The sequence below is a fragment of the Borborobacter xinjiangensis genome (assembly GCF_047739745.1).
Taxonomy (GTDB): Bacteria; Pseudomonadota; Alphaproteobacteria; order Rhizobiales; family Rhizobiaceae; genus Pseudaminobacter.
Genome location: NZ_JBLLVA010000024.1, coordinates 1 through 57,671, shown reverse-complemented (window position 1 = coordinate 57,671; position 57,671 = coordinate 1). Strand labels below are relative to the sequence as shown.

Sequence of the window (57,671 nt, the reverse complement as noted above, 5' to 3'; positions counted from 1 at the left end):
AAGGGCACGATCCTGATCGAGCCGAAGCCGCAGGAGCCGACCAAGCATCAGTACGACTATGATGTCGCGACCGTGTTCGGCTTCCTGCAAAAATATGGTTTGGAGAAGGAGGTTAAGGTCAATATCGAGCAGGGCCACGCCATCTTGGCCGGCCATTCCTTCGAGCATGAATTGGCGCTCGCCAATGCGCTCGGCATTTTCGGTTCGATCGACATGAACCGCAACGACTACCAGTCCGGCTGGGACACCGACCAGTTTCCCAACAATGTGCCGGAAATGGTGCTGGCCTATTATCAGGTGCTGCTTGGCGGCGGCTTCAAGACCGGTGGCACCAATTTCGATGCCAAGCTGCGCCGCCAATCGCTCGATCCGCAGGATCTGCTGATCGCGCATATCGGCGGCATGGACTGCTGCGCGCGCGGCCTGAAGGCAGCGGCCAGGATGATTGAGGACAAGGCGCTTGGCGGCCCGCTCGACGAGCGCTACGCCGGTTGGAAATCGCCGGAGGCGCAGGCAATGCTTTCGGGCAAGCGCACGCTTGAGGCGATTGCTGCACGAGTGGTGACGGACAAGATCGAGCCGCAGCCGAAATCGGGCCGGCAGGAATATCTGGAGAATGTCGTCAACCGCTACGTATGAGCGCGGCGGTTCAGCATCCGATGTTAAATTCTGTGGCGCCAGCGGAAGAAAAAAATCACCGCCTCGCCGTGCAATTGCCTCGATCCTGCCTTCAACGCGCCGCCTCGCACGGACAGATTCCCGGCATGGGAAGATTTGCAGAAACACCTATCGAAAATGATCGTGGCGAGCCGGCAATCGATGCGCTTTTGTCTCGCCGCAAGGCCGATTCGATCGTCGACCTCCTCTTGTCTCTGCCCTCGACGGTAACCGACGAGCCCGATACGTTTGATCGGATCGTCGGGGATCGGCTGGAGGCGAAGCTCGCCGACCGGATGCGCTCGCTGATCGACCACAGGCACCGCGACGCGGCCTGATCGCCTGAACATATCCCGCCGGGTTCCGGCGGGATCATTTGACCTTTGCCGTCGCCATGGCATTCTTGGCCGATGATCAGCGGTGTGCTCCTGGACCTTGCCGGAGTCGTCTACGATGGCGACAAGGCGATTGCGGGCGCAGTCGACGCGGTGGCGCGGCTGCGCGCGGCCGGGTTGCCCATACGCTTCGTCAGCAACACCACGCGTTCGCCGCGCCCTGCTGTGTTGCGGCGGCTGGCGGGCTTCGGCCTTCCGGTTGAGGAAGAGGAGCTGTTTACGCCCGCGCAGGCCGCGCGCCAATGGCTGCGCCAGCACGGATGCTCGCCGCATCTTTTGGTGCATCCCGATTTCAAGACAGAGTTCGACGGCATGCCGGAGGGCGGCCGCCGGGCGGTCATCGTCGGCGATGTCGGCGAATCATTGGACTATGCGAAATTGAACCGGGCGTTCCGGGAACTGACGCGAGGCGCCGAGTTGCTGGCGCTGGCAAACAACCGGTCGTTCAAGGATGCCGACGGCATTTTGAGCCTCGATGCCGGCGCGGTGGTTGCCGCGTTTGAATTCGCCAGCCGGGCGCAAGCGATCGTTCTCGGCAAGCCGTCGCCCGAATTCTTCCTGTCAGCGCTTGCCGGCATGGGCTGCCCGCCTGACGAGGCGGTGATGGTTGGCGATGATGCCGAAAGCGATGTCGCCGGCGCCCGCAGTTGCGGGCTTGGGGCGCTGCTGGTCCGCACGGGCAAATACCGCGCCGGCGACGAGACGCGTTTCGATCCGCCGCCTTCGGCCGTTGTCGCCGATTTGGCCGCAGCCGCCGATTGGATCATTGCGCACGCGAAGGACGGTTGAAGAGAGGCTACTTGCGTCTCAGCCGGGCGGGCGGGCTGCCGAACGCCTTGGCGAATGCGCGCGAGAAAGTGGTGGCGCTGGAAAAACCCGTGCGGGCGGCAATGTCGGCCATGGCAAGGCGCGTGTCGAGCACCAGCCGCCTTGCTGCGCCGAGCCGCAGCCGCAGATAATAGGCACCCGGTGTTTCGCCGATCGACCCCTTGAATATGCTTTCCAGCGTGCGCGCCGTGACATCGGCACGCCGCGCGATGGCGGCGATGGTCAGCGGTTCGTCGACATGAGCTTCCATGAGCCGGATCGTTTGCGCCAGGCGCGGATCGTAGCCGTCGAGCCGGCCGAGCGAAACCAGAGGCTGCGCGTCGGTGGCGGCGCGCGCCTGGTCGTAGATGAATACGCTTGCGACATCGAGCGCCACGGCCATGCCGAGGCGCGAGCGCACCAGATGCAGCATCAGGTCGAAGGTCGGCGACGCGCCGCCTGTCGTGAAGACCGGGCCGTCGATGATGTAGCGATCCGGCCGCACGTCGACCTCGGGGAACGCGGTGGTAAAATCCTCCATATCCTCCCAATGCGTGGTGGCCGCGCGGCCTTCCAGCAATCCGGCCCTGGCGACGAGCCAGGTTCCGGCCTCGACGCCGCCGATGGCGCGGGCCGACCGCGCCACGCGCCGGATGCCGGAAAGGAGCGCGGCGGTGCCTTGCGCCCTGGTGCCGAAGCCGCCGACGATCGCCAGCACATCGGTTTTCTCGGACGCGTCGAAGCGGCCGCCGACGGCGATCGGCAAACCTGACGTGGTGATCGGCGGCGCGCCGTCGACCGAAACAATTTTCCAGTCGAACAGGGTTTCGCCCGCGATGCGGTTAGCGGCCCGCAAAGGGTCGATCGCCGAGGCCACGCACATGATCGACGAGCCGGAGAAGACCAGCAAGGTCAGGGAGAGCGGCGTATGCTCCGGAAGAAAGATTGAGCTCTTTTCGTTTTTCGTCATTTCATCTTCGTAAAATGCCAATCAGGTTTCGGCAAGTCGGGCATGATCCTTTGAACGAATTCGAGGAGGAATGCCGATGGCCCTTAATCCAAACCGCGATGTTTTCATCACCTGCGCCGTCACCGGTTCAGGCGACACGGTGGGCCGTTCCGACAAGGTGCCGGTGACGCCACGCCAGATCGCCGATGCGGCGATCGAGGCCGCCAATGCGGGCGCTGCCATCGCCCACATCCATGTCCGCAATCCCGAAACGGGCAAGGGTGCACGCGATGTGGCACTTTACGAGGAGGTCATGAATCTCATCAAGCAGTCTGGCGTCGATGTGGTCATCAACTTCACCGCCGGCATGGGCGGCGACCTTACGCTTGGTTCGGTCGAGCAGCCGCTGCCGCCGTCGGCCGCCGGCACCGACATGGTGGGCGCGACCGAGCGGCTGGCGCATGTGGCGAAGCTGCTGCCGGAAATCTGCACGCTGGACTGCGGCACGATGAATTTCGGCGAGCAGGACTATGTAATGACCAACACCCCGCCGATGCTGAAGGAGATGGCGCGCCAGATCCAGGCGCTCGGCGTGAAGCCCGAAGTCGAGATTTTCGATACCGGCCATCTGCTGCTTGCCAAATGGCTCGCCGGCCAGGGCCTGCTCGATGATCCGGTGATGGTGCAATTGTGCATGGGCATTCCATGGGGCGCGCCGGACGATCTTGCCACGCTGCTGGCGCTGACGGCGAACCTGCCTCAAGACTGGGTGTTTTCCGCCTTTTCCATCGGCCGCAACCAGCTTCCCTATGCGGCGGTGGCGCTTGCCGCCGGTGGCAATATCCGCGTCGGCCTGGAAGACAATCTCTGGCTCGGCAAGGGCGTTCTCGCCAGCAACGGCCAACTGGTCGAACGCGCGGTGAAGATCGCCGAGGGCATGGGCTCGCGCATCATCGGCGCGGCCGAAGTGCGCGAAAAGCTCAAGCTCAAGAAGCGGTGGTAGCCATGGGCATCGTCAGCAAGGCCGCCGCGATCGGCGGCGGCGTCATCGGTGCCGGCTGGGTCGCGCGTCTGCTTCTGAACGGCATCGACGTGTCGATCTTCGATCCCGACCCTGAAGCGGGCCGCAAGGTCGATGAGGTGATGAAGGGCGCGCGGCGCGCCTATAAGCAGATGGTTCCCGGCGGCCTGCCCAGGCAAGGCAAGCTGACTTTCGCCAAGACAATCGCCGAGGCAGTCGCGGACGCCGATTTCGTCCAGGAAAGCGTTCCGGAGCGGCTGGAACTCAAGCACAAGGTGCTGGCCGAGATCGACGCGCATGCGCCGGCCAATGCCATTATCGGTTCGTCGACATCGGGCATCCTGCCCTCCGACATGCAGGAGGCGATGAAGAAGCACCCCGAGCGGCTGGTGGTCGGCCACCCGTTCAATCCAGTCTACCTCCTGCCGTTGGTCGAGATCGTCGGCGGCAAGCAGACATTCCCCGAGGCAATCGAGGTTGCCAAGGAAATCTACGCTTCGATCGGCATGAAGCCGGTCGTCATCCGTAAGGAAATCGAGGCATTTGTCGGAGATCGCCTGCTTGAGGCCGCCTGGCGCGAGGCGCTCTGGCTGATCAAGGACGATATCGTCACCGTCGAGGAGCTCGACGATATAATGCGGTATTCCTTCGGCATACGTTGGGCGCAGATGGGCCTGTTCCAGGTCTACCGCGTCGCCGGTGGCGAGGCGGGCATGCGCCATTTCATGGCGCAGTTCGGGCCATGCCTGAAATGGCCGTGGACCAAGCTGATGGATGTGCCCGAGCTTACCGACGAACTGGTCGACAAGATCGCCGAGCAATCCGACGAACAGGCGAATGGGCTGTCGATCCGTGAGCTCGAGCGCGTTCGTGACGACAATCTGGTGGCGATCATGGAGGCGTTGTCCCGGCAGAACAAGGGCAAGGGCTGGGGCGCCGGCGCGCTGCACAACGACTACACCAGGCGGCTGGCAAAGCTTGCGGCGAGGCCCAAGGCTTCCAATTCGGCCGAGAAGGCAAAGGCCACCAAGCCGGTGAAGGTGAAGACCACAAAGCCCAAGGCCAAAAAGAAAGGCTGACGGCGATGGATTTCGGCCTTTCGGAAGAACAGCGGCTGATCGTCGATACGACACGTGCTTTCGTCGAGGACGAGCTTTACCCGCACGAGGCAGAAGTCGAGCGAACCGGGCATCTGCATCCCGAATTGATCGCCGAACTGAAGGCCAAGGCGATAGCGGCCGGGCTCTATGCCGCCAATATGCCGGCGGATGTCGGCGGCGCCGGACTCGATACGGTGTCCTGGCTCCTCTACGAAAGGGAGCTCGGACGCGCCAATTATGCGCTGCACTGGACCTGTGTTGCGCGTCCGTCCAACATTCTGCTCGCCGGCACGCCCGAGCAACGCGAGAAATATCTGTTCCCGTGCATTCGGGGCGAAAAATCCGACTGTCTCGCCATGACCGAGCCCGGCGCGGGGTCGGACCTGCGCGGCATGAAGGCCACCGCCGTGCAGGATGGCGACGACTGGGTGCTGAACGGTACCAAGCATTTCATCAGCCATGCCGATATCGCCGATTTCGCCATCGTGTTCATGGCCTCCGGGGAGGAGGACGCTTCCAACACCCCTGGGCGCGGCAGGCGAAAGAAGATCACCGCCTTTTTCGTCGATAAGGGCACAAAGGGCTTTGCGGTGCGCGAGGGCTATCGCAACGTTTCGCATCGCGGCTACACCAACTCGGTGCTGGAATTCGATGACTGCCGCTTGCCGGCCAGTCAGGTATTGGGCGAGATCCATAAGGGGTTTGAAGTCGCCAATTCCTGGCTTGGCGCGACCCGGCTTCAGGTCGCGGCCACCTGCCTCGGCCGGGCGGAACGGGCGCTTGGTCACGCCATCGACTATGCCGCGCAACGCGAGCAATTCGGCCAGAAGATCGGCAAGTTCCAGGGCGTTTCATTCAAACTTGCCGACATGGCGATGGAACTGAAGGCAGCCGAGTTGATGGTGTTCGAGGCCGGCTGGAAATATGACCGGGGCACCGTCACCGATCAGGACATGGCCATGGCCAAATTGAAGGCGACCGAGATGCTTGCCTTCGTCGCTGACGAGGCGATCCAGATCCATGGCGGCATGGGGCTTATGGACGACCTGCCGCTGGAGCGCATCTGGCGCGATGCGCGGGTCGAGCGCATCTGGGAAGGCACATCGGAAATCCAGCGCCATATCATTTCGCGCGCGTTGCTCCGAGCCGTGGGGGGATGAGAGTTGCAGCGCCTTGAACGTCTGCTGCGGCCGAGATCGATTGCCGTAGTCGGCGGAATACAGGCCGCCGCCGTCGTCGAACAATGCCTGAAAATGGGATATTCCGGCCGCATCTGGCCGGTGCATCCAATCAAGCGCGATGTTGCGGGCGTCAGGGCCTATCGTTCGGTGGCGGAACTGCCGGATGCGCCGGATGCGGCCTTCATCGGCGTCAATCGCCATTTGACGCTGGATATGGTCGGTGAACTTGCCGAGCGCGGTGCGGGTGGCGCGATCTGCTTTGCCGCGGGCTTTCGGGAGGCGGGCAAGGACGATGCCCATGGCGAGCGGCTGCAAGCCGAACTGATCGCTGCGGCCGGTGCCATGCCGATCATCGGTCCGAATTGCTACGGCTTGATCAATTATGCCGATGGAGCGCTGCTATGGCCCGACCAGCATGGCGGCCGGCGGCTCGCTCCGGGCGAGCGTGGCGTGGCGATCATCACGCAGTCCTCCAATATCGCCTGCAACCTCACCATGCAGAAGCGCGGCCTGCCGATCAGCTATCTGATGACGGCCGGCAACCAGGCGCAGACGGGCCTCTCGGAAATGGCGCTCGGCCTGATCGAGGATGAACGTGTCTCTGCGCTCGGCCTGCATATTGAAGGTTTCGATTCCGTTTCCGGCTTCGAGCGATTGGCAATGCGCGCCCGCGAGCTGAAAAAGCCGGTCGTCGCGATGAAGGTCGGCCGTTCCGAGCAGGCGCGCCAGGCCACGATTTCGCATACCGCCTCACTTGCCGGTTCGGATGCCGGCTCCGATGCGTTCCTCAAGCGGTTGGGCATCGCCCGCGTCGGCTCGATCCCGTCGTTTTTCGAAGCGCTGAAACTGCTCCATGCGGCGGGCCCGCTGGGGGGTCGGAGGCTGTCGTCGATGAGCTGTTCCGGCGGCGAGGCGTCGGTGATGGCCGACAGCGCCGAGGGGCGCAGGATCGGCTTTCCGGCGCTGACCGAAGCGCACAGCGCGCATGTGAAATCGACCTTGGGTCCGCTGGTGGCGGTCGCCAATCCGCTCGACTATCACACCTTCATCTGGAACAACGAGAAGGCGATGACCGCGACCTTCACCGCAATGGTGTCAGGCGTGTTCGACCTCAACATGCTGGTGCTGGATTTTCCACGCAACGACCGCTGCTCGGATGCCGATTGGTGGCCGACGGTTCATGCGTTCGAAACGGCCTTGAAGACCAGCAAGGCGACAGGCGCGATCGTGGCGTCGATGCCCGAAAACCTGCCGGAGGAGCACGCCGCCGAGCTTTTCCGGCGCGGGATCGTGCCGCTCCACGGTATCGTTGAGGCCATGGACGCCGCTGAAGCCGCGGCATTCATCGGCGAAGCCTGGAGCCGGCGAGCGGTGGAGCCGATTGAATACGAGAGGCGGCGGTTCGCCCTGAATATCTCCTGCGACGAAGCGTCTGCCAAGGCACTGCTGCGCGAGGCGGGTTTGGCCGTTCCAGATGGAATGCGCGCGCAAAGCGTCAGCGAGGCTGCGGACGCGGCCGAACGGCTTGGTTTCCCGGTGGCGCTCAAGGCGCTGGGCGTGGAGCACAAGAGTGAGGCCGGCGCGGTTCGGCTCAATCTCAAATCCGCTGACGAGGTTCGGGATGCGGCCGAAGCGCTGCTTCCCCTCGGGTCTGGGCTCTATGTAGAGCGCATGGTGCAGGGTGGTGTCGCGGAACTGATCGTCGGCGTCACCCGCGACCCGCTTTTCGGACCGGTGATGACGGTCGGGTCGGGCGGAGTGCTGGTCGAACTGCTCAAGGACAGCGCAACCGTTCTGTTGCCTGCCTCACGTGACGAGATCGAGGCGGCTCTGCGCGGTCTGCGCCTCTTTCCTCTGCTCGACGGCTATCGTGGGCGTGCCAAGGGCGACGTTGGCGCGGCCGTCGATGCGATCCTTGCTATTTCAAGTTTCGTCGCCGAGCATTCGGATGCAATCGAAGAGCTCGACATCAATCCGCTGATCGTCTGCGGCGACGGGAAGGGCGCGTGGATCGCCGATGCGCTGCTGGTTCCAAGGGAGATAGACAATGCCTGACGTGGTCCGCACCCGCCGCGAGGGCGCCATTCTCGAAGTGACGCTCGACAGGCCGAAGGCCAATGCGATCGACCTCAAAACCTCGCGATTGCTTGGCGAGACATTTCAGGCATTTCGCGACGATGCCGGGTTGCGCGTCGCTATCGTCAGCACGGCGGGGGAGAAATTCTTTTCAGCCGGCTGGGACCTCAAGGCGGCGGCTTCCGGCGACGCGGTCGATGGCGACTACGGCGTGGGCGGTTTCGGTGGCTTGCAGGAACTGCGCGATATGAACAAGCCGGTGATCGCCTGCGTCAACGGCATGGCGGTCGGCGGCGGCTTCGAACTGGCTCTGTCCTGCGATCTCATCTACGCGTCGGAGCATTCCTCCTTCGCGCTGCCGGAAATCAAGGCCGGCACGCTGGCTGACGCCGCGACAATCAAGCTGCCGAAGCGCATCCCCTATCACGTCGCCATGGACCTGTTGCTCACCGGCCGCTGGATGGGCGCCTCCGAGGCGCATCGGTGGGGTCTGGTCAACGAGGTGCTGCCGGCCGACAAGCTGGAAACGCGGGTGTGGGAAATCGCCCGGCTGCTGGCCGGCGGCCCGCCGCTGGTTTTCGCGGCGATCAAGGAGGTCGCGCGCAAGGCCGAAGCCATGGAATTCCAGGACGCGATGAACTGGATCACCAAGCGCAAATTCCGCACCGTCGACGAGCTTTACGCATCAGATGACAATATGGAAGGCTTTCGCGCCTTCGCCGAAAAGCGCGATCCGGTCTGGAAGGGTAGATAGGCGAGGGCTCTTGATCAACGTGCGTCCTGACGGACGCATATTGCCGATCTATCTCTTTGTTGGAGCATCGAATTTCTCCGAAAACCGGATTCCACTTTTCGGCCCGATGCTCTAGTTCCCCGCGCTTTCCATTTGGCGGCTGTTGATCGCCTTCTCGAGCCAGCCGATTTCCATCTCCGGTACCGAGGACAGGAGCAGTTCCGTATAGGCGTCGAAAGGCGGCTTGAGAACATCGCTCTTGGCCCCGTAACGCACCACCTCGCCGCGATACATGACCGCGATTGAATCGGCGATGGACTTCACCGTGGCCAGATCGTGGGTGATGAAGAGGTAGGCGACCTCCTCATCCTTCTGCAAATCCAGCAGGAGCTTGAGGATGCCGTTCGCCACCAGTGGATCAAGGGCGCTGGTTACCTCGTCGCAGATGATGAGCTTGGGATTGGCCGCCAGCGCACGGGCGATGCAGACGCGCTGCTTCTGCCCGCCTGACAATTCGGCCGGATAACGGTTGGCGAAGCCCTTGCCCATCTCGATCTTGTCGAGCAGTTCGGCCACCCTTGCGTCGCGCTGGCGGCCGCGCAGTCCGAAATAGAATTCGAGCGGTCGGCCGATGATGGTGCCTACCGTCTGGCGCGGATTCATCGCGACGTCGGCCATCTGGTAGATCATCTGCAACTGGCGCAGATCGTCCTTGGTGCGGTCGGCGAGGCTGTTGCTGAGTGTTCGCCCGGCAAAGCCGATGCTGCCTTCCAGCGGCGGCAGGAGGCCGGTGATGGCGCGCGCCAGCGTCGATTTGCCGGAACCCGATTCGCCGACCACCGCCAGCGTCTGGCCGGGGAAGATGTCGACCGAGACATTCTTCAGCACCTTGATGTGGCCGCCGCCATATCCGGCGGTTACGTTCTTCACCGAAAGTGCGGGGGTCGCGGCCGGCGCCTGTTCGGGGTGTTCGATGTGGTGAACCGACACCAACTGCTTCGTATAGTCCTCGCGCGGCTCCTTGATGATCTGGCGCGTGCTGCCCCGCTCAACCAGCCGGCCATGCCGCAGCACGGCAATCTCGTCGGAAACCTGCGCCACCACCGCCAGGTCGTGGGTGATGTAAAGTGCCGCCACCCCGGTGTCGCGGATCGCTTCCTTGATTGCCGCAAGAACATCGATCTGCGTGGTCACGTCGAGCGCCGTGGTCGGCTCGTCGAAGACGATGAGGTCGGGTTCCGAACAGAGCGCCATGGCGGTCATGACGCGTTGAAGTTGCCCGCCGGAAACCTGGTGAGGGAAGCGCTGGCCGATGTTTTCGGGATCGGGAAGGCTGAGCTTGCGAAACAACGCGACGGCGCGCTTTTCTGCCTCGGCCCTGGTCGCCACGCCATGCAGAAGCGTCGCCTCCACAACCTGGTCCATCAGCCGGTGCGCCGGATTGAAGGCGGCCGCCGCCGATTGCGCGACATAGCAAACTTCGCGACCGCGCAGATGTCGGATGCTGCGCGCATCGCCCTTCAAAATGTCGCGTCCGTTGAGGATGACCTCGCCGCCGGTGATGCGTACGCCGCCACGGCCGTAGCCGAGTGCCGAAAGGCCTATGGTGGACTTGCCGGCGCCCGACTCGCCGATCAGACCGAGCACCTTGCCCCTCTCCAGCGACAGCGACACTTCATGCACAAGCGTGACGTCCTTCGGAGCCTCGCCCGGCGGGTAGACCCTGGCCTCGATACGCAGGTTGCGGATTTCAAGCAGCTTGTCGGGTTTGGCCGCAGGGTCAGCCATTGCCGCGCCCTCCCTTGAGATCGGTGGTGCGATTGAGCACCCAGTCGGCAACCAGATTGACCGAGATGGCAAGCGCTGCGATGGCGGCGGCGGGAATGAGGGCGGCGGCGATGCCGAAGACGATACCGTCCTTGTTTTCCTTGACCATACCGCCCCAATCGGCCTGCGGCGGTTGCACGCCGAGACCCAGGAACGACAGTGCCGACAAGAACAGCACCGCGTAGATGAAACGAAGGCCGAGTTCCGAAACCAGCGGCGACAGCGCGTTGGGCAGGATTTCGCGAAAGATGATCCAACCCCGCCCTTCGCCGCGCAGCTTGGCCGCTTCGACGAAGTCCATGACGTTGATGTCGGCGGCGATGGCGCGCGAAAGGCGATAGACGCGAGTTGAGTCCAATATGCCCATGACCAGGATCAGCGTGACCAGCGTCGAAGGAAGCACCGAGAGCACCACCAGCGCGAAGATCAGCGTCGGAATGGACATCAAGAGATCGACGAATCGCGACATGGTCGTGTCGAACCAGCCGCCAGCCACTGCCGCCGTGAAGCCGAGTATCGACCCCAATGAAAAGGACAGCGCGGTGGCCAGTACCGCGATGAAGATCGTCGTTTGCGCGCCGTAGATCATGCGCGACAGCAGATCGCGGCCGAGATTGTCGGTGCCGAGCCAGAATTTCGACGACATCGGCTCCCAGACGTCGCCGACCACCTGGCCCAGGCCGTAGGGCGCGATAAGCGGCGCGAAAAGGGCGGCAAACAGGAACAGAGCGGTGAAGATCAGCCCGATCCAGGCGGCCAGTGGTATGCGTTTCATGTCAAGCATCGCCGCGCCTCCTCATTTCGGGTGTCTGAGGCGGGGATTGGAAAGAATGGCGGCAATATCGGCGATCATGTTGAGGCTGATATAGACGGCAGCAAAGATCAGCCCCACCGCTTGCACCACCGGCACGTCACGCTTCGAGACATGGTCGACCAGATATTGCCCCATGCCGGGATAGACGAAGATCACTTCGACGACGACGACGCCGACCACCAGGAAGGCCAGATTGAGCATGACGACGTTGACGATCGGGGCGATCGCGTTGGGGAAGGCGTGCTTGCGAATGATTTCAAAGGGCCGCAGGCCCTTGAGTTCAGCCGTTTCGATATAGGCCGACTGCATGACGTTGAGGATGGCGGCGCGGGTCATGCGCATCATATGCGCGAGCACCACCAGTGTCAGCGCTGCCGCCGGCAGGGCGATGGCCCTCATGCGATCGCCGAACGCCATTCCCTCATAGACGGTGGAGCTTCCCGGAAACCACTGCAGCTTCACGGCAAAGACCAGCACCAGCAGATAGCCTATGAAGAACTCCGGCAGCGAGGTGGAAGCGAGTGCGACGCCGGAGATCGCCTTATCGACCAACCCGTTGCGGTAGCGCACTGCCAGCAGGCCGAGCACGATGGCAAGCGGCACCGAAACCGCCGCCGCCCAAAAAGCGAGGAACAGCGTGTTCCAGAGCCGGTCGCCAAGTGCCGAGGCGATGTCGCGGCCATTGGAAAGCGCGGTGCCGAAATCGCCGGTCAGGACGCCGCCGAGCCAGCGAAAATAGCGGATATAGGCCGGGTCGTTCAGTCCAAGATCGCGGCGCAGATTTTCCAGCGCCTGCGGTGTCGCGGCCTGCCCGAGGATCGATTGGGCGACGTCGCCGGGCAGGATTTGCGTGCCGGCAAAGATCAGGACCGAGACGGCGAACAGGAGCAGGATGCCCAGCGCAATACGCTGGGCAACCAGTTTTGCGACGAGGGCGCCACCCATGACGCGCCGATCAGCCCTGCTTCAGCCAGACGCGGATCGCTGCCTTCAAATTGGACGTTTCGTGATTGGGATCGGCGACCCAGCCCTGGACTTCCTCGCGGCGGGCGTCGATGAAGTCGTTGAACATCGGCAGAATGAGGCCGCCGTCGTCGCGCACCATCATCGCCGCCTCGCGGTACATTTCGGCGCGCTTGGCGTTGTCGAGCTCGGCGCGCGCGGCAAGCACCAGCTTGTCGAAATCCTCGCGGAAGAAGCGGGTGTCGTTCCAGTCGGCGCCCGAAATGTAGGCGGTGGAATACATCGAATCCTGCGTCGGCCGCCCGCCCCAATAGGAGGTGCAGAAGGGCTGCTTGTTCCAGACCTCGGTCCAGTAGCCGTCGCCCGGCTCGCGCTTCACCTCGATGGTGATGCCGGCTGCGGCCGCCTGCTGCTGGTAAAGCTGCGCGGCGTCCACCGCGCCGGGGAAGGCCACGTCGGAGGTGCGCAAGAGGATCGGGCCGTCGTGCCCGGACTTCTTGTAGTGAAACTTGGCCTTTTCCGGATCGTAGGCCCGTTGCTCGATGCCTTCGGGGAACAGCGCATAGCTCTTGTTGATCGGGAAGTCGTTTCCGACCGAGGCGTGGCCTTGCAGGATCTGCTGGACCATTTGCTCGCGGTCCATTGCGAACTTCAGCGCCATGCGCAGATCGGCATTGTCGAAGGGCGCGGTGTTGCAATGCATGATGAAGACGTAGTGGCCCTTCGACGGCACGCTTTCGATGACCACGCCGGGCGCGCGCTTGAGCAGGGCAACCGTCTTCGGCTCGACGCGGTTGATGACGTGCACCTGGCCCGACTGCAGCGCCGACATCCTGGCGGTGTTGTCGTTCATGACGATGACTTCGACGGAATCGACATGGCCGACATCGTCGCGCCAGTAGCCATCATATTTCACCGACATGTGGCGCACGCCCGGCTCGTTGACCTCGACTTTGTAGGGACCGGTGCCGATGCCGGCGTCGGGCGCGTCGAAGCCGCCATTGGGCTGAATCATCAAGTGGTAGTCGGTCAAAAGCAGCGGCAGATCGGCATTGCCGCGCCCGAGCTTGAAAACGACATTGTCGCCGTCAACGCTGATCTCCTTGATGTCGGTGAGGACGCCGAGTGCTGCCGACTTGGTGTTCTCGTCGGCATGGCGGCGGATGGTCTGCGCCACGTCTTCCGGGGTCAGATCCTTGCCGTTGTGGAAGGTCACACCCTTGCGGATCTTGAAACGCCATTCGTCGGCGTTGTCGGAAGCCTCCCAGGATTCGGCCAGCACCGGTTGCGCCGTGCCGTCCTCCGGCGACTGGATGACCATCAACTCGCCCCATGTGCTGCCGAAGTTCTGCGGCACCTGGGTGAGGAAGGTCGCCGGATCCAGGCTGTTGGTGGATTCGCCGCCAACCAGGCCCATTTTGAGAGCGCCGCCCTTCTGCGGTGCCTGCGCGCGGGCCGCACTGGTCAGTAGCGAGTTGGCGAAGGTGGCGGTGACACCGAGGGCTGCGGCGCGACCGAGAAAGTCGCGCCGGCTAAGCTTGCCGGTGGCGACATGGCGGCTCAGGAATTCCAATTCTTTGGTCATCATGTTCCTCACTCTGGTTGCCAGTCTTGGTCAGGCTTTTCTTATCGTTGATCGAATAGTGCTCGATAGGCCATGCGTTGCGCAAGACGGATTGCGACATTCGGTGGCGTATATGGTGCTTCATTCTGGACCAAACCGGTCGCAACGGAGGATTTGGCGCCGGCTTTCGGCGTCAGACGGGATTTCAGCAAATTTCGCGAACCGTCCCGATTGGTTGCGCAATCTGCCTGCGCGAGGGGAGGCAAGTTCCGTGACGGTCGGATTCAAGCCAATGCCGGGCAGGCGCCGGCTGGCTTCTGTCTTCACGACGACGTCTTGTTCGTTGAAATCGAAGAGTGTTCGATCAGCGAGCGCCGCTCATGGGCGCTGCGGCAGGTGAATCTCATACGGGTGCGAGAAGTGGAATTCTTCGAGATTGGAGCCATCGCCGCCGCGATCGATCACCACAAAATCCTGGTCGGCGCCGATTGGCGTCAGCACGCCGTGCCAGCGGTTCGGCGGGTAATTCACGCCTTGTCCTGGCCGGGTCAGGAAGGCCTGCGGCTCGCCGGGACCATCGGGAGCGTCGGGGCAGACGATCACCAGAAATGGCGCCGCCGACAGCGGCACGAAAGCCTGGCTGCCGAACGGATGGCGCTCGACCATCGATAGTTGCAGCGGAAACGCGTAGGGCGTTCCCTTGAACAGGCTGATCAGCACGCGGGCATTGGGGCCGGTTGCCTCCACCTTCGCCAGATCATGGAAGCGCTGGCACCGGCCGCCGTTGATCGGAAAGCTTGCCGCTCCTTCCGTCTCGATGACATCACCGAACGGTGCGAAGGCTTCGCGGGTGAGCGGTCGTGCGGTGATGATACGGTCTGTCATGGGAGCGGTTTCAAGCATGTTCAGCGACCCAAGAGCGTTCCACCGAGCTTCATATGGCGGTTCACGTCCTTGTAGAGCAGGTAGCGGAAATTGCCGGGCCCGCCGGCATAACAAGCCTGCGGGCAGAAGGCGCGCAGCCACATATAGTCGCCCGCCTCGACCTCGACCCAGTCCTGGTTGAGCCTGTAGACGGCCTTGCCTTCCAGCACATAAAGCCCGTGCTCCATCACATGCGTCTCGGCGAAGGGAATAACCGCGCCCGGCTGCAGAGTCACGATCGTCACATGCATGTCGTGGCGCATGTCGGCGGGGTCGACGAAGCGGGTGGTTGCCCATTTTCCCTCAGTACCCGGCATCGGCGCCGGCTGAATGTCGGCCTCGTCGGCGAAGAAGGCTTCCGGAACGTCTATACCGTCGACGAATTCATAGGCCTTTCGGATCCAGTGGAAGCGCACCGTCTCCGCGCCTTCGTTGCGCACGGTCCATTTGGCCGCTGGTGGGAGAAAGGCGAAGCTGCCGGCGCGCATCTTGTGCTTGCTGCCGTCGAGAGTGACCGTCAGTTCGCCGCCGACCACGAAAAGAACCGCTTCGGCACTCGCGTCCGGTTCGGGCCTGTCGCTGCCGCCGCCGGGCTGAACTTCCATGATGTATTGCGAGAACGTCTCGGCAAAACCGGACAGCGGCCGCGACAGCACCCACAGCCGCGTCTTGTCCCAAAAGGGCAGGCAACTGGTGACGATGTCCTGCATCACCCCCTTGGGAATGAGGGCATAGGCCTCGGTGAATACCGCCCGGCCGGTGAGCAGTTCGGTTTGCGGCGAGTGACCGCCGGTCGGGGCGTAATAAGTGCGGGCGGGCATCCGTTATTCCTTCAGCTGGGCAATAGGTCTTTGAGGCGCAACAACGCTATGCGCTCGACTTGTCTGCACGCCGTCTCGAATTCGGTGTCGCGGTCGTTGCCGATGCGCTCTTCGAAGGCGGCGAGGATTTCAGCCTTGGTCCTGCCCCTGACCGCGATGATGAACGGGAAGCCGAATTTGCCGACATAGGCGGCGTTGAGCTCCTGGAACTTCGCGCGCTCGGCATCGGTCAGCATGTCAAGCCCGGCCGAAGCCTGCTCGCTGGTCGATTCCGGTGTCAGGCGCTTTGCCGCGGCAAGTTTGCCGGCAAGATCGGGATGGGCGGTCAGCACGCCCAGGCGTTCGGCGGGTGTCGCCGAGCGGAAGACGCGGGCCAGCGCGTTGTGCAGGCCGCCGGCGCTGTCATGGGCGGGGCCGAGCTCGAGCCCGTAGGCGCGCTCCGCAATCCAGGCCGAATGTTCGAAGATACCGCCGAATGTCCTGACGAACTCCTCGCGGTTCAGGCGCGAGGGTCGCAGTGCCGATGGATTGTACGGGTGCTGCTCGCGCCAATGACGGGCGATATCGATGCGCCGCGCCAGCCAGACCTTGTCGTGGCTCTTCACATAATCGATGAAGCGCTTGAGTGCTGCCGCGCGGCCAGGCCTGCCGATGAGGCGGCAGTGCAGGCCGATACTCATCATGCGCGGTCGTCCGGCCTTTCCTTCCTCATAGAGCGTGTCGAAGGAATCTTTCAGATAGGCAAAGAACTGGTCGCCGGAATTGAAGCCCTGCGCGGTGGCGAAGCGCATGTCGTTGGCGTCGAGCGTGTAGGGGATCACAAGTTGCGGGCGGATGGCGTTGCCATGGCCGTCATGGTCGAGCCAGTAGGGCAGGTCGTCGTCATATGTATCGGAGATCCAGGCGAAGCCGCCTTCGGCGGCGGCGATGCGCACCGAAAAGGCCGAAGTGCGGCCGAGATAAAGTCCGGTCGGGCGCTCGCCGACGACTTCCTTGTGCAGGCGGATCGCCTCAGTCAGGTCGGCGCGTTCGGTCTCTTCTTCGTGGTCGCGATAGTCGATCCATTTGAGGCCGTGCGAGGCGATCTCCCAATCGGCCTCCTGCATCGCCGCAACCTGGTCGGGCGAACGGGCAAGTGCCGTGGCGACGCCGTAGACGGTGACCGGAACCCCTGCCTCGGTGAACATCCGGTGGAGTCGCCAGAAACCGGCGCGCGCGCCATACTCGTAGATCGATTCCATGTTCCAGTGGCGTATGCCCTGCCAGGGGGCTGCGCCGACGATTTCCGAGAGAAAAGCCTCGGAAGCCGCATCGCCATGCAGCACGCAGTTTTCGCCACCTTCCTCGTAGTTGACGACGAACTGCACTGCGACATGCGCACCGCCCGGCCATTTCGGGTCGGGTGGGTTGGCGCCATAGCCTCGCATGTCTCTCTTGTACCGCATGATTTCCCTTGCTCGCGCCGGTCTGCCTAGTGTGAAAGGAAGATAGTCGAAATAGCGGGGAGCGCATTCCCCCCTTTATTTTTGAAAGTCTTTTTGGGCTCCTATATCACGCTGGGACTTATGCCAGACGTCTATTTGGCGCACAATCCGAGACGGTGCGATCCAAGGCGACAACCAAGGATGGCAAAAACGGGAGGCGGAATGTCCAATATCGATAGTGGGCGGCTGACGACCCATGTCCTCGACACAGCTTCAGGCAAGCCGGCAGCCGGCTTGTCGGTTTCATTGTACCGGCTCGACGGTGAAACCCGCACCCATCTGAAGACGGTCGAAACCAATTCGGACGGGCGCTGCGACCAGCCGCTGCTGCAGGGCGTCGAATTCGAGATTGGCGAATATGAGCTGGTCTTCGCCGCCGGCGACTATCTGCGCGCCGCCGGTGCCGATCTGCCGCAGCCGGCCTTTCTCGATATAGTGCCGATCCGCTTCGGCATGGCGGAAGAAAAGCATTATCATGTGCCGCTGCTGATCTCGCCCTACGGCTATTCGACGTATAGGGGGAGTTGAAGGAATGTCCGACGTGAGAACCCGCAATGAAATCCGCTTCATCCTCAATGGCGAGGATGTCGCCTTGTCTTCCGCTGCCCCCGACGAGACGCTGCTTGATTATCTGCGCCTGAGAAAGAGCCTGCGCGGAACCAAGGAAGGCTGCGCGGAAGGCGATTGCGGCGCCTGCACGGTGTTGGTCGGCCGTCTTTCAGGCGAGCAGCTCATCTACGAAAGCGTCAATGCTTGTATCCGTTTCGTCGGATCGCTCGACGGCTGTCATGTGGTGACCATCGAGCATCTGAACGGCGAGAATGGCAGGCTGCACCCGGTGCAGCAGGCGATGGTGGATTTTCACGGCTCGCAATGCGGCTTCTGCACGCCAGGCTTCGTCATGTCGCTTTACGCGCTGTGGATGCGCGAACCGAAGCCCGCGGACGCCGCTATCGAGCAGGCGCTTCAGGGCAATCTGTGCCGCTGCACCGGCTACGAGGCGATCGTGCGCGCCGCACGCGCCATATCCGACTATGGCGCGGCGGCACGTGATCCGCTGGCGGTCGAACGGGCGAGCATGGCAGGCCGGCTTGCCGCACTCCGCGACGGCGCGCGCGTTGAGATCGGCTCGGGCAAGCAGCGCCTTCTGGTGCCGGCCGACCTCGACGATTTCGCCGCGATCCTCGAAAGCGAGCCAAAGGCCACGATCGTTGCCGGCTCGACCGATGTCGGCCTGTGGGTGACGAAGTTCATGCGCGATATTTCGCCGGCGGTGTTCATCGGCCATCTCGATGAACTGAAGGCCATTTCCGAAGAGGATGGTGTGATCAATATCGGCGCCGGAGTGACCTATAGCGAGGCATTCTCGATGCTGTCGAAGCGCATTCCCGCGCTCGGGCCGCTGTTTGCCCGTATCGGCGGCGAGCAGGTGCGCAACATGGGCACGATCGGCGGCAACATCGCCAACGGCTCGCCGATCGGAGACACGCCGCCGCCTTTCATCGCGCTCGGCGCGCGGCTGACGCTGCGAAAGGGCGCCACACGGCGCACGATCCCGCTCGAGGAGTTCTTCATCGCCTATGGCAAGCAGGATCGTCAGCCGGGAGAATTTGTTGAAACCGTGCATGTCCCGGTTCCGGTGAAGGACAGCCACTTCGCCGCCTACAAGATCACCAAGCGGCGCGACGAGGACATAACGGCAGCGCTCGGGGCCTTCTATCTCTCGCTTGCGCCGGACGGCACCGTTCGTTCGATCCGTATCGCTTATGGTGGCATGGCGGCGACGCCCAAACGGGCGACTGCGGTCGAGAATGCGCTGCTCGGCAAGGAGTGGTCGCAGGCCGCAGTTGAAAGCGCGCTCGATGCCTATGCCAGCGATTTCACGCCGTTGACCGACATGCGCGCTTCGGCCGAATACCGCATGCTGGCGGCGCGCAATCTGCTGCGTCGTTTCTTTGCCGAAACGCAGGGTGGCACCGCGCCGATACAGGTTTCGCGGTATCAGGCCGCGTGAGGAGACGGACATGAACAAGCATTCCGCGCCCGATCTCAAAGCCGCCAAGATCATCGGTGGCGTTGCCACCGACCAGCGTCACGATTCGGCGCACAAGCACGTTACTGGCGCTGCCATCTATATCGACGATATGCCGGAACCGGCCGGCACGCTGCATGCGGGGCTCGGCCTTTCAGCGGTTACGCATGGCACGCTGAAGACGGTCGATCTTTCGGCAGTGCGCACGGCGCCGGGCGTGGTCGATGTCCTGACCCATGCGGACGTGCCCGGCGAGAATGACGTTTCGCCGAGCAACATGCATGACGATCCGGTTTTTGCGCAAGGCAAGGTGCAATTCCATGGCCAGCCGATCTTCTGCGTCATCGCCGAGACGCGCGAGCAGGCGCGCCATGCCGCGCGGCTGGCGAGGATCGAGTATGAAGAGCTTCCCGCCGTCCTCGATATCTGGGATCTCGATCCCGAGAAGGACAGGCTGGTCACGACACCGCTGACCTTGAAGCGTGGCGATGCCGCGGCCGCGATCAGCGCGGCACCCCGCCGCATCAAGGGGCGCATGCGGCTTGGCGGTCAGGACCATTTCTATCTCGAGGGCCAGATTTCGCTGGCTATTCCGGGCGAGGACGACGAGGTCACCGTCTATTGCTCCACCCAGGGGCCGAGCGAGACGCAGCATATGGTTGCGCACGTGCTTGGCGTTGCGAGCCATGCGGTGACGGTGGAAGTCCGTCGCATGGGCGGTGGCTTCGGCGGCAAGGAAACGCAGGCCAATCAATGCGCGGCAATAGCTGCGATCGCCGCCAAGAAGCACAAGCGAGCTGTCAAGCTCAGGCTCGATCGCGACGAGGACATGACCGCCACCGGCAAGCGGCACGATTTCGCCATCGACTATGATGTCGGCTTCGACGACGAGGGCAATATTCTCGGCGTCGACTATACCTTTGCGCTGCGTTGCGGCTTTTCGGCCGACCTGTCCGGCCCGGTGGGCGACCGCGCGCTGTTTCATTGCGACAACGCCTATTTCTATCCGAACGTTCACGCCAAATCGGCGCCGCTTTATACCAACACCGTGTCCAATACGGCGTTTCGCGGTTTCGGCGGACCCCAGGGCATGGTCGGTGCCGAGCGCGTCATCGATGAAATCGCTTTTGCGGTCGGCAAGGACCCGCTCGAAATCCGCAAGCTGAATTTCTACGACCCGATGGGCACGAAAGGCGAGCGCAACGTCACGCCCTATCACCAGAAGGTGGAAGACAACATCATCCACCGCATCGTGGCGGAACTGGAGGAAAGTGCCGATTATGCGCGGCGGCGGCGGGAGATCGCGGCCTTCAACGCCAACAGCCGCTTCATCAAGCGCGGCCTGGCGCTGACACCGGTCAAGTTCGGCATCTCCTTCACCAAGACCGAGTCCAACCAGGCGGGCGCGCTGGTGCATGTCTATACGGACGGCTCAGTGCACATGAACCATGGCGGCACCGAGATGGGCCAGGGTCTGCACCTCAAGGTGGCCCAGGTGGTGGCGGAGGAATTCCAGATCGACCTCGACCGGGTGAGGATCACCGCGACGACCACCGCCAAGGTTCCGAACACGGCTCCGACAGCCGCCTCCTCGGGTGCCGACCTGAACGGCATGGCGGCAAAGGACGCGGCGCGGCAGATCAAGGATCGACTGATCGACTTCGCAGCCGAGACGCACCAGATTCCGCGCGACCAAGTGGTGTTTCTGCCCAACAGGGTGCGCATCGGCAATCAGGAAATCAGTTTCAATGAACTGGTCAAGCAGGCTTATCTCGCACGCGTGCAGCTTTCGGCAGCCGGCTTCTACAAGACGCCGAAAATCCATTGGGATCGGAGCAAGGGCCGGGGCCACGCCTTCTACTACTACGCTTATGGCGCGGCTTGCTCGGAAGTCTCCGTCGATACGCTGACGGGCGAATATGTGGTCGAACGCACCGACATTCTCCACGATACGGGGCGGTCGCTGAACCGGGCCATTGACATCGGCCAGGTCGAGGGCGGCTTCATCCAGGGCATGGGATGGCTGACGACGGAAGAACTGGTGTGGGACGACAAGGGACGGCTGCGCACTCACGCGCCGTCGACCTACAAGATCCCCCTGGCTTCCGATCGGCCGAAGATATTCAATGTGGCGCTTACCGATTGGTCGGAGGCTTACGAGCCGACCATTCACCGATCAAAAGCTGTTGGCGAGCCGCCATTGCCGCTTGGAATGTCGGTGCTGCATGCATTATCCGACGCGGTGGCCAGCGTTGCCGACCATAGGATCTGCCCGCGCCTCGATGCCCCGGCCACGCCGGAGCGCGTGCTGATGGCAATCGAACGTCTCAAGTCCGAAGCGACGCGAAAGTGACACGCACCGCAGCAAGCCTGAATGCCTTTCTCGACGCGACCGCGTCTACCGCTCTGGTGGAGGTGACGCAGGCGAAAGGCTCGACGCCGCGCGAGACCGGCGCAACGATGCTGGTTTCGCCCAGCGCCATTTTCGGCACCATCGGCGGCGGCCAGCTAGAGTTCATGGCGATCGACCGCGCCCGCAAAATGTTGCGGGAGGGGGAGAAGCATGCACGGCTCAACATTCCGCTCGGCCCTGAGATCGGTCAATGCTGCGGCGGCCGTGTCGATCTTTCGATCAGCGTGGTCGACGATGCGTTGAAGGCCGAACTTGTCGAAAAGGCGCGCGCCGAAGACCGGAAGCGGCCGCGAATCTACGTGTTCGGCGGCGGTCATGTCGGCACCGCATTGGCATCGGCTTTTGCCCTCCTTCCGGTCCACGTCGTCGTGGTCGAGACACGCGCCGACGCGCTCGATGGCATGCCGGATACGATCGAGACGCGGCTGACGGCGATGCCCGAGGAGATGGTGCGCGAGGCGCCGCCTGGAGCCGCCTTTGTGGTGCTGACGCATGACCATGCGCTTGATTTCCTGATCGTCGGCGAAGCGTTGAGGCGTGACGATGCCGCCTATGTCGGCATGATCGGTTCGAAGACGAAGAAGGCGACGTTCAAAAGCTGGTTCCTCAAAACGGCGAATGGAACCGAAGATGTATTTTCCCGCCTTGTCTCGCCGATCGGCGGCGATGCGGTGAAGGACAAGCGCCCGGCGGTAATTGCCGCACTCGCCGCCGCCGAGATCATGACGGCGCTGGCCTTGCGCTCGTCAGCGCCTTAATCCCAATCGGCGGAGCGCGACTAGATCGACGTACGTCCCGACGGACTTTTCGGGCCGATGCTTAGGTCGTGAACTCATAAATCTGGTCGAAATGGTGTGAGGTCATCTGGCCGGATACGAGGAGCGAAGGCGCAGGAAAATGTCGACCATTTTCAAGTCCTTCGCGACGCTGTAGCCGACCTGAGGGCCCACATCCTGCGGACGCCGAAACGGCTTCGATCTGCGGCGTCGAAGCCCTTGGTCGATGGAACCAGGCCTATTCCGGTTCCTGCGTATGCGCTTCGAGAAACCAGAGCGACTTGTCGAGCGCGCGTGAATAGGCCGTGAATATATCGGCGGTGTCCGCATCGCCCGCCTCATCGGCCTCGTCGATTGCGGCGCGCGCGTTTTTCGCCACTTCGGCGTAGCGTTCGATCAACGCGGCGAGATGGTCCTTGGTCTTGAAGATGTCGAGCGGATAGGGCTTCAGTGGCGTCGCCTCCGCGACGGCCTGGGCCGTGCCATGGGCGGTGCCGCCTAGCTGAACGGCGCGTTCGGCAATGGTGTCCACATGGCTGTCGAGTTCGGTTCGGAACGTGTCCAGCATTTCGTGGATCGCAATGAATTGCGGGCCCTTGATATTCCAATGAGCCTGCTTGGTGAGAAGAGCAAGGTCTATTGCGTCCGCCAGTCGCGCATTCAGGACTTCGATCGAAACCTTCTTGGCATTGGACTTGAGATCATTGCGCGTAGCGTGAAATTGCATCTGAAACTCCATCGTAGAGGCCGCCCGCCGCACGGCAGGGATAATCAACGAGGATGAAACAGAGGCCGGAACGAATCGTTCCTCGCAGCGCGGCTATTTGCCCGCCAACCGCTCGCGGATCATGCGCTGGCATCGCTCGGCCATGAAGTCGAGCAGAAGGCGTACTTTCGGGTCCTGCAGATTCTTGTGCGGATAGACGGCGGCAAGCTGGATCGGCGTGGGCGGGGTGTCGGGCAAAATGACCCGCAGCCTGTTTTCCTGGAGGTATGGCTCGACCTCGAAGCGCGGCTTGTTGACGATGCCGCGCCCGGACAGCGCCCAGCCGGTCAGCACGTCGCCATCGTCGGAATCGAAGGGGCCATGCACCTCGAATTTGGTCGGCCCCAACGGCGTGCTCAACATCCAGAAAAATTCGCGTGATCCCGGAAAGCGCAGCATCAGACAGTCGTGGCGTTTGTCGATGAGTTCCCGGGGCTCGCGCGGCTCGCCACGTTTTTCAAGATAGTCGGGAGATGCCACCAGCACGCGCTCACATTCCATGATACCGCGCATGCGCAGGCTGGAATCCTCCAGGAGCCCGAGCCGAAAGGCGACGTCGATGCCTTCCTTCATGATATCGACATTGTGGTCGGACAGGCGCAGCCGCACCTCGATGTCGGGATATTTGTCATGGAACTCCGGAATGCCGGAAGCGATCAGTCGACGTCCCAGTCCGAGCGGCGCGGTGACCCTGATGGTGCCGCGCGGCTGGCCGGAAAGGGCGCTGATGGCGGCCTCCGCTTCGGTAATGGCTTCCAAAACGCGCCGTGCGCCATCGTAAAAGACGGTGCCCTGCTCGGTCGGCATCAATTGCCGCGTGGTGCGGTTGAACAGGCGCACGCCGAGATGCTTTTCCAGTTCCTTGATGCGGTTGGAGGCTACGGCGGGCGAGATCCGCATGTCGCGGCCAGCGGCCGACAGGTTTCCGAGTTCGACGACGCGGACGAAAACGGCGATATTATCGAGATAGGCCATTGTGCCCTGAAGCCCCACGCAGAATTTTGACGGAAGCTATCATTTTCCATTTTTTTTTGAAAGTCCTCGCCTTTCTTACCTCTTTTCGTTTGAACGGCAGCACTTAAAGTCGGCAATCGGACGCATGACTGCAAAAATCCGAATCGAATTTCGGAAAGGGGAGTGGGCGTCGATTTGGATGTTTTGCAAGGTTCCTGTGCTGGTTCGGCGCGGAGACCTTAGGAGGGCTGTCGATGACCGATTTCGCGATCTTTTGGGACTGGCTGAGTTTCGGCGTGCGCTGGGCGCATGTCATTACCGGGATTGCCTGGATCGGTTCGTCCTTCTACTTCGTGGCGCTCGATCTCGGTCTGCGCCAGCGACCCGATCTGCCGAAAGGCGCCTATGGAGAGGAATGGCAGGTCCATGGCGGCGGGTTCTATCATATCCAGAAATACCTGGTCGCGCCGGCGCAGATGCCGGAGCACCTGACCTGGTTCAAATGGGAAGCCTACTTCACCTGGATGACAGGATTCGCGCTGCTGGCCATCGTCTACTATGCGGGTGCGGACCTTTTCCTGATCGACCGCAACGTGCTCGATGTGTCGCCGACGGTAGCAATCCTCATTTCGCTGGCTTCGCTCGGCCTCGGCTGGCTCATCTACGATCTTGCCTGCAAGTCGCCGCTGGCAAAGAACGATACCTGGCTGATGCTCGTGCTCTATGCGGTGCTGGTCGCCATCGCCTGGGGTTACACGCAGCTCTTCACGGGCCGCGCCGCCTTTCTGCATCTTGGCGCATTCACCGCCACCATCATGTCTGCCAACGTCTTCCTGGTCATCATTCCCAATCAGAAGATCGTCGTCGCCGACCTGATCGCCGGCCGTACGCCCGATGCGAAATATGGCCGGATCGCCAAGACGCGCTCGCTGCACAACAACTATCTGACGCTGCCGGTGCTGTTCCTGATGCTGTCGAACCACTATCCGCTGGCGTTCGGCACACAGTTCAACTGGGTTATCGCGTCGCTGATCTTCATCATCGGCGTGCTGATCCGCCACTATTTCAACACCGCCCACGCGCGCAAGGGCAATCCGACCTGGACCTGGCTCGCGGCCGCGATCCTGTTTATCGTCATCATCTGGCTGTCGACCGTGCCCAAGGTTCTGGTCGGCGAGGAGAAGGTCGCCGCCGGCGAAGACGTGTTCGTGACCTCGACGCATTTCCCGGCGGTGCGGGACACCGTGCTTGGCCGCTGTTCGATGTGCCATGCGGCCGAACCGGTCTATGAAGGCATCTATCATGCGCCGAAGGGCGTGGTGCTGGAGACGGATGCGGCGATCGCCAGCCACGCTCGGGAAATATACCTCCAGGCTGGCCGCAGCCATGCGATGCCGCCCGGTAATGTCACTGAGATCACGCCGCAGGAGCGCGCGCTGCTGGTGACGTGGTTCGAAGACGCAGGAAAGAAGACACAGCAATGACCACCACTCTTCTGCGCGGCCGCACGCTCAGCTTCATTCGCTGGCCTGACAGCGTCGATGACCATGGCGCCTATGCCTATGAGGAGGACGGCGGCCTTCTTCTGAAGGACGGTCGGATCGTCGCGGCCGGCGCTTATGCCGATGTCGCCGCGCAGGCCGAGGCGGGAGTACAGACCATCGATCATCGGCCGCATCTGCTGCTGCCGGGCTTCATCGACGCGCATGTGCATGTGCCGCAAATGCAGATCATCGCCTCCTATGGCGCGGAACTGCTCGACTGGCTGAACACCTACACGTTTCCCGAAGAATCGAAGTTCAACAATTCGCAGCATGGCCGCCGCATCGCGCGGCTGTTCGTCGACGAGATGGTGCGCCACGGCACGACGACGGTCGTCGCCTATTGCTCGGTGCACAAGGAATCCGTGCAAGCCTTCTTTGCCGAAGCGCATGACCGCAACCTGCTGGTCCTTGCCGGCAAGGTGATGATGGATCGCAACGCGCCGGCGGCCGTGCTGGATACGCCGCAATCCGGTTATGACGACACCAAGGCGCTGATTGCCGAATGGCACGGCAGGGGCCGCCAGCATTATGTCATCACACCGCGCTTTGCCATTACCTCCTCGCCCGAGCAAATGGAGATGGCGGGAGCGCTGGCGCGGGAATTTCCCGACCTGCATGTGCAGACGCATCTGTCGGAGAACCATGCCGAGATCGCCTTCACCCAGCAGCTTTACCCCTGGTCGAAGGACTATACCGACATCTATGCCCACTACGGCCTGCTGGGTCGCAGGACGCTGCTCGGCCACAGCATCCATCTTTCCGAGCGCGAGGCCGATGTCTTGTCGGACAGTGGATCGGTTGCTGTGTTCTGCCCGACCTCCAATCTTTTCCTCGGCTCGGGGCTGTTCGACTACCAGCGTTATCGCACGCGCGAGAAGCCGGTGCGCATCGCCGCCGCCTCGGATGTCGGCGGTGGCACCAACTATTCGATGCTGCGCACCATGGACGAAGGCTACAAGGTGATCGCGCTGAACGGCGAAAAGCTCAACCCGCTCGCCTCTTTTTGGCAGGTAACGCTCGGCAATGCGCAGGCATTGTCGCTGGATGACAGGATCGGCACGCTTGATGTCGGCACCGATGCCGACATCATCGTGCTCGATTCCGGCGCGACGCCGACCATGCAGCTCAGGATGGAAACGGTGGAAACGCTAGCGGAGGAGCTTTTCCTCCTGCAGACGCTTGGTGACGACCGGGCCGTTCGCGAGGTCTATGTGGCAGGCCGGCCAGCCAAGAGCGCCATGGCGTCGATCCTTTCCTGAAGGGGGACCTCTCGTTAAGCCGGTCACACTCTGAACGGGCTTGACCGGCGTCCCACATGTCATAAAACACGGCGCAACTTCAGCGCTGGGCATCGCCGGCGTCAACTGCCTTCGGGAAAGGCTGATGAGCGTCGCCGACGATATCGCGAAAATCATCCGGCAGGAAACGGAACTGGTGTTTGCGACCTTCGACGAGGCCGCGGCCTTCGAGGTGGGCTGCATCATCCGGACGCGCGCGCTAGCCGACAAACTGCCGATCATCATCGACATCCGGCTTTGGGACCGGCCGCTGTTCTACGCGGCTCTGCCGGGTTCGACCGCGGCGAACGCCAACTGGGCGCGGCGCAAGGGCAATGTGGTGAAGATGTTCCACAAGAGCACCTACCGCATGGTGCTGGAGAAGGGGCGAGAGGATCGCACCTTTCCGCCCGGCGAGGGGCTGGACCCTGCCGATTATGTGCTGGCCGGGGGCGGCTTTCCGATCCGGGTTGCCGGTGCCGGCGTCGTTGGCGTGATTGCCGTTTCCGGTCTGCCCGAGCGGCAGGACCACGGCGTCGTGGTCGATGCGATTTGTGAATATCTGAAGCTTGACCGTAATGCGCTGGCGCCTGCGCCGCCGAAAACGTGAGTGGAGCGTAAGTGTGACCGAGCTTGAACCAAAGCGTTTCCTCACTTCGATATTTCGCGTCGCCGTTGCCGCGGCCGATCCTGAACTGACGATCCGTAGCCATTTGCCCGAGAAGCCGAAGGGCCGCACGATCGTCGTCGGTGCGGGCAAGGGCGCGGCGCAGATGGCGGCGGCATTGGAGAAGGCATGGGATGGGCCGTTGGACGGTGTCGTCGTCACGCGCTACGGCTATGCCGCGCCCTGCGAGCGCATCCGCGTGCTGGAGGCGTCGCATCCGGTGCCGGATGAAGCTGGCCTTGCGGCGTCCAGGGCATTGCTCGATGCGGTGAGCGGATTGGGCGCGGACGATCTCGTCATCGCGCTGGTCTGCGGCGGCGGCTCGGCGCTTTTGCCGTCGCCTCCGCAGGGCCTGACGCTTGCCGACGAAATCGCCGTCAATGAGGCGCTGCTTGCCTCCGGCGCGCCGATCTCGGCGATGAATGCGGTGCGAAAGCACGTCTCCACGATCAAAGGCGGACGGCTCGCCGCGGCAGCACACCCGGCGCGAGTGGTTTCCCTCATCGTGTCCGATATTCCCGGCGACAATCCGGCGCTGGTCGCGTCGGGCCCGACAGTGCCGGACGAGGCATCGCGCGAAGATGCGCTCATGATTGTTGCAGCCTACGGCATGAAACTGCCCGATGCGGTGATGGCGCATCTGAACACGCCGCAAGCCGCCGCGCCTCGCCCTGACGACAAGCGCTTTGCCGGCAACCAGGTGCGGCTGATCGCGTCGGCCGCCGTCTCGCTCGAGGCGGCCGCGGACGAAGCCCGCCGGCAAGGCGTCGAGGCGATCATCCTTTCGGATTCGATCGAAGGCGAGGCGCGGGATGTCGGCTCCGTGCACGCAGCGATCGCGCGGGAGGTCGCTACTCGCGACAGGCCGTTCCGCAAGCCGGTGCTCATCCTGTCCGGCGGCGAAACCACGGTGACGCTGCGGGCCAGGGGAAAGGGCGGCCGCAACAGCGAGTTCCTGCTGGCTTTTGCGTTGGGGATTGACGGCGTCTCCGGCGTGCATGCGCTGGCGGCCGATACGGACGGCATTGACGGCTCGGAAGACAATGCCGGCGCCTTTGCCGATGGCGAGACAGTCATGCGCATGCGCACTGCCGGCATAGACGCCAAGGCGATGCTTGCCGGCAACAACGCCTGGACGGCGTTCAATGCCGTGGATGGGCTGTTCGTGCCTGGCCCGACCGGCACCAATGTCAACGATCTCAGGGCGATCCTGGTACGGTAGCGTTACCCGCGAGCAAAGGAATCGCCCTACACCTCGTGCAGGTAGAGGTGGTAGTCGAGTTCACTTACCGTGCGCGCGACGCGCAGGAGCTCCGCATATTTGATGGCGGTGAATGTGCGGTGCAGGTCTTCGCCCAACGCGTCCTTCAGGAACGCCGAGGCCTTCGCAGCTTCGATCGCCTCACGCCAGTCGGCCGGGATGGCTGCGCCAGACGTCTTCTGTTCATAGCCGTTGCCGGTCGTCTCAGGGCCGGGATCGAGCTTTTCGTCGATGCCCTTGCAAATGCCGGCAAGCACCGTCGTTGCGACCAGATAGGGGTTGGCGTCGACACCTGACGGGCGATGCTCAATGCGACGGTTCTTCGCGTCGCCGGCGGGCACGCGCAGGGCCACCGACCGGTTGTTGACGCCCCAGGTCGGCGCGATCGGCGCATAGGATTGGGACACGAAGCGGCGCCAGGAATTGGCGTGCGGCGCAAACACCAGCATGGATTCGGCCATGGTCGTCGCAAGCCCGCCGAGCGCGTGCAGGAGGGTAGGCGACCACTTGCCTTCCTTCGCCTCGGTGAAGATGTTTCGACCCGAATCGTCCTGCAGCGAGACGTGCAGATGCATTCCCGAGCCGGCATATTTTTCGATAGGCTTGGCCATGAAGCAGGCCGTCACGCTATGGCGGCGCGCCTGCGCCCGCACGATGCGCTTCAGCATGACAAGATCATCGGCCGCCTGCAGTATATCCTTGCGATAGTGCAGCGTCAGTTCGTATTGCCCGGGCGCATATTCGGAAATAATGGTTTCGGCCGGAATGTCCTGCGCGGCCGCTGCCGCGTAGATGTCGGCAAACAGCGGCTCCATGCCATGCAGATGATCGACCGAATAGACCTCGGTCTTGCCGCTCCCGCGGCCGTCGAGCACGGCATTTGCCGGCTGGGCGCGGCCTTCGGCGTCGCGCTCATTGGCAAGCAGGAAGAACTCAAGTTCGAAGGCGCCGGCCGGGCGCAGGCCCTTGGCTGAAAGCGCCTCAACCTGACGCACTAATGCCAGGCGCGGGTCGGAAGTCATCGGCGCGCCGTCGAGATGGAACATCGACATCAGCACCTGCCCGCGAGCCGGGCTGGTTCCGTGGAGCGGCTTCAGCGTGCCGGGAATGGGCCAGGCACGCAAGTCGCCGTCGCCTGAATCCCAGATCAGTCCGGTTTCGTGCACATCCTCGCCGGTGATGTCGAGCCCGAGGATCGAGATCGGCAGGTGGCGGCCGCCCTCATAAAGACCGGCCAGCTCATGGCGGCGGATGATCTTGCCGCGACCGACGCCGTTCACATCGGTAAGCACGATATCGAAGGCTTCGATCTCCGGATGCGCATCCAGAAATGCCTTTGCCTCGTCAATGGTCGAGCCGGAAGGTGATGTCATTGAATCTGGCTTCTCTGCTTGTGTGCCCCCTCACCCTTACCCTCTCCCCGTAAACGGGGCGAGGGGGGGCGCTGACGATCCGGCCTCGTCCTTCTCCCTGCATACGGGGAGAAGGTGCCGGCAGGCGGTTGAGGGGCCTTTCGCCCGCTTGTCTCACGCCACGAGCCTTACCGCAATATCGTCGAAGGCAGCGATGAGCCGGTCGACATGACGTTTCTTCGTGGCCGGCGAGATCAGCATCATGTTGTGGAAGGGCGCAATCAGCACGCCGCGATTGACCAGAGCTACATGGATCGCCGCTTCCAACTCAGGCGCGTGGGCGGCGCTCGCCTCGCTGCCATTGCGCAGCGGGCCGGGCGCGCAGATGAACTCGACGCGCGCGCCGACGCGGGCGACATGCCAAGGCAGACCGTGGCGTTTGATCGTCGCTTCGAGCCCGTCTGCCAGCCGAGCGGCAAGCTTCTCCATATGGGCATAGTTGTCCTCGGTCATGACCTCTTCCAGCGTCGCGCGCATGGCGGCGAACTGAAGCGGGTTGGCCGAGAGCGTCGTGCCGATGCCGGAATAGCCAGGCTCCTTCGTGCGATTATACTCGGCAAAGCTGGAGGCCACCGCCTCGCTCATGCCCCACACGCTGGCCGGAACGCCGCCGGCAACCGGCTTGCCGAGCACGAACAGATCAGGCTCAAGCCCATGCTTTCCCGTATACCCGCCGGGCCCGGTGGAGATCGTATGAGTTTCATCGATCAACAACAGCGTGCCGTTGTCGCGGGTGAGCCTGCGAACACCTTCGAGGAAGCCCGGCTCAGGCAGCACCATGCAGCAATTGGTCAACACCGGTTCTGTGATGACGCAGGCGACGTCCTTATGCGCAAGCTCTGCCGCAAGGGCTGCCAGATCGTTGAACTCAACGACGCGTGTGGCTTGCGTGAGGTCGCGGAATTCACCGGCAAGCCCGGCCTTGTTGGCGGGCCTTCCGTCGAAAAGGCGCACGAAGGTCTCGTCCACAGCGCCGTGATAGCAGCCATTGAAGACCAGTATCCTGGAGCGGCCGGTCACCGCGCGCGCCACCCTCAGCGCAAAACGATTGGCGTCCGAGGCGGTGGTGGCGATCTGCCAGTGCGGCAGGCCGAAGCGCTCGGCCAGTAAACCTCCAAGTACCAGTGCGTCCTCGGAAGGCAGCATGTAGGTGAGGCCCCGCCTGCTTTGGCGACGGATGGCGCGGGCAACCGGTTCCGGCGAATGGCCGAACATCGAGCCTGTATCGCCGAGGCAGAAATCGGCCAGCCGGTTGCCATCTGTATCGGTGATGGTGGCGCCCTTGGCGCGCTCGACCAGGATGGGGAACGGCGTCGGCCAATCCTTCATCCAGTGCATCGGTACGCCGCCGAAAAAGCCGGCCAGCCCGTTGCCTATGGCCGCTTCGGATTTCGGGCGGGCGGCACGGAAGTCTCGCGTCTCCGCCGCTTGAATCTCGTCTATTCGCGCCAGACTGACGCCGCCCTGTGTTGCGGCCCTGCTCTTCGATATGTCCAAGATTGCCTGCCTGATTGCCCCTGCAAGCCTTGGTTTGTAGCTGCCCGCTGGCGGGCAGGCAATGGTGCGCCCTTTGCGGGTTCAGCCGGTGATATCGATCACGCCGCAGTCGCCGGCGTCGGAACCGAAAACCAGGCGTCGCTCCTCGTCGTCCCAGGCCATGGAAGTAATGGCGCCTTTGCCGGGACGACGCAGCAACACCTCCTTCTGGTCGGCGAAGCGGGCGGCGAGCACCATGCCGTCATTGTAGCCGATGGCGACGATATCCTGGCTAGGATGGCAGGCGACGCAGGTCACGGCGGTATTGCCGCGGGTACCGAGCTCCAGCGGCGCCTTGCCCATCGGCCCGTCTTTGCCGGAAAACGGCCATACGATTGCCGCCGGCGCGCCGGAGCTTGCCAGCCATTTGCCTTTGGCGCTCCATGACAGGCTTTTGACCTTAAGCGGGTAGCCACTCATGCGCATGTGCTTGCCGTCGGCAAGCTTCCAGCCGTGCAGCGCGTTTTCCTGCATTGTGGTGACGACGAAATTGCCGTCCGGCGAGAAGGTGATACCGGTATGGGCGCCCGCCCATTCCAGTTCCACTGGTTTTCCCTCGGTTGCAGGAAAGTGCAATGTCGCGCCGTTGTAGCGAGCGACCCCGAAACGCATGCCTTTGGGCGCGAAGGCGAGCCCCTCGACCGAGCGCGGGTGGACGAACTCCTTGACCTTGCCATCTGGGAGCCGCGCGTAGGCCGTCTTGCCGGTGGCGAAAGCAACCGCGCCTTGCGGGCCGCTTGCCACGCTGGCGATCCATTTCTTCCCGATCTCGGCCAACGCCTCGACGGTATCGCCGGGCCGCAGCGCACACACCTTGCCGTCCTCGCCGCCGGTGATGAGACGGTCTTGAGCCGGATCGTAGTCGGCGCAAAGCAGGCCTTCATGCAGTTCGGTCCATTTGTGGCCATGATCGAGTCGGTGAACGACGCCATCGGCCAGCGCGAAATGCGGAACGCCGCCCAGGAACAGGGCGGCGATGCAATGACCTTCGAGATCAAGAGGGGCGACTGTGGGCATTGAGAATCACGCCGCCTGACAGGCGTCGAAGCTGCGCTTCAGCCGTTCGGCGTCCAGTTCGCGGCCGATGAAGACGAGGCGGCTTTCATGTTTTTCGCCGTCCTTCCAGGCGCGCTGATGGTCGCCTTCGACGATCATGTGGACACCTTGGACGACATAACGCTCCGGATCGTCCTTGAAGGCAATGATGCCCTTCAGCCGCAATATATTGGGACCCTCCATCTGCGTGATCTTCTCGATCCACGGAAAGAACTTCTTCGGGTCCATTTCCGCGCCGCGCAGCGACACGGACTGCACCGTCACGTCATGGATTGCCGAAGCAGCGCCATGGTCGTGATCGTGGTGGTGATGATGATCATGTCCGTGGTGATGGTGGTCGTGGTCGCAATCGGGTCCGCATTCATGGTCATGGTCGTCATGCGCTTCGAGGAAATGCGGGTCGTTTTCCAGCGCCCGGCTGAGATCGAAGGCGCCACGGTCGAGCACCTCTTCGAGTTTCACGCCTGCGCGCGTGGTTCGATGGATCGTAGCTGCGGGGTTGATGGCGCGGATCGTCGCCTCGACCTCGCGCAGCTCCTCAGGCGTGACAAGATCGGTCTTGTTGAGCAGCACCACGTCGGCGAAAGCGATCTGGTCTTCGGCCTCGCGGGAATCCTTCAGGCGCAGCGGCAGATGCTTGGCATCGACCAGCGCCACCACGGCATCGAGCTTGGTCTTAGAGCGGACATCCTCGTCCATGAAGAAGGTCTGCGCGACCGGGACGGGATCGGCAAGGCCGGTGGTCTCCACCACGATGGCGTCGAAGCGGCCGGGGCGGCGCATCAAGCCTTCGACGACGCGGATCAGGTCTCCGCGTACCGTGCAGCAGACGCAGCCATTGTTCATTTCGTAGATTTCCTCATCGGACTCCACGATCAGGTCGTTGTCGATGCCGATCTCGCCAAACTCGTTGACGATGACGGCGTAGCGCTTGCCGTGGTTTTCGGAGAGGATGCGGTTCAGCAGCGTCGTCTTGCCCGAGCCGAGATAGCCCGTCAGCACCGTCACCGGAATCTGCGTTTGTGCTTCGCTCATTGTGGTCCTCGATGGGAATTGTCGCCTCCATATAGGACGGCGATTGCGGTTTTGCACGTGCCAATAGCGCCGTTTCGCACCATCGGATTTGTGTCAGGCGGGGTGGAATTTAGTTTGTCATCTAAATGAAATGTGTATCTGGCATTAGGCGTTCGTGCCTTGGGGGCAATTTCGATTGCCATCAAGCTTTCGGCAATTATTCTGCGCGCCGGGCATCGGTGCGGCCAGGAGTGGAACGAGCAATGGCCAAGACCAACAGAAGCGCGACGATGAGCCGGCTGCATTCGGCGGCGAGGCTGTCGCGCACCGCACTTGCCGCCCGGCTGATGGCGCATGGATTTTACGCCGGGCAGGACCAGGTGATGCTGGCGCTCGACCAACAGGATGGGCAAACGCCAGGCCAGCTAGCCGCCAGATTGGGCGTTCGTCCGCCGACCATCACCAAAACCATCAACCGGCTGCAGGTCCAGGGCTTTCTGGAAAAGCGCGCCTCGGAAGCCGATGCGCGACAGGCCCACATCTTCCTCAGCGAGGCGGGGCGCGAGACGATCCGCGCCATCGAAAAATCTGTCCGCAAAACCGAAAAGCTTGCCTTTCGCGGCCTCGACAAGAAGGACCAGAAGCTGCTGGCAAAACTGCTTTCCAAGATCGAAGCCAATCTCTCCGACAGCGCGACGGCCGAGGCGGAAGTCGAGGCTGAGGCGATGGAACTGGAAGAATAACGCTCGTTCGGGCCTGGACCATAGCTTTCCGGCTTGCCCGCGCGATAGCCGGCAAGCGATGCTCATTGCCAAGAATCAGTCGGTCGGGCATTTGTGAGCACGTCTTCCACACAAACTGAAACGGCAACGCCGCTCTCGGCGATCCTGCTGGTGTTCGGCGCCGGCATGCTATTTTCCTGCCTCGACGCCAGCGCAAAATATCTGGTGCTTTCGGGCATGTCGGCGCCATTCGTGTCGTGGGTGCGGTTCACGGTACATGTGGTGCTGGCGTTGGTGCTGTTTCGCTGTTGGCGCAACCCGGCGATGTTCCGCGTCCGCAGCCTGCCGCTGCAGGTGCTGCGCGGCGTCTTCCTGTTCGGCTCGACCTTCTTCAACTTCAAGGCGTTGGAGACGCTGCAACTTGCCCAGACAACCTCGATCTTCTTCTTCGCGCCGATGGTCATCACCGCGCTTGCCGGTCCGCTGCTTGGCGAATGGGCCGGCTGGCGGCGCTGGCTGGCCATTCTTGTCGGCTTCGTCGGCGTCATCGTCATCACAAGGCCGGGCGTGGGAAGTTTCCAGATCGGGCATATTCACGCGCTGACTGCCATGGTCAGCTACAGCCTCTATGTCCTCATGACCCGGCACATGGGCGCGAAGGAAACGCCCGAGAGCCTCATCTTCTATTCGGCGCTCGCGCCTGTGGTGATGATGCTGCCGGTGGTGCCCTACACTGCCTCGATGCCCTCGGACGCCTTTCACCTCGCGATCCTGCTGATGCTCGGCTTTTTCGGCGGATTCGGCCATTGGCTGCTGATACAGGCCTACCGACAGGCGACGGCCACGGCTCTCGCGCCCTATCCTTATCTGCAAATGGTCTGGATGGTCGGCCTTGGCTACATGATCTTCGACCAGTTTCCTGACGCCTGGACCATGGTCGGCGCCGGCATCATCGTGGCCAGCGGTCTCTACATCGTGCACCGGGAACACAGGCTGCGGCTTGCAAGTCGAAGCGTTCCCAGCGCCGAAGATGGCGACTTGGCAAAAAGGCTTTGATTCGACAGCGTTCGATGGCATAAGGCCGATTTAAACAGTTTAAATCGATTGCCTGCCTGGAGGACGCTCTGGCTCAGAAGATCAAGCTTTCGACCATCGCCGACGCGCTTGGCGTTTCGACGGCCACCGTGTCCTTGGCGCTGCGTGACAGCCCGCTGGTCGCCGATGGCACCCGCGACCGTATCAAGGAACATGCGCGAGCGATCGGCTACATCTACAATCGCCGTGCGGCCAGCCTGCGCACCTCGCGCTCGGGGATCGTCGGCGTTGTCGTGCATGACATCATGAACCCGTTCTTCGCGGAAATATTGCGTTCCATCGAAAGCGAGCTCGACCGCAGCCGGCAAACCTTCATCCTTTCCAATCATTACGACCAGCTGGAAAAGCAGCGAACCTTCATCGACACGCTGCTGCAACTGGGCGCTGATGGGGTGATCATGTCGCCGGCGATCGGCACGCCGCCCGAAGACATCATCATGGCCGAGGAAAACGGCCTGCCGGCTGTGCTGATCGCCCGCACCGTCGAGGGTGCGCACGTGCCGGTGTTTCGCGGCGATGATGCCTATGGCACCGGCCTTGCCACCAATCACCTTATTTCGCTCGGGCACAAGCGCATCGCCATGATCGGCGGCACCGACCAGACCTCGACCGGACGCGACCGCTACCAGGGCTACGTCGCGGCGATGGAGACCGCAGGTCTCGAGGTCAAGCCGACCTGGCGCATTCCGGGGCCGCGCACCAAACAGGCGGGCTTCGAGGCCGCCGGTCAGTTCCTGGCGCTCAAGGACCGGCCGACGGCGGCCGTCTGCTGGAACGATCTGGTGGCGATCGGCCTGATGAATGGCATTTCGCGTGCCGGCCTCGTACCGGGCGTGGACATATCGGTCACAGGCTATGACGATCTGGAGGAGGCGGCGATCGCCACGCCCGCGCTCACCACTGTCTGGAACGGGCAGCGCGAAGTCGGACGGCGCGCGGCGAGCGCGCTGCTCGACAAGCTCAACGGCCAGCCGGTGCGGCGTTCGCAGGAACTTATCCGGCCTGAACTCCATGTCAGGCAGTCTACGGGAAAGCCGGTGGTCCGCTCCTGATCGAGCAGCAGGGAAAGCGGAAGGGCCTTATTCGGCCGCGTCACGCAGGCTGCTGCGGGCGGCGGCATGCAGCCGGACCGCATCGCCGAACGCCTTAAAGACCTGCGCCGAGACGTTGTCTGACTTCACCCAATATTCCGGATGCCATTGCACACCCACGGCAAAGGCGCGCGCATCCTTCACGGAAACGGCTTCGACAGTTCCGTCGCTAGCCAGGGCTTCGACCTGGAGATTCGAGCCGAGGCGGTCGACGCCTTGCCGGTGAACGGAATTGACGACGATCTCACCGGCGCCGAACACATCGGCCAGGCAACTGCCGGGCTTGATCGTGATCGGCTGGCGGATGGCGAAGCGTTCGTCCTGGCTGTCGCTGACCGGCGCGCGATGATCGAGCGCGCCTTCCCGCTCCTGAATTTCGGTTGCGAGCGTGCCGCCGAGCGCGACGTTCATTTCCTGGATACCACGGCAGATCGCCAACAGCGGCACGCCGTGCTCGATCGCCTTGCGGATCAGCGGCAGGGTGGTTGCATCACGTTCATGGTCATAGGGTCCATTCGCCTCGCTCGCGTCGCCGCCATAAAGCGAGGGATGCACGTTCGACTTGGAGCCGGTGATCATGACGCCGTCGACCGACAGCAGAAGCTGGTCGAGATCGAGACGATCGCCAAAATTCGGGACAAGCACCGGGAAGACGCCGGAGCCGGCAATCGCCGCCTCCAGATACTGCCTTGGCGTGGCATGCCAGCTGTAGTTTTCAAACTGTTTGACGTCCGTGGAGACGGCGACGAGCGGCTGGTGCATCTGATGCTTCCGGTTGAGGAGACGGCGTTACGCTATAAATAGGCGAAATTCGGACCGCTTTCCAATAGAGTTTCAAGAGCCGTGCGACAGGGTGCAAATCATCGTTCGGCGGCTCCGGGGCTGATGATTTGCGTTCGAGTGAAGACCTGCACCGTCGCGCCGTTGACGCTGGACTTGCTCCAGACGCTGTGTTTTGTTCTGTCAGTATTGATGCTGCAAGACCGGACAATTCCAAAGGTTTCCGGCCGCCATTCCTGATCATCCAAGGGAGGAACTACATGGATCGCCGTTCATTTATTGGCAAGGCCGGGTTGGCAGGAGCCGGAGCGGTCGCCGCGACCACGCTGGCGGCACCGGCCATCGCCCAGACCAATCCCAAAATCAACTGGCGGCTTGCCTCTTCATTCCCGAAATCCCTCGACACGATCTATGGCGGCGCGGACGTGCTTTCCAAGTATGTCTCCGAAGCGACCGACGGCAATTTCACTATCCAGCCCTTTGCCGGCGGCGAGTTGGTGCCCGGCCTCCAAGCGGCGGATGCGGCGGCGGCGGGCACTGTCGAGATGTGCCATACGGTGGGATATTATTACTGGGGCAAGGATCCGACGTGGGCGCTTGGCTCGGCGGTTCCGTTCTCGCTCAACGCGCGCGGCATGAACGCCTGGCTCTATCAGGGCGGCGGCAACGATCTTTACAACGAGTTCCTGGATAGCCAGGGCCTGTATGGGCTTCCCGGCGGCAACACCGGCGTGCAGATGGGCGGCTGGTTCCGCAAGGAAATCAACACCGTCGCCGACCTCAAAGGCCTGAAGTTCCGCGTGGGAGGCTTCGCCGGAAAGGTGCTCGAGAAACTGGGCGTGGTGCCGCAGCAACTCGCGGGCGGCGACATCTATCCGGCTCTCGAAAAGGGCACGCTCGACGCCGCCGAATGGGTCGGGCCTTATGACGACGAGAAGCTCGGCTTCTACAAGGTTGCACCCTACTACTATTACCCCGGCTGGTGGGAAGGCGGGCCGACGGTCCACTTCATGTTCAACAAGGCGAAGTGGGAAGAACTGCCGGCCAGCTACAAGGCGCTGCTGCGTGTGGCCGCCCAGGCCACCGATGCGAACATGCTGCAGAAATACGACTACGTTAATCCGGGCGCGGTGAAGTCGCTGGTTGCCAACGGCGCACAGTTGCGGCCGTTCAGCCAGGAAATATTGTCGGCCTGTTTCGATGCGACCAACGAGGTCTACGCCGAGATGGAAGCCACAAACGCCCCATTCAAGAAGATCTGGGATTCGATCAAGGCGTTCCGCAAGGAGCACTTCCTGTGGGCACAGATCGGGGAATACAACTACGATACGTTCATGATGATCCAGCAGCGCAACAACAAGCTCTGAAGTGTCAGTTGTTCAAGAAAAACCCCGGAGCCGAACTCCGGGGTTTTTTCTTGCCTATCAGTTGAAACTGGGTGGCTTCGACAGATCGTTGGCCGGAGGGTGCTGCTGCGGTTGCGGCTCCGGACTTGTGAAGCTCGGCGGCTTGCTCAGGTCGTTGGCCGGGGGCTGCGGTGTGGTTGGCGCCGGTGCTCCGCCGTTGCCGGGCGCGGGGGCGCCCAGCGGCGGCAGGCCAAGGCCGGGCAGTTCGGGGATGGTGATGTCGATTGTGCTCGGGTCGACCACCTTGCCCTTGTAGTGCAGGACCATCTGCGGGAAAAAGATCAGGACGCCGACCATCACGACCTGAATGACAACGAAGGGAACGGCGCCCCAATAGATCTGTGCGGTGGTCACCGGCGCGATCTTCTTGCCGATCACCTTGTCGACATAAGGCACCCTGGCCGCCACCGAGCGCAGGTAGAAGAGGGCGAAGCCGAACGGCGGATGCATGAAGCTCGTCTGCATGTTGACGCCAAGCAGGACGCCGAACCAGATCAGGTCGATGCCCAGCGTTTCGGCGGCGGGCGCCAGCAGCGGCACGATGATGAAGGCCAGTTCGAAGAAATCGAGGAAGAAAGCCAGGAAGAAGACGAGCAGGTTCACCACGATGAGGAAGCCGACTTCGCCGCCGGGCAGCGAGGTTAGCAGGTGCTCCACCCATACGTGGCCGTTGACGCCGTAGAATGACAGCGAAAAGACCCGCGCGCCGATCAGGATGAACAATACGAAGGAGGAGAGGCGCGTGGTGGCCTCAAGCGCCGAGCGCATCACTGCGAGGTTCAGGCGGCCCTTGGCGGCGGCCATCACCAGCGCGCCGACCGCACCCATGGCGCCGCCTTCGGTGGGGGTGGCGATGCCGAGGAAGATGGTGCCGAGCACCAGGAAGATCAGCGCCAGCGGCGGAATGAGGACGATGATGACCTGCTGGGCCAATTTCGACATCAGGCCGAAATTCATGCCTCTGTCGATGATGGTGAAGGCGTAGATGGCGATGATGCCGACGGTCGCGCCCCATATGTCGGCGTTTGCGCCCACGGTCGGCGTCATGAGCACATGGGCGGCGTAGGCGATTGCCCCGGCCGCGGCCAGCGCCACCACGAGCGACGTGATGCCGTGCCCCAGCGTGCGCGCCTCCAGCGGCAGGGCGGGCATCGAGGCTGGGCGGATGATGGACATGGTCAGGATGTAGGCGCCGTAAAACAGCGTCAGCACCAGGCCCGGAATCAGCGCGCCCGCATACATGTCACCCACCGAGCGGCCAAGCTGGTCGGCAAGCACGATCAGCACCAGCGACGGTGGAATGATCTGGGCGAGCGTGCCGGACGCGGCGATGACGCCCGATGCAACGCTCCGATCGTAGCCATAGCGCAGCATGATCGGCAGCGAGATCAGCCCCATGGCGATGACCGAGGCTGCCACCACGCCGGTCGTGGCAGCAAGCAGCGCTCCGACGAAGATCACCGCATAGGCAAGTCCGCCGCGGATGGGGCCGAAAAGCTGGCCGATCGTGTCGAGCAGGTCCTCGGCCATGCCGGATCGCTCAAGGACGATACCCATGAAGGTGAAGAAGGGAATGGCAAGCAGCGTTTCGTTTGAGAGGACGCCCCATAGTCGTTCGGGCATCGCATAAAGCAGCGGCCAGGATAGATTGATCACGTTGCCGGAATAGGGGGCGAGTTCGACCCCGATGAAGAAGAAGAGCAGGCCGTTCGCTGCCAGCGAAAACGCCACCGGATAGCCGAGCAGCAGGAACACGACCAGCGAACAGAACATGATCGGGGCCATGTTCTCGGCGATGAGATGGATCACTGGCGGATTTCCTTGGCGAGAGTTTCCGCTTCCATCTCCACCATCTCATGGGCCGAGACGAAGGGATTGGGATCCTCCATATCGCCGCGCAATATGGCGATCTTCTTGATGATCTCCGAGATTCCCTGGACGCCGAGCAGGACGAAGCCGACCAGCAGCAGCGACTTGGCCGGCCACAGAATGAGTCCGCCGGCATTGTTCGACATTTCTCCGGATCGGTAGGACAGGCCGACGTAAGGCACGAGGTAGAAGATCATCAGAAGGACGAACGGCATCAGGAAGACGACATGCCCGAAGAGATCGATCCAGTGCTGGGTGCGGCGGGAAAACATGCCGTAGACGATGTCGACCCTTATGTGCTCGTTCTCCCGAAGCGTGTAGGCGGCGGCAAGCAGGAAGGCTGCGCCGAACAGATACCATTGCAGTTCCAGCCAGGCGTTGGAGGACATGCTGAATACCTTGCGGATGACGGCATTCCCGGCGCTCACCAGAACGGCCGCCAGGATCATCCAGGATACCCATCTGCCTATGAGTGAATTCACGCGGTCGATGAGGCGGGAAAGAGCGATCAGCCCTGCCATGCATTCCTCCCATTATATCCCGCGCTGGTCTTTTGCCGATTGCGCCAGCTTGCCGCGCTTAATCGGTATTCCGACAGGCAGGTGTGCGTCAACACATGTTGGCTCACTACCCGGTACGGCTTATGCCAATGGATGCCGATGGTCCATGATGTTTGGGCGCATTTGCGGGCATTTTCCGCGGGCAGGCCTGGCCGCAGCGTTGCAGGCCAAGCGTCAGACTGGACCTCGACTGCAAGGAGGCCAACATTAAGCTATCCTGTCTTGACGCTGGCCCGAATCAACCAATCGTTGATCGTTGCCGTGGAGGAACTGCCCGATGACGCTTCATGACGTCGCGCTCGACGACAAGTTCGATCTCTCCAAGGAACGCGTATTCCTTTCCGGTGCGCAGGCGATCGTTCGCATGCTTCTGATGCAGCGCGAGCGCGACCGGCGCGCCGGGCTCGATACGGCAGGGTTTGTCTCCGGCTACCGCGGTTCGCCGCTCGGCGGTCTCGATCTCCAGTTGTGGAGGGCCAAGCAGCAACTGCAACAGTCGAACATCGTGTTTCAGGCAGGGCTCAACGAGGAGCTGGCGGCGACGGCGTGCTGGGGCTCGCAACAGGCCGAGCTGCTCGGCGAAGGCCGGCACGATGGGGTGTTTTCTCTCTGGTACGGCAAGGGTCCGGGCGTCGACCGCTCCGGCGACGTCTTTCGCCACGCCAATCTTGCCGGCTCGTCGAAACATGGCGGCGTGCTTGCGCTGATGGGCGACGACCACATGGCCGAATCCTCCACCAACGCGCATGCGACGGAATTCCTGTTCGTCGACACCATGATGCCTATCCTCAACCCCGCCGGCGTCCAGGAACTGATCGACTACGGGCTCTATGGCTATGCCATGTCGCGCTTCTCCGGCACCTGGACGGCGATCAAATGCGTGAAGGACAACATCGAATCGACCGCATCGGTGGATGCATCCCTCGAACGGCTGGATATCGTCCTGCCCGAATTCGACAGGCCGCCAAGCGGGCTCAACATCCGCCACGAGATCGATATGCTCGGCCAGGAAGCGCGGCTGCACGAGTATAAGCGCGCCGCCGCCAGCGCCTTCGTGCGCGCCAATAATCTCAACCGCATCGTCTATTCGGGTGGCCGAAACGCCAGAATCGGCATCATCAGCGTCGGCAAGAGCTATCTCGACGTGCGTCAGGCGCTCGACGACATCGGCATCGACGAAAGGCGCGCCAACGAGATCGGCGTCAGACTGTTCAAGATAGCCTGTCCCTGGCCGCTCGATTTCGAACATGTCGCCGATTTCGTGCGCGGGCTCGAAATGGTCATCGTCGTGGAGGAAAAGCGCTCGCTCATAGAGGTGCAGTTGCGCGAAAATCTCTACGGCACCGCCATGCAGCCTTCGATCGTCGGCAAGAAAGACGAGCGCGGCGGCTGGCTGTTTCCGGCCAAAGGCTCGCTCGACCCCAACGACATCGCCATCGCGCTCGGCGAACGCATTCTGAAGGTCATCGGCCCTTCGGAGGAAATAGCCGGCCATGTCAGCCGGCTCAGACAATTCCAGGCGATGCTTGCCACGACTACCGACGTCGCTTCGCGAACGCCCTTCTTCTGTTCGGGCTGTCCGCACAATTCATCAACGCGAGTGCCGGACGGATCGATTGCAGCCGCCGGCATCGGCTGCCACTTCATGGCGCTATGGATGGATCGCTCGACTATCGGCTTCACCGCCATGGGCGGGGAGGGGGCGCAGTGGATCGGGCAGGCGCCGTTTTCGAAGCGGGAGCATATCTTCCAGAACCTCGGCGATGGCACCTACAATCATTCCGGCGTGCTGGCGATCCGCTTCGCCTTGGCCTCGGGAGCCAACATAACCTACAAGATCCTCTACAACGATGCGGTCGCCATGACCGGCGGCCAGCCGCATGAGGGAAACCTCACCGTGGACATGATCGCCAGGCAAGTGCACGCCGAGGGCGTACGGCGCATCGCGATCGTCACCGACGAGCCGGAAAAATATGGCGGCGTGGCGGAGTTTCCCGCGGGCGCGACCATCCATCACCGCGACGAGCTCGATCAGGTCCAGCGCGAGCTGCGTGAGGTCAAGGGCGTTTCGGTGCTGCTCTACGACCAGACCTGCGCCGCCGAAAAGCGACGGCGGCGCAAACGCGGCGCGTTTCCCGATCCCGACAAGCGCGTCTTCATCAACGAGCTGGTCTGCGAAGGTTGCGGCGACTGCGGCGTGCAGTCCAACTGCGTCTCCATCCAGCCGGTCGAGACGGAGTTCGGCCGCAAGCGCAAGATCGATCAATCGGGCTGCAACAAGGATTTTTCCTGCGTCAACGGCTTTTGCCCATCCTTCGTGACGGTGCATGGCGCCAGGATACGCAAGGCCGAAGGTATCGCCGGCAAGGCCGATCCGCTGGAGGGCGTGCCGGAGCCCCGGTCGGCGCCAATCGGGAAGGGTTGGTCTTCCATCATCAACGGCGTAGGCGGAACCGGTGTGGTCACCGTCGGCGCCATCCTTGGCATGGCGGCCCATCTTGAGGGCAAGGGCTGCGGCATGATCGACATGGCCGGGCTGGCGCAGAAGGGTGGCTCGGTCTTCACCCATGTGCGCATCGCCGCACGGCCTGAGGACATCCACGCCATTCGGGTTTCGGCCGGCAAGGCAGACCTCGTGCTCGGCTGCGATCTGGTGGTTTCCGGCGCGGGCAAGGTGCTTGCCGCAGTGCGGCAGAACCACACCGTCTTCGTCGTCAACACGGCCGAGATCATGCCCGGCGAGTTCGCCCGCTCGGCGGATTTTTCGCTGCCGGTCGAACGGCTGAAGAAGGCTGTTCGTGAAGCCGCCGGCGACGATCACGCGCATTTCTTCGACGCCACGCGCACCACCACGGCTCTGTTCGGCAGTTCGCTCGGCGCCAACATGTTCATGCTGGGCTTCGGTTACCAACATGGCGGATTGCCGCTTACGGCCGAGGCGATCGAGAGAGCCATCGAGTTGAACGGCCAGGCGGTGGCCATGAACATCGCCGCATTCCGTTGGGGCCGCCGTGCCGCGCATGAGCCCGAATTCGTGCGCGCACTTGTCGAGCGGCCGGAGCGGCCGTCGGACGTCAAGATCGCGCGCACGCTGGACGATATAATCGCCCGGCGGGCGGAGTTTCTGACAGCCTATCAGAACGCCGCTTATGCGCGCCGCTACAGCGAACGTATCGCCGACATCAGACAGGCAGAAGGCGACGCGGTGGCGGGCTCGACCGTGGTCACGGAGGCTGCGGCGAGAAATTTGTTCAGGCTGATGGCGGTCAAGGACGAATATGAGGTCGCTCGGCTCTATTCGGACGGTTCGTTCCTGAGCCGGTTGAGGGAGCAGTTCGAGGATTACGACAGGCTGGAATTTCATCTGGCGCCGCCGATCCTCGGCCGACGCGGGGCGGATGGAAAACCGCGAAAGTCGAGTTTCGGTCCGTGGATGCTCAGGGGTTTTCGTTTCCTGGCTGCCATGAAGCGGTTGCGCGGCACGGTTTTCGATCCCTTCGGTTACACCCAAGAGCGGCGCATGGAACGCGGCCTGCTTGCACAATATGAAAGCGATCTCGAGCTTATCCGTAATTCGTTGGATGCGGGGAGGATCGAGGCGGCCGCCGCGCTTGCATCGGTGCCGGAGCTTATCCGCGGCTTCGGTCACGTGAAGGATGCGAGCGTGGCGAGGGCCGCCGGCGAGCGTACCCGGCTGCTGGAGCGCCTGAACGGAACGGCAAACAGAACCATCCTTCAGGCGGCCGAATGAGGGTTCCCGTCATGCGGCTTGACGGCCAAGCCATGCCTCACCCTTTGTCTCATACGGGCCGCGCGCTGCCCATAAGCCTTTTTTAAGGTGGCTATGCCATTTTCTGCTGCGCTGGACGGGCCTCAACAGTGAACAGACGAAGAAACGAGATTCCGGTCGACGTCTATATTCCGTTCGTGGAAACCCTTTTCCGTGACGGTCTGACGCTTTCGATAGGTCTGATAGCCCAGACGCTGCTGATCGTGCTCGTCTATTGGAAGACCGGGGACCCCGCCTACATCTTGCTGGCCACCGGCATGGTTCTGGTTGGCGCGGCCCGCCTGCACAACATCCGCAAATATAGACGCGCCGCCCCGCCGGTCGACCGCGAGGAAGCCCGCCGCCGCGAGAACGACTATATTCTCTACGGCTCGTTGCACGGCTTCATGCTGGGCACTTTCTGCTTTTTCGGCATTTATTTCGCCCATGACAATTTCGCCGAGATCGCGGCGGTTTGCGTGACGCTCGCATCGGCGACATCGATCGCCGGACGAAATTATGGCTCGCCGCGCATGGTGATGATCTTCATCCTGAGCATGACCTGGCCGATCTCGCTCGGCTTCATCCTGCGCGGCGATATCTACCACGTTATCCTTGGCCTGCTTTCCGCTCCCTTTCTGTTCGCCATCAAGCGCTTCGCAGACATGGTCCGGGAAGTTCTGTTTGCCGCACTGTCGGAGCAGAAGAAGGCCAACAACCTTGCCCAGCGCTTCAACCGTGCCTTGAACACCATGTCGCACGGGCTGGTGATGCTCGGGCCGGACGGGCGGGTTCTTGTGGCCAATGCGGAGGCCGCGCACCTGATGTCGTTGAAGTCGCCGGACGCGCTGCTTGGGCGCACGATCCACTCGCTTCTCAAGCGCAGCGTTGCAGGCGGCATGCTTGCCGCCAAGGAATCGCGTTACGTCGAGGGGCAGTTGACGCGCGCGCTGCGCGAGGGACGCAACCGCAAAGTGCTGGTCTCCTTCTCAAATGGCCAGCACTATGAATTCTCGGCTCGGGAAGGCAGCCAGGATCTTGGAGTGATCACGTTCGAAGATGTGACGCAGCGCGTCGAGGCGGAAGAGAAAATCCGTTTCATGGCGCGCTACGACAATCTGACCGGATTGCCCAACCGCGCCTATTTCCACGAGACGGTCTGTGAATTCATGGCAGTAGGTGACCCTGAAAGGCTGTGTGGCCTGGCGGTGCTCGACCTCGACGATTTCAAGAGCGTCAACGACACGCTCGGCCATCCTGTCGGAGACGGGCTGATCTATGCCGTGGCGGAGAAGCTCACGGATATCGTCAGCGAGAACGTCAAGATCAGCCGCTTCGGTGGCGATGAATTCATGATCTACTTCGATAACGTCGAGGACGAAAGCCATCTCGCCGGCATGCTCGACCGGATTTTTGCCTGCCTGCAGGGCGACGTCGATGTCGCCGGCCACGCGCTGCGCATCCAGGCGAGCGGCGGCGCGGTGCTGTCGCGGGTCAAGGAAACCGATGTCGACGCCATGATCGTCAAGGCCGATCTGGCCTTGTACAAGGCCAAGGAGCTGGGCAAGAACGGCTGGCGGCTGTTTGAATCGGCCATGGATGCGGCATTCCGCACGAAACAGCTCCTGAAGGTCGATCTTCGCAGCGCCGTGGAATCGAAAGGCCTGCGCGTGGTCTTCCAGCCGATCGTGGCGATGGAGACGATGCGGATTGCGAGCTGCGAGGCGCTTTGCCGTTGGGATCACCCCGATCTCGGCCCGATCTCACCTGGGGTCTTCATTCCGCTGGCCGAGGAGATGGGCATCATCTCGGAAATCAGCACCTTCGTGCTGCAGGCGGCCTGCGAGCAGTGTGCCGGATGGCCCGAGCAGATCACCGTCTCGGTCAATCTTTCGGCCAAGGATTTCCGGCATTACGACGTCGTGTCGAAGGTGCGAGACGCGCTCACCCTTTCCGGCCTTGCCGCACACCGGCTGGAGATCGAGGTGACGGAGACGGCCCTTCTCGACGACAAATCGCTGACGCGCCAGTATATCGAGGAAATAAAGCAACTCGGCGTACGCATTGCGCTCGACGATTTCGGCACCGGCTATTCGAGCCTCAGCTATCTCCACAAGCTTCCGCTCGACAAGATCAAGATCGACCGCAGCTTCCTGATCGACATGGCGCAGAATTCGCGTTCGCTCGAACTGCTGAAAGGCATCGTCAATCTGTCGCGCCCGCTGGGCCTTTCGATCACCGTCGAAGGCGTCGAGACATTCGAGCAGCTCAAGATCCTGGCGCTTCAGGTGAAGCCCGATCTCGTTCAGGGTTTCCTGTTCGGCTCGGCGCTTACCGCATCGGGCATCGAGACGATGTCGAGCACGGTCTGGCCCTTCGCCAAGGACATCAAGGCGGCCGAGCGCGCCCTGTCGACCTGAACGGCACGGTTTCGGCCCGAGCCGCCACGCTTTTGTTCGTTAACCTTAATGCTTGGTAAATAACTTTATCGGTAGTTTCAACTTTACTTATTATCGACCGAGGCTAGTTTCACTGGTGGTGAGGACGGGGACAATCATGACATCCGAGCGGGCGAGCGCCAGCGAAAGGCGCGGCACGGAAGAAGAGGACGCGCCGGAAGTATCGCGTTTTGCGCAAAACGTGTCGGCGTTGTTGGAGCGAACCGAATATCGGCGCTGCGACAAGGGGGAAGACCTCGAAGACATCTACCGCTTGCGATACAAGTCCTATCGGATGACCGACATGGTGTCGGAAAGCGCCAATCAGATCATTCACGACGATCTCGACGAAGCCCCGAATTGCTACAAATTCGGCATCTATATCGACGGTCACCTGGTCAGCACGCTGCGCATACACCATGTCTGCAGTGCCACTCCGCACTCTCCCTCCAACACCGTCTATGGCGACGTGCTGCGGCCGATGCTGGCATCGGGAGCGACCTTCATCGATCCGAGCCGATTTGCCGCCGACCTCGAATGGTCGCGGGTGTTCCCGCAAATCCCTTATCTGACCTTGCGTCTGGCGGGCATGGCCTGCTTCTATTTCCAGGCGCCCTACTGCCTGTCGACAATCCGCGAGGAGCATGCCGGCTTCTACAAGCGCATATACTGTTCCAAGCAGATCGGCGAAATGCGCGCCTATCCCGGCTTGAACTACCAGGTCGTTCTCTACAGGGCAGATGTCAGCGCCATTCGCGAGCGCTCCTTCTCACGTTATCCCTTCTTCAAATCGACAGCGCTGGAGCAGCGTATGCTGTTTTCGAAGCCCAAGGACGGCGAGTTGCCTCCGCTCACGGTTCTGCCGACGGCGAAATATCTGAGCAACGCCGCTTGAGCCGGCAGGCGAGGGTACCGACCTTGCCTTGTCACGGCCGGACCGCTTGTCCATAAATTCCGGACGGCTGCCAGCGTCACAGGGGATCGATGAACAACAGGAACGATCTTGTCCAGGAAACGGTCTGGGCCCGGGAACTCACTGCCGAGGAGATCGAGCAGGCGCAGCGCGGGGTTTCTGAAAGGCATTTCACCAAGGGCAGTTATCTTTGCCATCGCGGCGACCGGCTCGATTATTGGACAGGCATCGTCACCGGCCTGATCAAGATGAGCGCGATCGCTCGCAGCGGCAAACCGATAACCTTTGATCGGCGCCGGCGGTTGGTTCGGCGAAGGTTCGGTGCTGAAGGACGAGGCGCGCAAATACGATCTGGTGGCGCTACGCGACACGCATCTTCTGATGATGAACAGGTCGACCTTCTTCTGGCTCTACGAGAACAGCGTCGGGTTCAACCGCTTCCTGGTGCGTCAGCTCAATGAGCGCCTGGCTCAATTCATCGCCTCCACCGAATATGAACACCTGCTCGATCCGAAGGCGCGGGTGGCCCGCAATCTGGCATGGCTGTGCAATCCGGTGCTCAATCCGCATGTCAACTCGGTGATCGAGATCACGCAGGAGGAGCTTGCGCTGCTGGCCAGGCTTTCGCGTCCGGCGGTCAATCGCTGCCTTCAGGAACTGGAGCAGGAACGGCTGATCAGCAGCGAGCATGGCCGCATCATCGTCGCGGACGTTGAAAAGCTCGGCGAATATGGTGACTGAGAAGCTGCGGGTCTAGGACCAGACGCAGCGCCCATTCAAAAGACAATCTGCCGGCCTGTCTGTCAAGGGACGCATTGATCGTTCGTGCGATTCGATAATAGCCTGACTTCATGCCAGCGGCCGATTGGGGATTTGCCGCCGCATCGGTTGGTGCAATGATGGGTGCGAACGCGGGAATGCGGATGGGAGGAGCATGATCATGCTTGCGACGGCCCCTGCCGCCGACATGACACTCGATACTTTTCCGAAATACCTGCTTTTCAACGCGCAGCGCTTCGGTGACCGGCCGGCCATGCGCCACAAGGACTATGGCATCTGGCAAAGCTGGACCTGGAGCCAGCAACTCGACGAGATTCGCGCTTTCGCGCTCGGTCTTCAAGCGCTCGGCCTGAAACATGGCGACCGTATCGCGGTGATCGGCGCCAACCGTCCGCGCCTCTACTGGAGTTTCGCCGCCGCCCAATCGCTGGGTGCGGTGCCGGTGCCGGTCTATGCCGACGCGGTGGCGGAAGAGATGGCATATGTGCTTGACCATTCGGGCGTGCGCTTTGCCGTGGTGCAGGATCAGGAACAGGTCGACAAGATCCAGTCCTTCGCCGACAAGATCCCGCTGCTTACCGATATCATCTACGACGAGCCGCGCGGACTTGGCGACTACAGTCCCAAGGGGCTTCACGACTTTGCTGCCGTACAGGCGAAGGCCGAAGCGCTGATGAAAGCCGATCCGGGCCTCGCTGGCCGCTGGGAGGCGGCCATCCGTGAAGCCAGCAGCGACGACATCTCGGTCATGCTTTACACGTCGGGCACCACCGGCCGCTCCAAGGGCGTGATGATCAAGGCGGCCAACGCGGTCCAGGCGGCACGCGACACCGTGGAGTTCGACAAGCTGACCGAGAAGGACAGCGTGCTTGCCTATCTGCCGCTGGCCTGGGTTGGCGACCACTATCTCAACTATGCCCAGGCCTATGTATCCGGTTTCTGCATGTGCTGCCCGGAAAGCTCCGAAACGGTCGCGCAGGATTTGCGAGAGATCGGTCCGACCTTCTATTTTGCGCCGCCGCGCATCTTCGAGAGCCTGTTGACCAGCGTCACCATTCGCATGGAAGATGCCGGCTGGCTGAAGCGAAAGCTGTTCTCGCACTATGTCGGGGTGGCGCGCCGTTATGGCGAAGCGATCCTCGAGGGGCGGCCGGTGCCGCTGGCGGCAAGACTTTCCTATGCGCTTGGCCGCTTCTTCATCTATGGCCCGCTGCGCAACACGCTCGGCATGTCGAATATCCGCGTGGCCTATACGGCGGGTGAGGCGATCGGCGAGGACCTGTTCTCGTTCTTCCGCTCGCTCGGCATCAATCTCAAGCAGCTTTACGGGCAGACCGAAGCGTTTCTCTATGTCACGGCGCAAAAAGACGGCCATGTGCGCGCCGATGCGGTCGGGCCGGCACTGCCCAATGTCGATATCCGTATCACCGATGCCGGTGAAGTGCAGTTCCGTTCACCGGGCATGTTCTCGGGCTATTTCAGGCAGGAGGAGACCACTGCCGAGACGCTGACCGAGGACGGCTATGTCAAGACCGGGGATGCCGGCTTCTTCGACAAGGACGGCCAACTCAAGATCATCGACCGCGCCAAGGATGTCGGCAGACTCGTCAACGGCGCGCTGTTTGCGCCGAAATACATCGAGAACACGCTGAAATTCTTTCCCAACATCAAGGAAGCCGTCGCCTTCGGCAATGGACGCGATTTTGTCGCGGTGTTCGTGAACATCGATCTGCAGGCGGTCGGCAACTGGGCCGAGCGCAACAATATCGCCTATGCTTCCTATCAGGAACTGGCGGGTCATCCCGAGGTCTACAAGATCATCGCCGGGCATGTCGACGAGACCAATCTCCGCCTGTCGAAGGAGCCGATGATGGCAGGCGCGCAGATCCGGCGCTTCCTTGTGCTCCACAAGGAACTTGACGCCGACGACGGCGAACTGACTCGCACGCTGAAAGTGCGCCGCGCCTTCGTTGCCGAGCGCTATGCGCCGCTGGTTACCGCGCTCTACGATGGCTCTACCGAGCAATATATCGAGACCGAAATGACCTATGAGGACGGGCGCAAGGGAACGGTCCGCGCCACGGTGCGCATCATGGATGCCAAAATCCATGCCCTCGCGCAGCCGGTCAGGGAGGCGGCCGAATGAACCCGCATCCCGAGCCGCTGGTCGTTGCGGCGCCAGATGACGGGATCGCGCCCGGCGATCTCCTGATGGATGTACGCAACGTTTCGCTCTCCTTCGGTGGGGTCAAGGCGATCACCGACATCTCCTTCGACGTCAGGAAGGGTGAGATACGCGCCATCATCGGGCCGAACGGCGCCGGCAAGACCTCGATGCTCAACGTCATCAACGGCTTCTACACACCGCAAAAGGGCACCATCGTATTTCGCGGCGACGAGCGGCGTGCGATGAAGCCTCACCACGCCGTCCGGCAGGGCATTGCCAGAACCTTCCAGAATGTCGCCCTGTTCAAGGGCATGTCGACGCTCGACAACATCATGGCCGGACGTTCGGTGATGATGAAGCGCAACATGTTCTGGCAGATGCTGTGGCACGGGCCGGCGCTGCGCGAGGAGATCGAGCACCGCGAGAAGGTCGAGGAGATCATCGACTTCCTCGAAATCGAGCATATCCGGCGCACGCCGGTCGGCCGCTTGCCCTACGGCTTGCAAAAACGCGTCGAGCTTGGCCGGGCGCTGGCCATGGAGCCGTCGCTGCTGCTGCTGGACGAGCCGATGGCCGGCATGAACCTGGAAGAGAAGGAGGACATGAGCCGCTTCATCGTCGACGTGAACCGCCAGCGTGGCACCACCATCGCGCTGATCGAGCACGATATGGGCGTCGTCATGGACCTTTCCGATCGGGTCGTCGTTCTGGACTACGGCAAGAAGATTGCCGACGGCACGCCCGATGTCGTCAAGTCCAACCAGAACGTCATCGATGCCTATCTCGGCGTCGCGCATTGAAAGGAACTCGACATGACCATTTCGGCCCTCACGCTTACGCCGCTCATCGCATTGATCGCGGGCGTGCTGATCCTGGTGATGCCGCGGCTGCTCAACTACATCGTCGCCCTTTATCTCATCCTCGTCGGCTTGGTCGGCCTGTTCCCGCAACTCGCAGGATAGGGTGGAAATCGATGTTCGCGCCCTTGGTCATTCCCCTCTGGCTTATCGACGTAATCTCCCCCCTTGAGGGGGTGATGGCCGGCAGGCCAGAGGGGGGTGATGGGCAGATATTGGCTATCGGGGGAAACTGTTGATGGAATTTCTGAACTCCATTCTGGTCAAGCCGTTCGCCGATATGGCGGGCGCCCCGGATTTCCTGCTTCAGGTGCTGTGGGAAGGGCTCGTCGCGGGCGTGCTCTATGCGCTGATCGCCCTCGGCTTCGTGCTGATCTACAAATCCTCGCGCATCTTCAACTTCGCGCAGGGCATCATGGTGGTATTTGCGGCGTTGACGTTGATCGCCATCTACGAAGCCGGCGTGCCGGCGCTACTGGCTGTGCCACTGACTCTTGTGGTCATGTTCCTGCTTGCCGTGACAATCGAGCGGGCGGTGCTGCGGCCGCTGGTCAACCAGCCCGACCTGATCCTGTTCATGGCCACCATCGGCATCACGCTGTTCCTGATCGGCTTCGGCGAGATCATCTTCGGCGGCGAAAACAAGATGATGATCACCGAGCAACTGTATATCCCAACCGGGAGCTTCGAGTTCGAGCCGTTCGGCGGCTTTGTTTCCATCGAGCAGAAGGACCTCACGGCGGTGATCGGCGCCGGGCTTCTGGTCGCCGGCCTGCTGCTCTTTCTCAACAAGTCGCGGATGGGTCGCGCCATCCGCGCGCTCGGCGATGACCATCAAGCCGCCCTTTCGGTCGGCATTTCGCTTTCGACCATCTGGGTGCTGGTGTGGTTCATCGCCGGCGTCATTGCGCTGGCCACCGGCATTGCCTGGGGCGCGCGCGCCGGCGTCTCGTTCGCACTCGAAGTCATCGCCTACAAGGCGCTCCCGGTTCTGATGCTCGGCGGGCTGGAATCGGTGACCGGGGCGATCGTCGGCGGGCTGGCAATCGGCATCCTGGAAAAGCTGTTCGAAATCTATTGGGGCCAGCCGCTGCTCGGCGGCAACACCGAAACCTGGTTCGCCTTCGTGCTTGCCCTGCTGGTGCTCCTGTTCCGGCCGCAGGGTCTGTTCGGCGAAAAGATCATCGAGCGGGTGTGACCTGATGCTCTACCGCACGGTTGGCCAGTTCAAGACGTCCTATCGCGCCGATCACGCGCTGTTTCCGGTCAAGCAGGATGCCTGGCTCCTGGGTTTCATCCTGGTTCTTGCCTTCGTGGTTCTGCCGGCCACGGCCAACGAGTTCATCTTCAAGGCGCTGCTGATCCCGGTGCTGATCTATGCTTTGGCGGCGCTCGGCCTCAACATTCTGACCGGCTATGCCGGCCAGTTGTCGCTCGGCACCGGCGCCTTCATGGGGGTCGGCGCCTATGCCTGCTACAAGCTGATCACGATCTTCCCGGAAATGAACATCCTGATCGCGATCGGGCTGTCGGGGTTTTTTGCCGCCGCCGTGGGCGTCGTCTTCGGGCTGCCGTCGCTGCGTATCAAGGGGTTTTATCTCGCCATCGCCACGCTTGCCGCGCAGTTCTTTCTGGTCTGGCTGTTCGAAAAATGGGCATGGCTATACAATTACAATTCGTCCGGGGCGATCCAGGTGCCGACCATCACCATGTTCGGGGTGCCCGTGGTCGGCCCCAATGCGACGGCCATCGTGCAGTATTACTTCGTGTTGCTGGTGGTCTGTCTGATCACCTGGTTTTCGATCAACATCACACGCGGGCGCATTGGGCGTATCTGGAAATCGGTGCGCGACATGGATATCGCCGCCGAGCTCGTCGGCATCAACCTGATGAAGGCCAAGCTTTCGGCCTTTGCCGTCTCCTCCTACATCGTCGGGGTTTCGGGTGCGCTGTTCGTGTTCCTGTGGCGGGGCGCGGCCGAGCCGGTGCTGTTCGACATTCCGTTGTCGTTTCGCGTGCTTTTCATCGTCATCATCGGCGGCATGGGTTCGATCCTCGGCAACTATCTCGGCGCGATCCTGATCGTGGCGCTGCCGGTCTTGCTCAGCATCGTGCCGCGCGCGCTCGGCCTGCCGCTCGAGCCGGCGCTGGTCGAGCATCTCAACACGATGATCGTGGGAGCCGTCATCATCGGCTTTCTCATTCTCGAGCCGCACGGGCTGGCGAGGCTGTGGGCGATTGCGCGCGAGAAGCTCATCATATGGCCGTTCCCGCATTGAAGCGGGCAGCCAGTCGTTAAGTCGTCACTACGACCTAGGTGGAGGAAAAGGAATGAAGAAAGCTCTGATGAAGTCGGCCTTGCTTTCGGCGGCGCTGGCGCTCGGCGGCGTGCCCGGCGCCATGGCCGAGGATGCGGTCACGGTGACCAACATGTCTTACAGGACCGGCCCGTTCGCGGCGACCGGCACGCCGATCATGAACGGGCAGCGCGACTATATGATCATGCTCAATGAGCGCGATGGCGGCGTGAATGGCGTCAAGATCAACTACAACGAGTGCGAAACCGGTTACAACACCGAGAAAGGCGCCGAATGCTACGAAAAGACCAAGGCGTCCAGCATCGTGACGCAGCCCTGGTCGACCGGCATCACGCTTCAGGTTCTCCCTAAATCGAACGTCGACAAGGTGCCGATCCTGGCGCCCGGCTATGGCTTCTCGCCGATGGCCGACGGCAGGGTGTTCCAGTGGGCGTTCAACCCGCCGGCTTCCTATTGGGACGGCGCCTCGATGATCCTGAAGAACATCTCGGAAGGCAATCTCGACAGTCTCAAGGGCAAGAAGATCGTGCTGCTGCATCTCGATGCGCCCTATGGCAAGGAGCCGATCCCGCTGCTCCAGGCCTATGCCGACAAATACGGCTTCACGCTGCTGCCGATCCCGGTCGGGGTGAAGGAAATGCAGAACCAGTCGGCCCAGTGGCTGCAGATCCGCCGCGAACGGCCAGACTTCGTGCTGATGTGGGGATGGGGGGCGATGAATGCCGGTGCGCTGACGGAGGCTGCCAAGACGAAGTTCCCGATGGACAAGTTCGTCGGCATTTGGTGGTCGGGCAGCGACGCAGACCTCAAGGCACTGGGTGAAGCCGGCAAGGGCTATCGCTCGCTTTCCTGGAGCTTCCCGGAATCCGGCTCGCAGACCATGCAGGACATCAAGAAATATGTCCTCGACGCCGGCAAGTCGATGCTCGACCCGTCCGAGTTCGACTATGTCTTCTATCAACGCGGCGTGGTGATCTCGATGATCGTGGTCGAAGGCATAAGGGCCGCGCAGGAGCATTTCGACACCAAGGTTATCAATGCCGAGCAGCTTCGCTGGGGGCTTGAGAACCTGAAGCTCGACGAGGCCCGGCTTGCCGAAATCGGCATGAGCGGCATGGTCGGTCCATTCTCGACGTCATGCGCCAACCATGCGGGCCACGCCGGGGCCTGGATGCTGCAATGGGACGGCGCCAAGTTCACCAAGGTCTCCGAACTGCTCAGCGCCGATCAGGAGATGATCCAGCCGCTGGTCGAGGTCGAGGCGAAGAAATATGCCGATGCCAATGCGCCCTGGCCGATCAACGAAGAGTGCAAGATGTAGCGCTTCTTCCTTCTCCCTGTTTACGGGGAGAAGGTAGCTCGAAGAGCCGGATGAGGGGCAACGCCAAGGTTGCAATGTCAGCGCCGCCCCTCATCTGTCTGCCGGCATCTTCCCCCCCCGTCAACGGGGAGAAGGATCGCTGCCGCGTCGTCGGCACAACTCAGCAAGGGCTTAGAACACTGCCATGACCGCCACAGCATCCGAGCTCGAAACCGCATCTCCGATCCTTTCGGTCAACAATATCGAGGTGATCTACGATCACGTCATCCTGGTCCTGAAAGGCGTTTCGCTGTCGGTGCCGAAGGGCGGCATCACCGCGCTTCTGGGCGCCAACGGCGCGGGCAAGACGACGACGCTGAAGGCGATCTCCAACCTGCTGCGCGCCGAGCGCGGCGAGGTGACGAAGGGCAGCATCGTCTTCGGGGGAGAACAGGTGCAGGCGCTGTCGCCCAACCAGTTGGTGCGGCGCGGCTGCATCCAGGTCATGGAAGGGCGACATTGCTTCGGCCATCTGTCGATCGAAGACAATCTGATGTCTGGTGCCTTCACCCGGCGCGATGGTGCCGCCGCCATCCGCGCCGATCTCGAACTGGTCTATGAATATTTTCCGCGCCTCAAGGTAAGACGCACAAGCCTTGCAGGCTATACGTCAGGCGGCGAGCAGCAGATGACGGCGATCGGTCGCGCGCTGATGTCGCGGCCCAGGATGATCCTGCTGGATGAGCCTTCGATGGGACTTGCGCCGCAACTGGTCGAGGAAATCTTCGAGATCGTGAAGAAGCTCAATGTCGATCAGGGCGTGTCCTTCCTGCTTGCCGAGCAGAACACCAATGTGGCGCTTCGCTACGCCAAATACGGCTATATCCTGGAATCAGGACGCATCGTGCTCGATGGTGAGGCCCAGGCGCTGCGCGAAAACGAGGACGTCAAGGAGTTCTATCTCGGCGTCGGCGGCGAGGGCCGAAAGTCGTTCAAGAACGTCAAGCATTACAAGCGGCGCAAGCGCTGGCTCGCTTGAACGCGCTTCGTTGTTTCATGGAATGAAGCTGATTTTCATTATGTGAAACGAATTTAGATTTCAGGACCTTGCTGACGTTGCGGCGTCCTGTCCATTGCCCTCCGCGTTGCTTTTCGCTATGTGCGCTGAGAAAGTTTTCGGAGGGAATCTCGATGGCTGATCATATGCCGAGCGGTCCAGTGGAAATGGGCGCCGACATGGACTATTCCGAGCACGAGCGCACTTATGCTCTGTTTATCACGTTGTCCAAATATGGCACGCTCGTTTGCGTGGCGCTTCTGATCGCCATGGCGTTCGGTTTCTTCACCAGTGCCGGCTTCATCTCAGCGACGGTCCTGTTTTTGGTGATCTGCGGCGTTGTCGGCTATCTGATCCGCGGATTGCCGACGCACATTACCTGATAAAATTCCTTAGCTGTCGCGGGGTTCTCCGCGTCCAGTCAAGTCTCAGCCAATGGGGGGGCATGCGGTGCGGCAAACGATTTTCATTCCGCGTGAGATCGAAACGAACGAGCCGCGTGTCGCGGCGTCCGCCGACACCGTA

Annotated in this window: 48 protein-coding genes and 1 pseudogene (1 of these 49 running past the window's edge); 32 read left to right on the top strand and 17 right to left on the bottom strand. The window is 62.1% G+C overall.

Annotation, left to right across the window (positions count from 1 at the left end; all coding sequences use genetic code 11):
• The 3 genes from xylA to ACLKMW_RS20780 all read left to right on the top strand — a co-directional run.
• Positions 1 to 639 carry the 3' end of a xylose isomerase gene (xylA, locus tag ACLKMW_RS20790; RefSeq protein WP_415726432.1) on the top strand. 687 nt of this gene lie to the left of the window's left edge, so only the last 639 of its 1,326 coding nucleotides appear in the window; its start codon lies off the left edge, out of view; its stop codon occupies positions 637 to 639.
• 125 nt (positions 640 to 764) lie between these two features.
• Positions 765 to 995: a hypothetical protein gene (locus ACLKMW_RS20785; RefSeq protein ID WP_415726431.1), complete on the top strand. Its 231-nt coding sequence runs from the start codon at positions 765 to 767 to the stop codon at positions 993 to 995.
• Between the two features lie 72 nt (positions 996 to 1,067).
• The gene (locus ACLKMW_RS20780; protein WP_415726430.1) at positions 1,068 to 1,841 is read left to right on the top strand and encodes a TIGR01458 family HAD-type hydrolase; all 774 of its coding nucleotides are present in this window, start codon (positions 1,068 to 1,070) and stop codon (positions 1,839 to 1,841) included.
• A gap of 7 nt (positions 1,842 to 1,848) precedes the next feature.
• Here the strand turns inward: ACLKMW_RS20780 and ACLKMW_RS20775 are convergent, their stop codons facing one another.
• Positions 1,849 to 2,829, bottom strand: a complete 981-nt coding sequence (locus tag ACLKMW_RS20775; RefSeq protein WP_415726429.1) for a GlxA family transcriptional regulator — start codon at positions 2,827 to 2,829, stop codon at positions 1,849 to 1,851.
• Between the two features lie 70 nt (positions 2,830 to 2,899).
• Here ACLKMW_RS20775 and ACLKMW_RS20770 point away from each other — a divergent pair, with 70 nt between their 5' ends.
• The 5 genes from ACLKMW_RS20770 to ACLKMW_RS20750 are packed head-to-tail and all read left to right on the top strand — an operon-like array spanning position 2,900 to position 8,940.
• Entirely contained in the window at positions 2,900 to 3,811 is a 912-nt protein-coding gene (locus tag ACLKMW_RS20770) for a beta-keto acid cleavage family enzyme (RefSeq protein ID WP_415726428.1), read from the top strand.
• Positions 3,812 to 3,813: 2 nt separating this feature from the next.
• Positions 3,814 to 4,908 carry a carnitine 3-dehydrogenase gene (locus tag ACLKMW_RS20765; protein WP_415726427.1) on the top strand — a complete coding sequence of 365 codons (1,095 nt, stop codon included), beginning with the start codon at positions 3,814 to 3,816 and terminating at the stop codon, positions 4,906 to 4,908.
• 5 nt (positions 4,909 to 4,913) lie between these two features.
• Positions 4,914 to 6,089, top strand: coding sequence for an acyl-CoA dehydrogenase family protein (locus tag ACLKMW_RS20760; protein ID WP_415726426.1), 1,176 nt, complete (start codon positions 4,914 to 4,916; stop codon positions 6,087 to 6,089).
• Between the two features lie 3 nt (positions 6,090 to 6,092).
• On the top strand, positions 6,093 to 8,165 hold the full coding sequence (locus tag ACLKMW_RS20755) for an acetate--CoA ligase family protein (protein ID WP_415726425.1): 2,073 nt from the start codon (positions 6,093 to 6,095) through the stop codon (positions 8,163 to 8,165).
• Positions 8,158 to 8,940: a carnitinyl-CoA dehydratase gene (locus ACLKMW_RS20750; protein ID WP_415726424.1), complete on the top strand. Its 783-nt coding sequence runs from the start codon at positions 8,158 to 8,160 to the stop codon at positions 8,938 to 8,940. The genes ACLKMW_RS20755 and ACLKMW_RS20750 overlap by 8 nt, the downstream gene beginning before the upstream one ends.
• A gap of 111 nt (positions 8,941 to 9,051) precedes the next feature.
• Here the strand turns inward: ACLKMW_RS20750 and ACLKMW_RS20745 are convergent, their stop codons facing one another.
• The 7 genes from ACLKMW_RS20745 to puuE form a co-directional block, all read right to left on the bottom strand.
• Positions 9,052 to 10,707 carry an ABC transporter ATP-binding protein gene (locus ACLKMW_RS20745; protein ID WP_415726423.1) on the bottom strand — a complete coding sequence of 552 codons (1,656 nt, stop codon included), beginning with the start codon at positions 10,705 to 10,707 and terminating at the stop codon, positions 9,052 to 9,054.
• A complete protein-coding gene (locus tag ACLKMW_RS20740; RefSeq protein ID WP_415726422.1) occupies positions 10,700 to 11,530 on the bottom strand; it encodes an ABC transporter permease in 831 nt (276 codons plus the stop codon). The genes ACLKMW_RS20745 and ACLKMW_RS20740 overlap by 8 nt, the downstream gene beginning before the upstream one ends.
• A 12-nt stretch (positions 11,531 to 11,542) precedes the next feature.
• Positions 11,543 to 12,505, bottom strand: a complete 963-nt coding sequence (locus tag ACLKMW_RS20735) for an ABC transporter permease (protein ID WP_415726421.1) — start codon at positions 12,503 to 12,505, stop codon at positions 11,543 to 11,545.
• Positions 12,506 to 12,515: 10 nt separating this feature from the next.
• Positions 12,516 to 14,108, bottom strand: a complete 1,593-nt coding sequence (locus tag ACLKMW_RS20730; RefSeq protein WP_415726447.1) for an ABC transporter substrate-binding protein — start codon at positions 14,106 to 14,108, stop codon at positions 12,516 to 12,518.
• A gap of 357 nt (positions 14,109 to 14,465) precedes the next feature.
• The gene (locus ACLKMW_RS20725; protein ID WP_415726420.1) at positions 14,466 to 14,972 is read right to left on the bottom strand and encodes an ureidoglycolate lyase; all 507 of its coding nucleotides are present in this window, start codon (positions 14,970 to 14,972) and stop codon (positions 14,466 to 14,468) included.
• Between the two features lie 20 nt (positions 14,973 to 14,992).
• Positions 14,993 to 15,832: a bifunctional allantoicase/(S)-ureidoglycine aminohydrolase gene (locus tag ACLKMW_RS20720; RefSeq protein ID WP_415726419.1), complete on the bottom strand. Its 840-nt coding sequence runs from the start codon at positions 15,830 to 15,832 to the stop codon at positions 14,993 to 14,995.
• A gap of 11 nt (positions 15,833 to 15,843) precedes the next feature.
• Positions 15,844 to 17,277, bottom strand: a complete 1,434-nt coding sequence (gene puuE, locus ACLKMW_RS20715) for an allantoinase PuuE (RefSeq protein WP_415726418.1) — start codon at positions 17,275 to 17,277, stop codon at positions 15,844 to 15,846.
• A 201-nt stretch (positions 17,278 to 17,478) separates the two neighbouring features.
• On the opposite strand from puuE, the gene uraH reads away from it, so the two are divergent.
• The 4 genes from uraH to xdhC are packed head-to-tail and all read left to right on the top strand — an operon-like array spanning position 17,479 to position 22,519.
• The gene (gene uraH, locus ACLKMW_RS20710; protein ID WP_415726417.1) at positions 17,479 to 17,844 is read left to right on the top strand and encodes a hydroxyisourate hydrolase; all 366 of its coding nucleotides are present in this window, start codon (positions 17,479 to 17,481) and stop codon (positions 17,842 to 17,844) included.
• Positions 17,845 to 17,848: 4 nt separating this feature from the next.
• Positions 17,849 to 19,330, top strand: a complete 1,482-nt coding sequence (gene xdhA / locus ACLKMW_RS20705) for a xanthine dehydrogenase small subunit (RefSeq protein ID WP_415726416.1) — start codon at positions 17,849 to 17,851, stop codon at positions 19,328 to 19,330.
• Positions 19,331 to 19,340: 10 nt separating this feature from the next.
• Positions 19,341 to 21,701, top strand: coding sequence for a xanthine dehydrogenase molybdopterin binding subunit (gene xdhB / locus ACLKMW_RS20700; RefSeq protein WP_415726415.1), 2,361 nt, complete (start codon positions 19,341 to 19,343; stop codon positions 21,699 to 21,701).
• Positions 21,698 to 22,519, top strand: a complete 822-nt coding sequence (xdhC, locus tag ACLKMW_RS20695; RefSeq protein ID WP_415726414.1) for a xanthine dehydrogenase accessory protein XdhC — start codon at positions 21,698 to 21,700, stop codon at positions 22,517 to 22,519. Before xdhB ends, xdhC begins: the two co-directional genes overlap by 4 nt.
• A gap of 256 nt (positions 22,520 to 22,775) precedes the next feature.
• Here xdhC and dps read toward each other — a convergent pair whose 3' ends face one another.
• Positions 22,776 to 23,264 (bottom strand): DNA starvation/stationary phase protection protein Dps, encoded by a 489-nt coding sequence (gene dps, locus ACLKMW_RS20690; protein WP_415726413.1) that lies wholly within the window; start codon positions 23,262 to 23,264, stop codon positions 22,776 to 22,778.
• 93 nt (positions 23,265 to 23,357) lie between these two features.
• On the bottom strand, positions 23,358 to 24,278 hold the full coding sequence (locus tag ACLKMW_RS20685; RefSeq protein ID WP_415726412.1) for a LysR family transcriptional regulator: 921 nt from the start codon (positions 24,276 to 24,278) through the stop codon (positions 23,358 to 23,360).
• 233 nt (positions 24,279 to 24,511) lie between these two features.
• Between ACLKMW_RS20685 and ACLKMW_RS20680 the strand changes: the two genes are divergently transcribed.
• From ACLKMW_RS20680 to ACLKMW_RS20665, 4 genes are all read left to right on the top strand, one after another.
• A complete protein-coding gene (locus ACLKMW_RS20680; protein WP_415726411.1) occupies positions 24,512 to 25,741 on the top strand; it encodes a urate hydroxylase PuuD in 1,230 nt (409 codons plus the stop codon).
• Positions 25,738 to 27,060, top strand: a complete 1,323-nt coding sequence (gene guaD, locus ACLKMW_RS20675) for a guanine deaminase (RefSeq protein WP_415726410.1) — start codon at positions 25,738 to 25,740, stop codon at positions 27,058 to 27,060. Before ACLKMW_RS20680 ends, guaD begins: the two co-directional genes overlap by 4 nt.
• 124 nt (positions 27,061 to 27,184) lie before the next feature.
• Positions 27,185 to 27,688: a heme-degrading domain-containing protein gene (locus tag ACLKMW_RS20670; protein ID WP_415726409.1), complete on the top strand. Its 504-nt coding sequence runs from the start codon at positions 27,185 to 27,187 to the stop codon at positions 27,686 to 27,688.
• 13 nt (positions 27,689 to 27,701) lie between these two features.
• Positions 27,702 to 28,967 (top strand): glycerate kinase type-2 family protein, encoded by a 1,266-nt coding sequence (locus ACLKMW_RS20665; RefSeq protein WP_415726408.1) that lies wholly within the window; start codon positions 27,702 to 27,704, stop codon positions 28,965 to 28,967.
• 26 nt (positions 28,968 to 28,993) lie between these two features.
• Here ACLKMW_RS20665 and ACLKMW_RS20660 read toward each other — a convergent pair whose 3' ends face one another.
• The 4 genes from ACLKMW_RS20660 to ACLKMW_RS20645 all read right to left on the bottom strand — a co-directional run bounded on the left by ACLKMW_RS20660 (position 28,994) and on the right by ACLKMW_RS20645 (position 34,045).
• Positions 28,994 to 30,379, bottom strand: coding sequence for a glutamine synthetase family protein (locus ACLKMW_RS20660; protein ID WP_415726407.1), 1,386 nt, complete (start codon positions 30,377 to 30,379; stop codon positions 28,994 to 28,996).
• A gap of 153 nt (positions 30,380 to 30,532) precedes the next feature.
• Entirely contained in the window at positions 30,533 to 31,915 is a 1,383-nt protein-coding gene (locus ACLKMW_RS20655) for an aspartate aminotransferase family protein (protein WP_415726406.1), read from the bottom strand.
• An 81-nt stretch (positions 31,916 to 31,996) separates the two neighbouring features.
• Positions 31,997 to 32,971, bottom strand: coding sequence for a WD40 repeat domain-containing protein (locus ACLKMW_RS20650; RefSeq protein ID WP_415726405.1), 975 nt, complete (start codon positions 32,969 to 32,971; stop codon positions 31,997 to 31,999).
• 6 nt (positions 32,972 to 32,977) lie between these two features.
• The gene (locus ACLKMW_RS20645) at positions 32,978 to 34,045 is read right to left on the bottom strand and encodes a CobW family GTP-binding protein (RefSeq protein ID WP_415726404.1); all 1,068 of its coding nucleotides are present in this window, start codon (positions 34,043 to 34,045) and stop codon (positions 32,978 to 32,980) included.
• 242 nt (positions 34,046 to 34,287) lie between these two features.
• Between ACLKMW_RS20645 and ACLKMW_RS20640 the strand changes: the two genes are divergently transcribed.
• The 3 genes from ACLKMW_RS20640 to ACLKMW_RS20630 all read left to right on the top strand — a co-directional run bounded on the left by ACLKMW_RS20640 (position 34,288) and on the right by ACLKMW_RS20630 (position 36,893).
• Positions 34,288 to 34,767 carry a MarR family winged helix-turn-helix transcriptional regulator gene (locus ACLKMW_RS20640; RefSeq protein WP_415726403.1) on the top strand — a complete coding sequence of 160 codons (480 nt, stop codon included), beginning with the start codon at positions 34,288 to 34,290 and terminating at the stop codon, positions 34,765 to 34,767.
• Positions 34,768 to 34,860: 93 nt separating this feature from the next.
• Positions 34,861 to 35,802 carry a DMT family transporter gene (locus ACLKMW_RS20635; protein ID WP_415726402.1) on the top strand — a complete coding sequence of 314 codons (942 nt, stop codon included), beginning with the start codon at positions 34,861 to 34,863 and terminating at the stop codon, positions 35,800 to 35,802.
• A gap of 68 nt (positions 35,803 to 35,870) precedes the next feature.
• Complete coding sequence (locus ACLKMW_RS20630; protein ID WP_415726446.1) at positions 35,871 to 36,893, top strand: LacI family DNA-binding transcriptional regulator; 1,023 nt, start codon at positions 35,871 to 35,873, stop codon at positions 36,891 to 36,893.
• A gap of 27 nt (positions 36,894 to 36,920) precedes the next feature.
• On the opposite strand, the gene ACLKMW_RS20625 is transcribed toward ACLKMW_RS20630, so the two are convergent.
• On the bottom strand, positions 36,921 to 37,694 hold the full coding sequence (locus tag ACLKMW_RS20625) for a gamma-glutamyl-gamma-aminobutyrate hydrolase family protein (protein WP_415726401.1): 774 nt from the start codon (positions 37,692 to 37,694) through the stop codon (positions 36,921 to 36,923).
• Between the two features lie 278 nt (positions 37,695 to 37,972).
• On the opposite strand from ACLKMW_RS20625, the gene ACLKMW_RS20620 reads away from it, so the two are divergent.
• Positions 37,973 to 39,079, top strand: coding sequence for a TRAP transporter substrate-binding protein (locus tag ACLKMW_RS20620; RefSeq protein ID WP_415726400.1), 1,107 nt, complete (start codon positions 37,973 to 37,975; stop codon positions 39,077 to 39,079).
• A 57-nt stretch (positions 39,080 to 39,136) separates the two neighbouring features.
• Here the strand turns inward: ACLKMW_RS20620 and ACLKMW_RS20615 are convergent, their stop codons facing one another.
• A complete protein-coding gene (locus ACLKMW_RS20615; RefSeq protein ID WP_458575177.1) occupies positions 39,137 to 40,927 on the bottom strand; it encodes a TRAP transporter large permease in 1,791 nt (596 codons plus the stop codon).
• Positions 40,924 to 41,508 carry a TRAP transporter small permease subunit gene (locus ACLKMW_RS20610; protein ID WP_415726399.1) on the bottom strand — a complete coding sequence of 195 codons (585 nt, stop codon included), beginning with the start codon at positions 41,506 to 41,508 and terminating at the stop codon, positions 40,924 to 40,926. Before ACLKMW_RS20610 ends, ACLKMW_RS20615 begins: the two co-directional genes overlap by 4 nt.
• 316 nt (positions 41,509 to 41,824) lie before the next feature.
• On the opposite strand from ACLKMW_RS20610, the gene ACLKMW_RS20605 reads away from it, so the two are divergent.
• The 12 genes and pseudogenes from ACLKMW_RS20605 (at position 41,825) to ACLKMW_RS20550 (ending at position 57,529) form a co-directional block, all read left to right on the top strand.
• Positions 41,825 to 45,298, top strand: coding sequence for an indolepyruvate ferredoxin oxidoreductase family protein (locus ACLKMW_RS20605; RefSeq protein WP_415726398.1), 3,474 nt, complete (start codon positions 41,825 to 41,827; stop codon positions 45,296 to 45,298).
• A 128-nt stretch (positions 45,299 to 45,426) separates the two neighbouring features.
• Positions 45,427 to 47,736, top strand: a complete 2,310-nt coding sequence (locus ACLKMW_RS20600; RefSeq protein WP_415726397.1) for a putative bifunctional diguanylate cyclase/phosphodiesterase — start codon at positions 45,427 to 45,429, stop codon at positions 47,734 to 47,736.
• Between the two features lie 136 nt (positions 47,737 to 47,872).
• Complete coding sequence (locus tag ACLKMW_RS20595) at positions 47,873 to 48,649, top strand: N-acyl amino acid synthase FeeM domain-containing protein (RefSeq protein ID WP_415726396.1); 777 nt, start codon at positions 47,873 to 47,875, stop codon at positions 48,647 to 48,649.
• Positions 48,650 to 48,738: 89 nt separating this feature from the next.
• Positions 48,739 to 49,408, top strand: a pseudogene (locus tag ACLKMW_RS20590) (Crp/Fnr family transcriptional regulator).
• Positions 49,409 to 49,607: 199 nt separating this feature from the next.
• The gene (locus ACLKMW_RS20585; RefSeq protein ID WP_415726395.1) at positions 49,608 to 51,593 is read left to right on the top strand and encodes an AMP-binding protein; all 1,986 of its coding nucleotides are present in this window, start codon (positions 49,608 to 49,610) and stop codon (positions 51,591 to 51,593) included.
• Positions 51,590 to 52,414 (top strand): ABC transporter ATP-binding protein, encoded by an 825-nt coding sequence (locus ACLKMW_RS20580; protein ID WP_415726394.1) that lies wholly within the window; start codon positions 51,590 to 51,592, stop codon positions 52,412 to 52,414. Before ACLKMW_RS20585 ends, ACLKMW_RS20580 begins: the two co-directional genes overlap by 4 nt.
• Positions 52,415 to 52,426: 12 nt before the next feature.
• The gene (locus ACLKMW_RS20575; RefSeq protein WP_415726393.1) at positions 52,427 to 52,576 is read left to right on the top strand and encodes a DUF3096 domain-containing protein; all 150 of its coding nucleotides are present in this window, start codon (positions 52,427 to 52,429) and stop codon (positions 52,574 to 52,576) included.
• A 133-nt stretch (positions 52,577 to 52,709) separates the two neighbouring features.
• Complete coding sequence (locus ACLKMW_RS20570; RefSeq protein WP_415726392.1) at positions 52,710 to 53,669, top strand: branched-chain amino acid ABC transporter permease; 960 nt, start codon at positions 52,710 to 52,712, stop codon at positions 53,667 to 53,669.
• 4 nt (positions 53,670 to 53,673) lie between these two features.
• Entirely contained in the window at positions 53,674 to 54,750 is a 1,077-nt protein-coding gene (locus ACLKMW_RS20565) for a branched-chain amino acid ABC transporter permease (RefSeq protein WP_415726391.1), read from the top strand.
• Between the two features lie 52 nt (positions 54,751 to 54,802).
• Positions 54,803 to 56,110, top strand: coding sequence for an ABC transporter substrate-binding protein (locus ACLKMW_RS20560; RefSeq protein ID WP_415726390.1), 1,308 nt, complete (start codon positions 54,803 to 54,805; stop codon positions 56,108 to 56,110).
• Positions 56,111 to 56,294: 184 nt separating this feature from the next.
• Complete coding sequence (locus tag ACLKMW_RS20555) at positions 56,295 to 57,128, top strand: ABC transporter ATP-binding protein (protein ID WP_415726389.1); 834 nt, start codon at positions 56,295 to 56,297, stop codon at positions 57,126 to 57,128.
• A gap of 152 nt (positions 57,129 to 57,280) precedes the next feature.
• On the top strand, positions 57,281 to 57,529 hold the full coding sequence (locus ACLKMW_RS20550) for an aa3-type cytochrome c oxidase subunit IV (RefSeq protein WP_415726388.1): 249 nt from the start codon (positions 57,281 to 57,283) through the stop codon (positions 57,527 to 57,529).
• Positions 57,530 to 57,671: the final 142 nt, after the last annotated feature.

Excerpts from the sequence above, each read along its gene's own strand:
- ACLKMW_RS20730 (WP_415726447.1), bottom strand. The coding sequence starts at position 14,108 with ATGACCAAAGAATTGGAATTCCTGAGCCGCCATGTCGCCACCGGCAAG.
- ACLKMW_RS20770 (WP_415726428.1), top strand. The coding sequence starts at position 2,900 with ATGCCGATGGCCCTTAATCCAAACCGCGATGTTTTCATCACCTGCGCC.
- ACLKMW_RS20650 (WP_415726405.1), bottom strand. The coding sequence starts at position 32,971 with ATGCCCACAGTCGCCCCTCTTGATCTCGAAGGTCATTGCATCGCCGCC.
- xdhA (WP_415726416.1), top strand. The coding sequence starts at position 17,849 with ATGTCCGACGTGAGAACCCGCAATGAAATCCGCTTCATCCTCAATGGC.
- ACLKMW_RS20785 (WP_415726431.1), top strand. The coding sequence starts at position 765 with ATGGGAAGATTTGCAGAAACACCTATCGAAAATGATCGTGGCGAGCCG.
- ACLKMW_RS20550 (WP_415726388.1), top strand. The coding sequence starts at position 57,281 with ATGGCTGATCATATGCCGAGCGGTCCAGTGGAAATGGGCGCCGACATG.
- ACLKMW_RS20620 (WP_415726400.1), top strand. The coding sequence starts at position 37,973 with ATGGATCGCCGTTCATTTATTGGCAAGGCCGGGTTGGCAGGAGCCGGA.
- xdhB (WP_415726415.1), top strand. The coding sequence starts at position 19,341 with ATGAACAAGCATTCCGCGCCCGATCTCAAAGCCGCCAAGATCATCGGT.
- ACLKMW_RS20680 (WP_415726411.1), top strand. The coding sequence starts at position 24,512 with ATGACCGATTTCGCGATCTTTTGGGACTGGCTGAGTTTCGGCGTGCGC.
- ACLKMW_RS20750 (WP_415726424.1), top strand. The coding sequence starts at position 8,158 with ATGCCTGACGTGGTCCGCACCCGCCGCGAGGGCGCCATTCTCGAAGTG.
- ACLKMW_RS20720 (WP_415726419.1), bottom strand. The coding sequence starts at position 15,832 with ATGCCCGCCCGCACTTATTACGCCCCGACCGGCGGTCACTCGCCGCAA.
- ACLKMW_RS20625 (WP_415726401.1), bottom strand. The coding sequence starts at position 37,694 with ATGCACCAGCCGCTCGTCGCCGTCTCCACGGACGTCAAACAGTTTGAA.
- uraH (WP_415726417.1), top strand. The coding sequence starts at position 17,479 with ATGTCCAATATCGATAGTGGGCGGCTGACGACCCATGTCCTCGACACA.
- ACLKMW_RS20725 (WP_415726420.1), bottom strand. The coding sequence starts at position 14,972 with ATGACAGACCGTATCATCACCGCACGACCGCTCACCCGCGAAGCCTTC.
- ACLKMW_RS20780 (WP_415726430.1), top strand. The coding sequence starts at position 1,068 with ATGATCAGCGGTGTGCTCCTGGACCTTGCCGGAGTCGTCTACGATGGC.
- ACLKMW_RS20775 (WP_415726429.1), bottom strand. The coding sequence starts at position 2,829 with ATGACGAAAAACGAAAAGAGCTCAATCTTTCTTCCGGAGCATACGCCG.
- ACLKMW_RS20575 (WP_415726393.1), top strand. The coding sequence starts at position 52,427 with ATGACCATTTCGGCCCTCACGCTTACGCCGCTCATCGCATTGATCGCG.
- ACLKMW_RS20735 (WP_415726421.1), bottom strand. The coding sequence starts at position 12,505 with ATGGGTGGCGCCCTCGTCGCAAAACTGGTTGCCCAGCGTATTGCGCTG.
- ACLKMW_RS20570 (WP_415726392.1), top strand. The coding sequence starts at position 52,710 with ATGGAATTTCTGAACTCCATTCTGGTCAAGCCGTTCGCCGATATGGCG.
- ACLKMW_RS20740 (WP_415726422.1), bottom strand. The coding sequence starts at position 11,530 with ATGCTTGACATGAAACGCATACCACTGGCCGCCTGGATCGGGCTGATC.
- ACLKMW_RS20670 (WP_415726409.1), top strand. The coding sequence starts at position 27,185 with ATGAGCGTCGCCGACGATATCGCGAAAATCATCCGGCAGGAAACGGAA.
- ACLKMW_RS20660 (WP_415726407.1), bottom strand. The coding sequence starts at position 30,379 with ATGACATCACCTTCCGGCTCGACCATTGACGAGGCAAAGGCATTTCTG.
- ACLKMW_RS20765 (WP_415726427.1), top strand. The coding sequence starts at position 3,814 with ATGGGCATCGTCAGCAAGGCCGCCGCGATCGGCGGCGGCGTCATCGGT.
- ACLKMW_RS20560 (WP_415726390.1), top strand. The coding sequence starts at position 54,803 with ATGAAGAAAGCTCTGATGAAGTCGGCCTTGCTTTCGGCGGCGCTGGCG.
- guaD (WP_415726410.1), top strand. The coding sequence starts at position 25,738 with ATGACCACCACTCTTCTGCGCGGCCGCACGCTCAGCTTCATTCGCTGG.
- ACLKMW_RS20760 (WP_415726426.1), top strand. The coding sequence starts at position 4,914 with ATGGATTTCGGCCTTTCGGAAGAACAGCGGCTGATCGTCGATACGACA.
- ACLKMW_RS20585 (WP_415726395.1), top strand. The coding sequence starts at position 49,608 with ATGCTTGCGACGGCCCCTGCCGCCGACATGACACTCGATACTTTTCCG.
- ACLKMW_RS20555 (WP_415726389.1), top strand. The coding sequence starts at position 56,295 with ATGACCGCCACAGCATCCGAGCTCGAAACCGCATCTCCGATCCTTTCG.
- ACLKMW_RS20580 (WP_415726394.1), top strand. The coding sequence starts at position 51,590 with ATGAACCCGCATCCCGAGCCGCTGGTCGTTGCGGCGCCAGATGACGGG.
- dps (WP_415726413.1), bottom strand. The coding sequence starts at position 23,264 with ATGCAATTTCACGCTACGCGCAATGATCTCAAGTCCAATGCCAAGAAG.
- puuE (WP_415726418.1), bottom strand. The coding sequence starts at position 17,277 with ATGCGGTACAAGAGAGACATGCGAGGCTATGGCGCCAACCCACCCGAC.
- ACLKMW_RS20595 (WP_415726396.1), top strand. The coding sequence starts at position 47,873 with ATGACATCCGAGCGGGCGAGCGCCAGCGAAAGGCGCGGCACGGAAGAA.
- ACLKMW_RS20640 (WP_415726403.1), top strand. The coding sequence starts at position 34,288 with ATGGCCAAGACCAACAGAAGCGCGACGATGAGCCGGCTGCATTCGGCG.
- ACLKMW_RS20565 (WP_415726391.1), top strand. The coding sequence starts at position 53,674 with ATGCTCTACCGCACGGTTGGCCAGTTCAAGACGTCCTATCGCGCCGAT.
- ACLKMW_RS20605 (WP_415726398.1), top strand. The coding sequence starts at position 41,825 with ATGACGCTTCATGACGTCGCGCTCGACGACAAGTTCGATCTCTCCAAG.
- ACLKMW_RS20610 (WP_415726399.1), bottom strand. The coding sequence starts at position 41,508 with ATGGCAGGGCTGATCGCTCTTTCCCGCCTCATCGACCGCGTGAATTCA.
- ACLKMW_RS20685 (WP_415726412.1), bottom strand. The coding sequence starts at position 24,278 with ATGGCCTATCTCGATAATATCGCCGTTTTCGTCCGCGTCGTCGAACTC.
- ACLKMW_RS20745 (WP_415726423.1), bottom strand. The coding sequence starts at position 10,707 with ATGGCTGACCCTGCGGCCAAACCCGACAAGCTGCTTGAAATCCGCAAC.
- ACLKMW_RS20645 (WP_415726404.1), bottom strand. The coding sequence starts at position 34,045 with ATGAGCGAAGCACAAACGCAGATTCCGGTGACGGTGCTGACGGGCTAT.